This window comes from Kitasatospora sp. NPDC001225 (assembly GCF_053597855.1).
Genome location: NZ_JBSFJC010000041.1, coordinates 1 through 57671 on the forward strand (window position 1 = coordinate 1; position 57671 = coordinate 57671).

Genomic DNA, 57671 nt, shown 5'->3' on the forward strand with positions numbered 1-57671 from the left:
GACGGCGCGGCGCGGCCTCGCCCTCGGCGCCCTCGACGGCCGGAGCCGCCGCGGCGGCCTCGGTCACGCCGGCGACGGCCTCGCCCTCGGTGCCGACCGCCGCGCCCCGACGGGTGCGGCGGCGCTCACGGTTGCGGCGCGGCTTCTGCTCCTCGGCCTCGGCCGCGCCGGAGCCCGGACGGTCGGAGCCCGGACGGTCGGAGCCGGAGCCGGCGCCCGGACGGTCCGAGCCGCCCTGGCCGCCGCGCCCACCGCGACCGCCGCGGGGTGCGCGGGCACCGCGTCCACCGGTCTCGCCGAGGTCCTCGACCTCCTCCGCGTTGAGCCCGGCGCGGGTGCGCTCCGAGCGCGGCAGGATGCCCTTGGTGCCCGGCGCGATCTTCAGCAGCTCGTACAGGTGCGCCGAGGTGGAGTAGGTCTCCTCCGGGTCGTTGAACGACAGGTCCAGCGCCTTGTTGATGAGCTGCCAGCGCGGGATGTCGTCCCAGTCGACCAGGGTGACGGCGGTGCCGGAGGCGCCGGCCCGGCCGGTGCGGCCGATCCGGTGCAGGTAGGTCTTCTCGTCCTCGGGGCACTGGTAGTTGATGACGTGGGTCACGCCCTCGACGTCGATGCCGCGGGCCGCGACGTCGGTGCAGACCAGCACGTCGACCTTGCCGTTGCGGAAGGCCCGCAGGGCCTGCTCGCGGGCGCCCTGGCCGAGGTCGCCGTGGACCGCGCCGGCCGCGAAGCCGCGCTGGGTCAGCTGGTCGGAGACGTCGGCGGCGGTGCGCTTGGTGCGGCAGAAGATCATCGCCAGCCCGCGGCCGTCGGCCTGCAGGATGCGCGAGACCATCTCGACCTTGTCCAGCGAGTGCGCACGGAAGATGTGCTGCTCGATGTTGGCGACGGTCGCGCCGGTGTCGTCCGGGGCGGCGGCCCGGATGTGGGTCGGCTGGCTCATGTACCGGCGGGCGAGGCTGATGACCTGGCCCGGCATGGTGGCCGAGAACAGCAGGGTCTGCCGCTTGGCCGGCAGCATGGTGATGATCTTCTCGACGTCGGGCAGGAAGCCCAGGTCGAGCATCTCGTCGGCCTCGTCCAGGACCAGCGCGCGGACCTTCGACAGGTTCAGCTTCTTCTGCCCGGCGAGGTCCAGCAGACGGCCCGGGGTGCCGACGACGATGTCGACGCCCTTGTTGAGCGCCTCGACCTGCGGCTCGTACGCCCGGCCGCCGTAGACCGCGAGCACGCGGACGTTGCGGACCTTGCCGGCGGTCTGCAGGTCGTTGGTGACCTGGGTGCAGAGCTCGCGCGTCGGGACGACGATCAGCGCCTGCGGGAAGTCGGAGAGCTGCTCCTCGGTCGCCCGGCCCGCGTCCACGTCGGCGCGCACGATGGCCCGCTCGATCAGCGGGAGGCCGAAGCCGAGGGTCTTGCCGGTGCCGGTCTTGGCCTGGCCGATGACGTCGTGGCCGGTCAGCGCGACCGGGAGGGTCATCTCCTGGATGGGGAAGGGGTGGACGATGCCGACGGACTCGAGTGCCTCGGCGGTCTCCGGGAGGATCCCCAGGTCCCGGAAGGTCGTCTTGATGGGTTCAGCGGTGGTGGACAGGGTGCTGCCTCTTCCGTTTTCGAAAGGGCCGAGAGCGAGCGGCGGGCGGGCAGCCGCGCGGCTGTCTACGGGCCTGGACGGCCCTGGTACAGCTGCGCGGACGCACAACCGCGCCGGTCCCTGCGGCCGGCCGGTGCGCGCTGCCCGGTGCGGGGCGCGTCGCCGGCGGCGTCGGGGAGGATTCCCGTGAGGGACCTGCGCGGGACCTCCGCCTCGGGGCGTGGTCTCGGCGGCCCTCGCTCGGCCACTGATGCGGTGCCAAGGCTTGAGGTCCAAGCCATGGTCGGAGCCGATCGGCTCTCCGACCGGGCATCCGCGTACGTGAGTACCCGTGCCACCGGTGCGGACACGTCCGGTTGGACGGTGCCGCTACGGAGGGTTCGCGCGGGGTACCGAGACGGCGGTGACACCATGCGAACACGACGGGCTCCGTACCACCATACAGTCAGGCGACGACTCGAACACGTGACGCGTCTGACATTGCCCCCGGCAACTGCCACCGGAGCGGCCGGTCCGGGCGGTCACCCGGGCGTGCCTGGTGGTGGGGCGGACAGGCGGGCGGGACTAAAGTTGCGGGTCATGGAGACCCATGGTGAGACGCAGGACGCGGCGGCCGGCTCGATCGGGGACTGGGCCGCGTGCTCGGCCGACCCCGGCTACCGGGCGGCGGTGCTCGACCTGCTCGGCGCGCTCGCGTACGGCGAGCTGAGCGCCTTCGAGCGGCTCGCCGAGGACGCCAAGCTGGCGCCCGACCTCGCCGACAAGGCGGCGCTGGCCCGGATGGCCTCCGCCGAGTTCCAGCACTACCAGCGGCTGCACGACCGGCTCGCCGAGGTCGGCGCCGACCCGCAGGAGGCGATGCGGCCGTTCGTCGAGCCGCTGGAGCTGTTCCACCGGATGACGGCGCCCTCGGACTGGCTGGAGGGCCTGGTCAAGGCCTACGTCGGCGACGCCATCGCGACCGACTTCTACCGCGAGGTGGCCGTCCGGCTGGACGACGACACCCGCGACCTGGTGCTGAGCGTCATGTCCGACACCGGCCACGCCCAGTTCGCCGTCGACAAGGTCCGCCAGGCGATCGAGGCCGACCCGCGGGCCGGCGGCCGGCTCGCCCTGTGGGGCCGGCGGCTGATGGGCGAGGCGCTCAGCCAGGCCCAGCGGGTGGTCGCCGAGCGCGACGCGCTGTCCAACCTGCTGGTCGGCGGCGTCCAGGTGCAGGGCTTCGACCTGGTCGAGGTCGGCAAGATGTTCAACCGGATCACCGAGGCGCACACCAAGCGGATGGCCGCCCTCGGCCTGGCCTCCTAGCGGCCCGCGACCTACCGGGGGTGCTCAGGCCGCCCGGTGCCGCCGCGCCGCGCGGTGGGTGCCGGGCCGGTGGGGGTGGTGCCGGTGGGCCGGGGCGCGCCCCGCGGCGAGGTCCGGCCGGGCCAGCAGCGAGGTGAGCACGCCCGAGGCCACCGCCGCGGCCGCGACGGACACCGCGGGCTGGCGGCCGTCCACGCTGAAGTGCGCGACCACCCCGCCGACCAGCGCCGCCGCCAGCGCGGTGCCCAGGACCAGGGCCCGGGCGGCCCGGAAGTACGCCGGGCGGGCCAGCAGGGCCGTGCCGCCCGTGACCAGGCCGACGAGGGCGAAGACGATCGACTCGACCAGCAAGGCTGCCTCCCGGGGGGACGGGCGTGCGGCACCGGCGCCGCACCCTCGCCGTACCCCGCCCCACCCGCTCGTACACGCGACGGAGCCCCACGGGCCACAGCGCCCCCGGACACGACGGTGCCCCGCTCCCTCGCGGGAACGGGGCACCGGACGATGCTGTGCTGCGGCGCCTCAGGCGGTGCCGAAGCCGACCTTGCGGGCGGCCGACTCGCCGATCTCCACGTACGCCAGGCGCTCGGCCGGGACGATGATGCGACGGCCGTGCTCGTCGGACAGCGCGAAGATCTTCTCCGAGCCCTCCAGCGCCTTCGCGACCGCGCTCTGGACCTCATCGGCAGTCTGCGAGCTCTCGATCACGATCTCGCGGGGCGCGTTCTGCACGCCGATCTTGACCTCCACGGCTTCCGTCCCTCCGGGGTTGCAGCCTCCACGCACGGGCACCGGACCGCCTGGGACAAGCGTTCGCGGCGACCGCGCCGTACGGCTTCACCATAGAGCACCGGATCCCCGGCCCGGCGAAGGTCGGCGGATCAGCCCTGGTGGGCGGTGCCCTCGCCGGACTGCTCGCCCGGGTGCATCGGGAAGCCCTTCAGACCGCGCCAGGACAGGCTGGCGACCAGCCGGACCGCCTCGTCGCGGGGGATCGCCAGGCCCTGCGACAGCCAGTACCGGGCGGTGATCTGGGCCAGGCCGCAGACCCCGGCGGCGAGCAGCTTGGACTCCGCCTCCGGCAGGTCGGTGTCCTCCTGGATCACCTTGCTGACGAGCGTCGCGCTCGCCTCGGAGGCCCGCTCGACCCGCTCGCGCACGGCCGGCTCGTTGGTCAGGTCCGACTCGAAGACCAGCCGGAAGGCGCCGGACTCGCTGGAGACGTAGTTGAAGTACGCCTCCATGGTGTTGGCCACCCGCTGCTTGTTGTCGGTGGTCGCCGACAGCGCCTCGCGGGTCGACTCGACCAGGGCGTCGCAGTGCTTGTCCAGCAGCGCCAGGTACAGCTCCAGCTTCCCGGGGAAGTGCTGGTAGAGCACCGGCTTGCTCACCCCGGCGCGGTCGGCGATGTCGTCCATGGCGGCCGCGTGGTAGCCCTGCGCGACGAACACCTCCTGGGCGGCACCGAGCAGTTGTTCACGGCGGGCGCTTCGCGGCAGGCGGGCACCGCGCGGGCGCTCCTGCGCCTCCTGGATGGCCGTCACGGCGCTCCTCACTTCGGGGTCTGTTCGCGGCTGGCAAGATGGCCGATTCTACTTTTCGGTAACCGCGTCCGCGTTCGGCGAAGGCGAGAAAAGACGATCGGCCTGGTTGTCAGGAGCCCACAATACGGCGCTGACCTCGGCCTCGGCAGTGGTGGAACGGAGGCGGCCGGCGGCCGGACCACCCCGGGGTTCCCGGGGCGGGCTCACTACCATCGTCCACCATGAGCAGCGCTGAGCAGCAGGTACGTACGGTCGAGGTCCCCGGCGCGGTGCTCGCGGTGCACCGTCCCGCCGTCGACGGCGCCGCCGACGGGCGCGAGCCCGGGCTCTTCGTGCACGGCCTCGGCGGCTCGGCCGCCAACTGGGAGGCCCTGATGGACCGGCTCGGCGGGCAGGTCGACGGCGAGGCCGTGGACCTGCCCGGCTTCGGCCGCTCCCACCCGCCCACCGACGGCAACCTCACCGTCTCCGGCCACGTCCGCGCGGTGATCGGCTACCTGGAGGCCTCCGGCCGCGGCCCGGTCCACCTGTTCGGCAACTCGCTGGGCGGCGCGGTCGCCGTCCGGCTGGCGGCGCTGCGCCCGGACCTGGTGCGCAGCCTCACCCTGGTCTCCCCGGCCCTGCCCGAGCTGCCCCCGCAGCACTCCGCCTGGCCGACCGCCCTGCTCGCGGTGCCCGGGGTGCCCGCGGTGCTGCGCCGGCTGTCCGCGGGCGGGCGCGACGCCGAGGCGGCCACCGAGGACCTGCTGCGGCTGGTCTACGGCGACCCGGGCAGTCTGAGCCCGGCGGCCCGGGCCGAGGCGGTGGCCGAGTACCGGCGCCGGCTGGAGGTGCCGCACGCGATGCAGGCGCTGGTCGGCTCGGCCCGCGGCATCGTCTCGGCGTACACCGAGCGCGGCGACCAGGCGCTGTGGCGGCAGGCCGAGCGGGTCGAGGCGCCGGTGCTGCTGGTGTACGGGCTGCGCGACAAGCTGGTCTCCTACCGCTCGGCCCGCCGCGCCTGCGCGGCCTTCCCGGACGCCCGGCTGCTGGTGCTGCCGGAGTCCGGGCACGTGGCGATGATGGAGCACCCCGACGAGGTCGCCCGCGCGGTGCGGGAGCTGATCGCGCACACCGCGGGCTGAGCGCGGACCACGGCCCGGGCGCACACGGCGGGCCGGGCGCGGACCAGGGGCTGAGCGCGTGCCGTGGCGGGCCGACCGCGCGCCCGGGCGGGGCCGCGCGGGCGGCCGCGCATACCGCCCGGTAACGCCCTGGTCCCGGTCGAGGTCACGTCGGTTCACTCGATCAGGTGGCAGGCAGGCATGTGACCGATGGATCGGCCCGGGCCGGTCCTACCTTTCTGCTGTCGGACCGAACAGGTGTGGGGGAGTCGCGGCCGCCGGAGGAACCGGAGGGCGGTCGCGGCCGAGGTCCCGGCGGGTCGGGCCCGACCGCCGGAGCGGGCGCCCGGGGGAACGGAACGCGGCGCGTCCGCGACCGGGCCGCCCGGAGGCACCGCGGCGCCGGCCCCGGCCGACCGGACTCCCCGGCCCCGACCGTCCCCGCCGCCGTACGGGGGCACCCCGGGCCACTGCCCGGGCCGCCCGGGCACCCGTCGGTCCGTCCGTGGTCCCGCCCAGCGAATCCGCTCTGCCCCGGAGGTCTCCCGTGCGCGTTGCCCTGCTCACCGAGGGTGCCCGTCCGCATCCCCGCCGTGGTACCGGAGGCTGGTGCGACCGGCTCGCCGAGGGCCTGCCGGAGCACGGGTTCGAGCGGTACCTGCTCACCGGCCCGGAACAGCCGGGCGCGGCGGAGCGGCTGTCGCCCGCCTGGCGCGGCGCGTACGAGCTGGCGCCGGGCGGCCGGGCACCGCGCGCGCCGCGCAGACGCCGGTACGCCGGGGCGTACGAACAGCTGGTGCGGGCCCTGGTGCTGCCCGGGGAGAGAGCGGGCTTCGGGCCGGGGCTGTACCGGCTGGCCGCGCTCGCCCGGGAGGACGGCACGCTGCCCGCCTTCCTGGCCTCCGCGCACGCCCGCCGGCTGCTGGAGCGGACCTGGCGGCTGCCCGGCGCGGACACCTCGGCCGGGCAGCCGCTGGTCTGCGACGTGCTGGTCGCGGCCGACCTGCTGGAACAGTGCCTGCGCCCGCTGTCCGCGCCCTGGTACGGCACCGGCCCCGGCGGCCTCGGCGCGGTCGACCTGTGCCACGTGGTCGGCGGCGGCCCGGCCGCGCTGCCCGCCCTGGTGGCCCGGCACCTGCACGGGGTGCCGTTCGTGGTCACCGAGCACGGACTGCACCTGCGCGAGCAGTACCTCGGCTACCGCGAGGCGCCGTACCGGTGGCCGGTCCGCGCCCTGCTGCTGTCCTTCTTCCGGGCGCTCACCGAGGAGACGTACCGGCGGGCCGCGATACTCACCCCGGGCAGCGCCCACGACCAGCAGTGGCAGCGCCGCTGCGGGGCCGATCCGGCGCGCACCCGGGTGGTGTACGAGGGCACCCCGGCGGTGGACCGCCCGGCCGCCGGGCCGGAACCCGCGGCGCCGACCCTGGTGTGGGCGGGCGCGCTGGAGCCGGGCCGGGACCCGGAGCTGGCGCTGCACGCCTTCGCCCGGGTCCGCGCCGACCTGCCCGGCGCCCGGCTGGTGGTGTACGGCGAGGAGGCGGCGCCCGGCTACCGGGCGCACTGCGCGGCGGTGGCCGAGCGGCTGGGAGTGGCGCCCGCGGTGGAGTTCGCGGGGCGGCCCCGCTCGCTGGCCGGGGCCTGGGAGTCGGGCACGGTGGCGGTCTTCTCGGGACTCTCCCAGCGCAGCCCCCGGCTGCTCGCCGACGCGCTGCTGAGCGGCCGGGCGGTGGTCTCCACCGACGTCGGGGTGGCCCGCGAGGTGGTCGGGCCGACCGGGCTGCTGGTGCCCGCCCGCGATCCGCGCGCCCTGGCCGGCGCCTGCCTGGCGCTGCTGCGCGACGAGGAGCGGCGGGGCCGGCTCGGTCTGGCCGGGCGGCTGCGGGCGCAGGAACGCTTCGCCGTGGAGCCGGTGATCGGCGCCTTCCGGGAGATCTACCTGGAGCTGGTCTCGCAGTACCCGGCCTTCCCCGGCGGCGGGGGCGGCGGCGAGGGCGTCCCGGCGCCGCGCCCCTTCGCCCGCCCCGCCGAGTACTGGCTGGCCGACGGCCCGCGCGGCGGCACTCCGCCGGACGGCGGCGCCCGGGACACGGCGGTCGGCGGCGTGCGGCCGGCCGAACTCGCGGAGGCCCGCTGATGTCCGGCGGCCCCCTGCCCGGCGGCAGCGCGGACCCGGTGCGCGAGGTGATGGCGGAGCACCGGGAGCTGTGCGAGCGCGCCGTCGACCCGCTGGAGATCGCCGCCGGGCTGGAGGAGGCCGGGCTCGGCCAGGACGCCGCCGCCCGCTGCCGGCACGCCGACCTGTTCTCGCTGGCCGAGGAGTTGTACGCCCGGGTGCCGCGCCGCCCGCCGCCGCCCGGGCCCGCGCAGCCGCGGTCGGGCGGGGCCGCGGCCCGGGCCGCGCTGACCGCCGCCGCGCTGGCCGCGCTGCCCTGCGCGGGGGCGGCCGCGCTCGGCCCGCGCTGGCCGGTGCTGCTGCCCGCCGCCGTCCCGCTGGTGCTGCTGCCCGCGCTGACCGCACCGGCCCCGGCCGAGCCCGGCCCGCCCTGTGCCGGGCCCGGGGTGCTGGGGCCCGGGCCGATGCCCCGGCCGTACCCCGGCTCCTGGCTGCGGCCGGCGGCGCTGGGCCACGGGCTGGGCCTGGCCGCGCTGCTGCTGCTCCCGCCGGCCGTGCCGGGCGGGGACCGCCCGCTGGCCGTCGCGCTGGTGCTGGCGGCGGCGGTGTCGGCCGGGTCGGCCGAGCGGACGGCCCGCTGGTACCGGCAGCTCGGCCGCGGCCACCTGGGCGCGGCGGGCACCCTGGCGGAGTTCCGGGCCCGGATGCGGCCGGTGCTCCCGGTCGCGCTGGCCCTGCACCTGGCGGTGCTCGGGGTGCTGAGCTTCGCCGCGCTGGCGGTGCTGGCCGTCGTCGCCCCGCGTCCCGGGCCGGGCCACGGCGGCGGGCTGCTGCACCTGGCGGCCGAGCGGGCCGGCCCCGCCCAGTGGGCGGCGCAGGGCGTGCTGGGCCTGCTGGTGGTGCTGCCGGTGCTGCTGGCGCGGTGCGGCCGGCCGGCGGCGGCCGCGGCGGGGGCGTCGGCCGGGGCCGCCGCGGTGCTCGGCCCGCTCGCCCTGGGGCGCTCCGCCCCGGAGGCCTGGCTGCTCGGCGGCGGCACCGTCGCGGCGGCGCTGCTGGCGTACGCCGGGGCGGTGCTCGGCCGGGCCGGCTCGCACCGGTGAGCGCCGTCCGCCCGTTCGCCACCCCCCGTTCGACGTTTGTCGGGGCCCGGTTCACGGTTCCCGCTCCCGTCCCGTTCGTTGAACTTCGTTGAATCCGTTCCGCCAGGTCGTCCCGAGCTGGCTTCGTGGAAGGACGCCCCCGATGAGGGTGCTGCTGCTGGGCGCCGACGGCTTCATCGGCCGCCGGGTCACCGATCGTCTGCTGATGGACCAGGAGTTGCAGGTGACGGTGCTCGGCCGACGCGACTCGGCCGACATCCGCTTCGACCTGACCACCGGGAGCCCGGGCGCGCTGGCCCGGTTCCTGGACGCGGTCGCGCCGCAGGTGGTGATCAACTGCGCGGGCGCCACCTACGGCAGCTCGCGCACCCTGATCCGGTCGAACACGCTGGCCGTCGCGACGGTCTGCGAGGCCATCCGGCGCTGCCGGGAGCCGGCCAGGCTGGTGCACGTCGGCTCGGCCGCCGAGTACGGGCCGGTGCCCGGCGGGGTGCCGGTCTCCGAGCAGGCCGAGCCGCGGCCGGTCGGCCCGTACGGGGTGTCCAAGCTGGCCGGGACGGAGCTGGTGCTGGCCTCCGGGCTGGACGCGGCGGTGCTGCGGGTCTTCGACGTGGTGGGCCCGGGGGCGCCGACCGCCTCGCTGTTCGGGCGGCTGGCCGAGGGCCTGCGGCGGGCGCTGGAGCGGGACGAGCACCAGGTGCGGATGCCGGACCTGTCCGGGTTCCGGGACTTCGTGGACGTCCGGGACGTCGCGCGGGCCATCCAGGCGGCCGCGGTGTCGGCCGCCACCGGGGTGGTCAACATCGGCAGCGGGCACGCCGTCCGGGCCCGGGACGCGGCCCAGCTGCTGGTGCGGGCCTCGGGCTTCGAGGGGCAGATCGTCGAGGAGAACCGGCCGGTCCTGCTGCCCGCGCAGGCCGTCGGGGCGGGCGGCGACCACCTGCCGGGCCACCACCTGCCCGGGCACCGGCCGGAGGGGCACCGGCCGGAGGGCCGGGCGGTGCCGGGCGAGCCGGTGCCGTGGCGGCAGGCGGACGTGCGCACCGCCCGGGACCGTCTCGGATGGCGGACGCAGGTGCCGCTGGAGGAGTCGCTGGGCGACGTCTGGCTGGAGACGGCCTGCCGGGTGTGAGCGCCTCCCGCGCGGCGCCCCGGGCCCGTCAACCACGGGTTCGGGGCGCCTTCCGGGGGCCCGGCCGCGGGTTCCACGATCCGGTGCCGCCCGTCTCGCCCATCGGACGGGCTGTCTCGGAATACCGGGGGCGCGTGACACTGTTGGCCTAGACAGCCACCCGAGTGGCGGAGCAGCAACCCGCAGCGAGGCTGGCCCTGGCCACCCGAACAAGACCCATCGGAGTCCCCGTGTCGTTGCCACCCCTGGTCGAGCCGGCCGCCGAGCTCACCGTTGACGAGGTCCGCCGGTACTCCCGCCACCTGATCATCCCGGACGTGGGCATGGCGGGGCAGAAGCGGCTGAAGAACGCCAAGGTGCTGTGCGTCGGCGCCGGCGGACTCGGCTCGCCGGCCCTGCTGTACCTGGCCGCCGCCGGTGTCGGCACGCTGGGCATCGTCGAGTTCGACGTGGTCGACGAGTCGAACCTGCAGCGCCAGGTGATCCACGGGCAGTCGGACGTCGGCCGCTCCAAGGCGGAGTCGGCCCGTGACTCGGTCAAGGAGATCAACCCGTACGTGAACGTGGTGCTGCACGAGGAGCGCCTCGACAACTCCAACGTCATGGAGATCTTCGCCGGCTACGACCTGATCGTCGACGGCACCGACAACTTCGCCACCCGCTACCTGGTGAACGACGCCGCGGTGCTGCTGGGCAAGCCGTACGTGTGGGGCTCGATCTACCGCTTCGACGGCCAGGCCAGCGTGTTCTGGGCCGAGCACGGCCCCTGCTACCGCTGCCTGTACCCGGAGGCCCCGCCGCCGGGCATGGTCCCCTCCTGCGCCGAGGGCGGCGTGCTGGGCGTGCTGTGCGCGTCCATCGGCTCGATCCAGGTCAACGAGGCGATCAAGCTGCTGGCCGGCATCGGCGAGCCGCTGCTCGGCCGGCTGATGATCTACGACGCCCTGGAGATGAACTACCGCCAGGTGAAGGTCCGCAAGGACCCGAACTGCGCCGTCTGCGGTGAGAACCCGACGGTCACCGAGCTGATCGACTACGAGGCCTTCTGCGGCGTCGTGTCGGAGGAGGCGCAGGCCGCCGCCGCCGGTTCGACCATCACCTCGCAGCAGCTCAAGCAGTGGCAGGACGACAAGGAGGACATCTACCTCATCGACGTCCGCGAGCCCGGTGAGTACGAGATCGTCAACATCCCCGGCGCGGTGCTGATCCCGAAGAACGAGTTCCTGATGGGCGACGCGCTGGAGAAGCTGCCGCAGGACCGGAAGATCGTGCTGCACTGCAAGTCGGGCGTGCGCTCGGCCGAGGTGCTGGCCGTGGTCAAGGCCGCGGGCTTCGGCAACGCCGTCCACCTGGGCGGCGGCGTGCTCGGCTGGGTGAACCAGATCGAGCCGCACAAGCCGGTCTACTAGGACGCGCACGGGGAAGGGCCCGCCGCGCCTTGGATTCCCAAGGTGACCGGCGGGCCCTTCCCCGTGTCCGGGGGCGGCTCAGAGCGCGTTCCTGCGCTGGAGCACGTTGTAGGAGATCCAGCCCGGCAGCACCGGTAGCCAGAAGGTGAGCGCCCGGTAGAGGAAGACCGCCGGGGTGGCGACCGCGGGGGAGACGTCCGCGACGGTCAGGGCGCCGATCAGGGCGACCTCGACCGGGCCGATGCCGCCGGGGGTGGGGATCGCCGAGCCGGCCGCGTTGGCGGTCAGGAAGACCACCGCGACGGCCGAGAAGCTGACGTCGCCGCCGAAGGCCTGCACCGAGAAGTCCAGGCAGGCGGTGAAGGAGAGGGTCAGCAGCAGGATGCCGCCGAAGCCGGTGACCAGCTTGCTGGGCGTCTGCATCAGGTCGAGCATCCGCGGCACCACGCCGAAGAACAGCGAGCGCAGCCGGCCCAGCACGAACCGGCGCAGCGGCGCGACGGCGGCCACCACCAGGGCGAGCACGGCGGCGGTCAGCACGCCGATGATCACCGCGCGGGAGGCGGAGAGGTCCCCGTTGGTCTGGCTGCCGGTGATCAGGCCGAAGCTGAACAGCAGCAGCAGGTGCCCGGCCAGGCCGGCCAGCTGGGAGGCGCCGACCGAGGCCACCGCCTGGCCGGAGCGGATGCCGGCCTTCTGCAGGTAGCGGGTGTTGAGCGCGATGCCGCCGATCGCGGCGGGGGCGACCAGCTTGACGAAGGAGCCGGCCAGCTGGGCGGCGACGGTGCGCCGGAACGGCAGCTTCTCGGGCACGAAGCCGGTCAGGCTCATCGCGGCGGCGACGTAGCTGAAGGCGGCGGCGAGCAGGGCGGCCGCGGCCCAGGCCCAGTTCATCTGGGAGAGCTTCAGCTGGGCCGGCTTGATGGTGGTCAGGGCCAGGTAGGCGGCGAAGGTGAGCGCGATCACCATGATCAGGCTCTTCGGCTTCAGCCGTTCCAGCTTGGCCGGGGCCATCGGGGCCTCGGGGGCGATCTGGAGGATCTGGCCGCGGATGCGGCTCAGCAGGTCCTCGCCGGCCGCCGCGATGTCCTCCTCGGCCTGCTCCTGGGTGCGCTCGCCGGCCGCGACCTGCTCCAGCGCCCTGGCCCGGGCGGCGGCCTTGCGCTCCTTGGTGAGCTTGGCGAGGTCGACCCGGGTGGAGCGGCTCATCCCGACCGGCTGGAGCAGCGGCAGCGCCTGCGCCACCCGCTCGGCGCCGAGCACCGCGTTGGCGGTGGCGACGGCGCGCTCCGGGCCGATCCGCAGGGCGAAGGTGGTGAGCAGCTGGGCGACGTCGATCCGCAGGGTCAGGTCGGTGGCGGCGATGTCGCCGCCGGAGAGGTTGACCAGGCAGCCGGTCCGCCCGTCCACCACCAGCAGGGACTCGCCGGTGAGCCGGCGGTGGGCGATCCGGCGCTCGTGCAGGGCGGTCACGGACTGCCAGATCGAGGCCATCACCGGGTCGGTGACCTCCTCGTCGGCCAGCTCGTCCAGGGTGCGGCCCTCGACGTTCTCGTAGACCAGGATCGCGGCGTCCGGGCCGAGCTCGGAGGTGGCGACCAGCTGCGGCGCGCGGGCGCCCGAGGCGGCCGCCGCGTACGCGATCAGGGCCTCCTGCTCCAGCGCCTGGCGCAGCGACTGGGGGCTGCGGCGCACCGCCACCGAGCGCAGCCGCAGCCGGCGCCAGGCCCGGTAGAAGAAGCCGGAGGCCTGCTGCTCGCGGTCGATGATGTGCACGTCCAGCGGGGGGCCGCCCTGCTGGGTGACCTGGTAGCGGCGGGTGCCGCCGGGGGCGTCGGGGGCGCGCATGGCACCGGCCGGGGTGAAGCCGACCTTGCGCAGGCCGATCATCAGGTGCTGGCCGGTGGGCCGGATGTTGGGCGAGCCGATCGCGTACAGCGTGCCGTACGCGACGGACCAGCCGGTCAGCACGGTGAGCAGCAGCGACAGCGGGGTGGTGTAGCCGCCGAGCAGCTCGGTGACCCCGCTGAAGACCACCACCACCCACAGGGCGACCCGCCAGCGCGGTCTGCTCGACATGCCGACGGCGGTCATGTAGGCGATCACCGGGGCGAGGTAGCCGTGCACCGGGTCGGTGAGGGTGCCGGTGCTGTCCAGCGGCAGCTGGGTCAGCGCGTCCCGGATGTGGTCGGAGGCGCCTTCGGCCACCCACCAGTCGATGCCGAGCGAGACGCCGTACGCCAGCACCGAGGCGAGCACGCCGTCGGCGACCCGCAGGCCGTCGCGTTTGATCAGCCGCTCGACCGCGAAGGCCAGCGGCACGGCGAGCACCGCGACGCTGGAGAGCAGGCCGGTGATGGTGGAGAACACCGCGGAGAAGTGCGGCGCGTTGGAGGCGATGTCCTGCTCGATGCCGGTGGTGGTCGAGGTGGCGATGCCGGCCAGCACGAAGACGGCGACGATGCCGAGGACGCCGGCCAGGAAGCGGATCAGGTCGGACGGGCGGTGCGCGCGGGCGGCGAGCAGCGGCTCGTCGACGTCCAGGTGCGGGGCCTCGTCCGGCGGCTCGGGCTCCCCGGGCGGGGCGGCGGGGGCCGCGGGCGCCGGGGCGCCGGTGGTCTCGGCCGGGGGCGGGCCGGGCTGCTCGGGGGTCTTCGCGGGTGCGGGGGTCTTGATCGTCCGGTCCTTGATCAGGGAGACTTCCGGCGTCGGCCCGGGTTCGGGCCGGCCCTCGCCCCCGCTCCCGGGCGCCGACGGCACGGCGGCAGCGGACTCGTCGGAGTCCTTGTCCACGCCCACGTCAGCCGTCCCGGTCATCTGGTCTTGTCCTCGTATCACCACTCACCGCCCCGGAAGATGGTGGCATGCCCCGGCGCCCCGTGCGGGACAGGGGGCGGATCGGGCGCGGCGGATCGTACGGACGGGGCCGCGGGCGCGCCCCCGTAGGGAAGAATGCCGCAGGTGACGGACGCAACACACGACGGCCCTCCGGACGCCCTGCCGCCGTTCGCCGAACTGGTGCTCGACCTGACCGAGCGGATTCCACCCGGCCGGGTGATGACCTACGGCGACGTCGCCGAGTACCTCGGCCAGGGCGGCCCCCGACAGGTCGGCCGGGTGATGGCCCTGTACGGCGGCCCGGTGCCCTGGTGGCGGGTCGTCCGCGCGGACGGCCGGCTGCTGCCCGGGCACGAGCACCGCGCCCTCGACCACTACGGCGAGGAGGGCACCCCGCTGCGCGAACTCGCCGACCCGCCCCGGGTCGACCTCAAGCGGGCCCGCTGGGACGGTCGGCCGATTCCCTAGGGGGGCTTGACCGACGGCCGCCGCACGGACCGGACTGACAGCGCGGGACCGTAGGCTCGATACGGGCGGGTCCGACGCGGGCCCGCCCCGCCATGCCCCCTGTTCGACCCCAGGACCCGTTCGTGACCTCCCCGTACCGGCTCGTGCGCAGCCCGCTCGTCCAGCCCGACCCACCCGTGCTGGACGCCTACCAGCGCGCCGTGGTCGAGCACCCCGGCGGGCCGCTGCTGGTGCTGGCCGGGCCGGGCACCGGCAAGACCACCACCCTGGTCGAGGCGGTCGCCCGGCGGATCGAGGACGGCACCGACCCCGAGCGGATCCTCGTCCTCACCTTCAGCCGCAAGGCCGCGACGGAACTGCGCGACCGGATGTCCGGACGGCTCGGCGGCACCGCCGCCGCCCCCCAGGCCACCACCTTCCACTCCTACTGCTACGCCCTGCTGCGCGCCCACCAGGACCCGGAGGACTACGCCGAGCCGCTGCGGCTGCTCTCCGGCCCCGAACAGGACGTCATGGTCCGCGAACTGCTGGCCGGCGGCGCCGAGGACGCCAAGCTCGGCCTCGGCCGGATCGCCTGGCCGCTGGACCTGCGGGCCTGCCTGACCACCCGCGGCTTCGCCGACGAGGTCCGCGCCGTCCTCGCCCGCAGCCGCGAACTCGGCCTCGGCGAGGCCGAACTCGAGCGCTTCGCCCAGGGCGTCCAGCGCCCCGACTGGGCCGCCGCCGCGCACTTCCTCGCCGACTACCTCGACGTGCTCGACCTGCGCGGCGTCCTCGACTACGCCGAACTCGTCCACCGCGCCGTGCTGCTCGCCGAGCGCCCCGACGTCGCCGAGCAGCTGCGGCGGCGCTACGACGTCGTCTTCGTCGACGAGTACCAGGACACCGACCCCTCCCAGGTCCGGCTGCTGCGCCGGCTCGCCGGCGGCGGACGCGACCTCGTCGCGGTCGGCGACCCGGACCAGTCGATCTACGCCTTCCGCGGCGCCGACATCAACGGCATCCTCGACTTCCCCCAGACCTTCCGGCAGGCCGACGGCAGCCCCGCCGAGGTCAAGGTGCTGCGGGTCTCCCGCCGCTCCGGCGCCCTGCTGCTCGCCGCCTCCCGGGAAGTCGCCCGCCGGATGCCGATGGGCCGGCTGCCCGCCGACAAGCTCGCCCAGCACCGCGCCCTGCTGCCCTCCCGCGAAGGCGGCAGGGTCGAGGTCTACACCTACCCGACCCCCGGCGCCGAACTCGACTCGATCGCCGACCTGCTGCGCCGCGCCCACATGGAGGACGGCGTGCCCTGGGGCGAGATGGCCGTGCTCGTCCGGGCCGGCGCCCGCTCCATCCCCGGCGTACGGCGGGCCCTCGGCGCGGCCGGCGTCCCGCTGGAGATCGACGGCGACGACCTGCCGCTGCGCGAGGAGCCGGCCGTCGCCCAGCTGCTGCTCGCCCTGCGGGTCTGCGCCGAACAGGCCGCCCGCGACAAGCAGGGCGACCCGGACGCCCCCGACCCGCTCACCACCGACCTGGCGCACGCCCTGCTCACCGGCCCGCTCGGCGGCCTCGACGGCTCCGACCTGCGCCGCCTCGGCCGCGCCCTGCGCGAGGAGGAACGCGCCGCGCTGCGCGCCGAGGCCAGGGCCCGCCTCCGGACCCCCGAGGGCGGGGCGGACGACGGGAGCGCGACGACGGACCCCGGCCCCGGCCCCGCCGCCGCCCCCCGCCCGGCCGGCGAACTGATCCGCGAGGCCCTCGCCGAACCCGAGCGCCTCGTCGCCCTCGACCCCGCGCACGCCCGCCGCGCCCGCGACCTCGGCACCCTGCTGCGCAAGGTCCGCGAACTGCTGGCCGGCGGCTGCACCGCCGAGGAGGCGCTCTGGGAGCTGTGGGACGGCAGCCGCCGCTGGCGCGAGCGACTGGAACGGGCCGCCCTGCGCGGCGGCGCGGCCGGCCGCAACGCCGACCGCGACCTGGACGCGCTCTGCGCCCTGTTCGAGACCGCCGCCCGCGCCGAGGAACAGGTCATCGGCCACCGCAGCGCCCTCGACCTGCTCGCCGAACTCGAAGCCCAGGACATCGCCGCCGACACCCTCACCGTCCGGACCGTGCGCCCCGAGGCGGTGCGGCTGATGACCGCCCACCGCTCCAAGGGCCTGGAGTGGCGCCTGGTCGTGGTGGCCGGCGTCCAGGACGGCCTCTGGCCCGACCTGCGCCGCCGCGGCTCCCTGCTGGAGGCCGACCGGATCGGCCGCGACGGCCTCGCCGAACCGCTCTCCCCGGGCGCGCTGCTCGGCGAGGAGCGCCGGCTCTTCTACGTCGCCGCGACCCGCGCCAAGGAACGGCTGATCGTCACCGCCGTCAAGGCCCCCGCCGACGACGGCGACGAACCGTCCCGCTTCCTGCGCGAGCTCTACCGCGAGGACGTCGACCCCAGGACCGGCAGGGTCGTCCGCCGCACCCCGCCGGTCACCGTCGAGGACGTCACCCACCGGCCGCGCCGCCCGCTGTCCGTCGCCGCGCTGGTCGCCGAACTGCGCGCCGTCACCGTCGACCCCGCCCGCTCGCCCGAACTGCGCCGCGCCGCCGCCGAACGCCTCGCCACCCTCGCCGCCGCCACCGACGAGGAGGGGCAGCCGCTGGTGCCCGCCGCCCGCCCCGAACGCTGGTGGGGCCTGGACGACCCGACCGCCGCCGCCGAGCCGCTGCGCAGCGCCGACGCGCCCGTCCGGCTGTCCGGCAGCGGGCTGGAACAGCTGGAGAGCTGCTCCCTGCAGTGGTTCCTGGACAAGGAGGTCAAGGCGCGCGGCGCCGGCTCGGCCGCCCAGGGCTTCGGCAACGTGGTGCACGCCCTCGCCGACGAGGTCGGCTCCGGCCGCACCCCCGCCGACCTCGCCGTGCTCATGGAGCGGCTGGACACCGTCTGGGACGCGCTGGCCTTCGACGCGCCCTGGAAGTCCCAGCAGGAGAAGTCCGAGGCCCGCGCCGCCCTGGAGCGCTTCCTCAACTGGCACGTCCTGGAGCGCGGCCGGGACCTCGTCGCCACCGAGCACGGCTTCGACGTCACCCTCGACGTCGGCGGCGTCTCGGTGCGCATCCGCGGCTCGATGGACCGGGTGGAGAAGGACTCCGCCGGGCGCGCCTACGTGGTCGACTTCAAGACCGGCAAGCAGATACCCACCGACAGGTCGCTGCCCGAGCACAAGCAGCTCGCCGTCTACCAGCTCGCCGTCCGGGCCGGCGCCCTCAACGAGCTGCCCGGCTTCCCCGGGCACCCGCCGGACACCGGCGGCGCCGAACTCGTCCACCTGCGCGAGCCCGCCGCCAAGGCCGCCCAGGACACCCCCAAGGTGCAGCACCAGGAGCCGCCGCAGGGCGAGCCCTGGATCGAGAACCTGCTCGCCGAGGCGGCCGGGAAGGTCCTCGCCGAGCGCTTCGTCCCGCAGACCGGCGGCGGCTGCGACCGCTGCACCTTCCGCCGCAGCTGCTCCGCCCAGCGCGACGGGGCGCAGCTCGTGGAGTGAATCCTGTCCGACGCTCCGGTTACGGTTGCGGGGTGACCGCCGTGCTCAGCCATCCCGACCAGCTCAAGGAGCTGCTCGGCATCCCGTTCAACCGGGAGCAGATGGCGGCCGTCGGAGCCCCCCTGGAGCCGGCCGTGATCGTCGCCGGCGCGGGCTCCGGCAAGACCACGGTGATGGCCGCCCGGGTGGTCTGGCTGGTCGGCTCCGGCGCCGTGCGGCCCGAGGAGGTGCTCGGCCTCACCTTCACCAACAAGGCCGCCGGCGAGCTCTCCGAGCGGGTGCGCGCCTCCCTCCTGCGGGCCGGGGTCGTCGACCGGGACGGCGCCGAGCCGCTCGGCGACCCGGAGATCTCCACCTACCACGCCTTCGCCGGGCGCCTGCTCAAGGAGCACGGCCTGCGGATCGGCATCGAACCGGACGTCCGGCTGCTCGCCGACGCCACCCGCTTCCAGCTCGCCGCCAAGGTGCTGCGCACCGCCCGCGGCCCGTTCCCCGCCCTCACCGGCACCTTCGCCAACCTGGTCGCCGACCTGACCGCACTGGACGGCGAGCTCGCCGAGCACCTGGTCGAGCCGCAGACCCTGCGCGAGTTCGACGAGCGGCTGCTGGACACCCTCGCCACCGTCAAGCTCACCAACGACGACCTGCGGGCCGTCCCGGCCACCGCCCGGGCCCGGCTGGAGCTGCTGCGCCTCGTCGAGGACTACCGGCGCCGCAAGCGCTCCGCCGGGCTGATGGACTTCGGCGACCAGATCGCCGCCGCCGCCCGCCTCGCCCAGCAGCGCCCGGAGGTCGGCGAGCTGCTGCGCGGCCAGTTCAAGGTGGTGCTGCTGGACGAGTACCAGGACACCTCGGTCGCCCAGCGGCTGATGCTCGCCGGCCTGTTCGGCGCCCCCTCCGACGGCGCCGGCACCGGCAGCGGCCACCCGGTGACCGCCGTCGGCGACCCCTGCCAGGCGATCTACGGCTGGCGCGGCGCCTCGGTGGCCAACCTCGACGAGTTCCCCCGGCACTTCCCGAAGGCCGACGGCCGCCCCGCCGACCGCTACGCGCTCAGCGAGAACCGCCGCAGCGGCGGCCGCCTGCTCGCCTTCGCCAACGAACTCGCCGCCCCGCTGCGGGAGATGCACGAGGGTGTGGAGGCGCTGCGCCCGGCCCCCGGCGCCGAGCGGGACGGCTACGTGCGCGCGGCGCTGCTGCCCACCCACGCCGAGGAGGTCGACTGGCTGGCCGACTCGATCGCCCACCTGGTGCGCACCGGCACCGCGCCCGGCCGGATCGCCGTGCTGTGCCGCGGCGGCGCGGCCTTCCCGGACATCCACGCCGCGCTGGTCGCCCGGGAGGTGCCGGTCGAGGTGGTCGGCCTCGGCGGGCTGCTGCAGCTGCCCGAGGTGGCCGACCTGGTGGCGGTCTGCGAGGTGCTGCAGGACCCGACCGCCAACGCCGCGCTGGTGCGCCTGCTGATCGGCCCGCGCTGGCGGATCGGCCCGCGCGACCTCGCCCTGCTCGGCCGCCGGGCCGCCGACCTGGTGCGCACCGACCACCCCGAGGGCGTCGAGGCGCTGGCCGCGGCCGTCGCCGAGGCCGACCCGACCGAGGTGGTCTCGCTGGCCGACGCGGTGGAGACCTTCCTCGACGCCTCGGCCGGCGACGAGGGGAAGCCCGACGACCTGCCGTTCTCCGCCGAGGCGCGGGTGCGCTTCGCCCGGCTCGCCGCCGAGCTGCGCGACCTGCGCCGCTCGCTCGCCGACCCGCTGATGGACGTGCTGCACCGGGTGCTGTCCGTCACCGGCCTGGAGGTCGAACTCGCCGCCTCCCCACAGGCCCTGGCCGCCCGGCGGCGGGAGACCCTGCACGCCTTCCTGGACGTCGCCGCCTCCTTCGCCGACCTCGACGGCGACCCGGGCCTCGCCGCCTTCCTCGGCTTCCTGCGCGCCGCCCAGGAGTACGAGCGCGGCCTGGACAGCAGCCTGCCCGGCGGCGAGGACACCGTGAAGGTGCTCACCGCGCACAAGTCCAAGGGCCTGGAGTGGGACGTGGTCGCCGTCCCCGGCCTGGTACGGGGCGCGTTCCCGTCGTCCAGCCCGCGCGAACGCTGGACGAGCACCAAGCGCGTGCTCCCGCACGCCCTGCGTGGCGACGCCGAAACGCTGCCCGACGTGCGCGGCGGGTGGAACGGGAAGTCGATGACGGCCTTCAAGAAGGAGCTGGCCGAGCACTCCGCCGTCGAGGAACTGCGCCTGGGCTACGTGGCGTTCACCCGCCCCCGGTCGCTGCTGCTGGCCTCCGGGCACTGGTGGGGGCCGAGCCAGAAGACCGTCCGCGGCCCGTCCGACTTCCTGGAGCGGCTGCGCGAGCACTGCGAGCGGCCCGGCGCCGGCGAGGTCGAGCACTGGGCCGAGCAGCCGGAGAAGGGCGCCGAGAACCCGGCGCTGGCCTCCCCGGTCGAGCGCCCCTGGCCGCTGCCGCTGGACCCGGCCGCCCAGCACGCCCGCCGCCGGGTCGCCGAGGTGGTGCGCGCGCGGGTGGCGGGCGCGGCGGCCCCCGAGGCCGAGGAGCTGACCTCCGAGGACCAGCGCCAGGTCGCCTCCTGGGACCGCGATCTGACCGCGCTGCTGGGCGAGTTGGAGCGCTCCCGGCGCACCGCGCGGGACGTGCCGCTGCCCGCCTCGCTGTCCGCCACCCAGCTGCTGCGCCTCGCCGCCGACCCGGACGGCTTCGCGCACGAGCTGGCCCGTCCGATGCCGCGCCCCCCGCAGCCGGCGGCCCGGCGCGGCACCCGCTTCCACGCCTGGGTGCAGTCCCGGATCGAGCCGCTGCTGCTGGTCGAGCCCGGCGCGCTGCCCGGCGCCGACGACGACGGCATCGAGGACGAGCAGGACCTGGAGCGGCTCAAGGAGGCGTTCCTGCGCACCCCGTACGCGCAGCGCAAGCCCCACCGGGTGGAGGCGCCGTTCCAGCTGGTGCTGGCGGGACGGGTGGTGCGGGGACGGATCGACGCGGTCTACCGGGAAGATGACGCGTTGTCGGAATCCGGTGGTGCGTCACGCTACGAAGTGGTGGACTGGAAGACCCACCGGGAGGAGACCGCCGACCCGTTGCAGCTCGCGGTCTACCGGCTGGCCTGGGCCGAGCACGCGGGCGTCGATCCCGAGCAGGTCACGGCTTCCTTCCTGTACGTCCGCAGCGGACGGATCGTCCGTCCCGCAGGACTTCCCGACCGAAAAGAGTTGGAACGGCTCCTGATCGGGAACAGTGACTATTGAGTCACACAGAGCATCCAAGTCATCACGCCAGTGCCCGAAACCTGTGCGTCATGCACGTTTCGCGCCTATTGTGGGGTCGGTAACCGGTCAACCCCCGTGCTCCGGCCGCCAGCGAGGCCCGTATTCCCTGACCCTCAGTCATCACCGCAGGTGCCCTCGGGCATCGGCGTCTTCTGCTGGAGAGACCGAAGTTGAGCGCGACCGGATGGATCAGAGAGCGGTTCACCGGGCCGACACCGGGGCCCGCTCCGCGCGCGACCGGCACCTGGCCGAGGACGGCGCTGGCGCTGCCGTTCATCGGCATGGTGCTGATCGTCGCCCTCGACTACCTCAGCGGCACCGAGGTGACGGTCGAACCGGCCCTCACCGCCGTACCCGCGCTGGCCGCCGTGGTCAGCCGCCGAACCTGGTACCCGCTCGCCATCGGTCTGGGCACCGAGGCGGCGGCCTTCCTGATGGCCTTCCGCAGCGACACGCTCGGCGAGTCCGTGCACGCCGCCAGCGTCTTCGCGATCCTGCTCGTCGCCGCGATCGGCTGGGTCAGCGCCACCCTGAGACTGCGCCAGGAACAGGCGTTGGCCGACGCCCAGCTGGTCGCCTCGATCGCCCGCCGGGTGCTGCTGCGGCCCGTCCCCGAACGGGTCGGCACCGTCCGGGCGGCCGTCCACTACGAGGCCGCCGCCGCGCACGCCCGGATCGGCGGCGACCTCTACGAGGTGGTCAACACCCGGCACGGGGTGCGGGCCGTGGTCGGGGACGTCCGCGGCAAGGGCCTCGGCGCGGTGGAGACGGCCGCCGCCGTGCTCGGCGCCTTCCGCGAAGCCGCCCACCAGGAGGCCGCCCTGGACCGGGTGGCCGGCTGGCTGGCCGTCAGCCTCGACCGCGCCCTGCACGAGAACGACCACCCGGGCGTGGAGGAGGAGTTCGTCACCCTGGTGCTGATCGGCGTCCGCCCCGATGGCGCCGCGGAGATCGTCAACTGCGGCCACCCGGCCCCGCTGCTGCTGCGCGGCGGCGAGGTCAGCCCGCTCGAACTCGCCGAGACCGTACCGCCGCTGGGCGTCCTCGACCCGGCCGACGTCCGCCCGCCGGTGCACCGGCTGCTGCTCCAGGGCGAGGACCGGGTCCTGCTGTTCACCGACGGGGTGATCGAGGCCCGCGACCGCGCCGGAGTCTTCTACCCGCTCGCCGAACGCCTCCCGCGCTGCGCCGCCGGCCGCCCGGCCGACGTCCTGCAGCGCCTGCACGAGGACGTGGTGCGCCACGTCGGGCGCCAGCTCGGCGACGACGCGGCCATGCTGCTGCTCCAGTTCGACCCGCCGCCCGCGCTCGGGCCCGGAGCGCCCCGGGGCGCGGCCACCGTCCACCTCCCGCAGCAGGCCGGGGTCCTGGCGCGCCACTGAGGCCCTACAGGGACACCTCGACCAGCAGCGGGCGGTGGTCCGACACCACCGCGCGCGGCGCCGCCGCCGGGCCGACCGCCGTGCGCGGCACACCGATCGCCAGCACATGGTCGAACTGCACTGCCGGCCGATGCGAGGGGTACGTCGGCGTGCGCGCCAGGTCGTACCAGCCCTGCAGGCGCGGCCGCGGCTCGCGCACCCGGCGCCGGCGCGGCTCGGTCAGCGCGGGCCGGGCCCGCCGGGCCGCCCGCAGCTCGCGCACCCGCGCCCGCGGCGCGGTGCGCTCCAGCGCCGTCGCCCCGCCGAGCACCGTCCGCGGCACGGCGCCGACCAGGTTGAAGTCGCCCAGCACCAGGTACGGCCGGGGCAGGTCGGCGATCCAGCGCCGGATGCCGGCCAGCTGCGCCATGTTCCAGCCCGGGACGAAGGACAGGTGCGCCGCCACCACGGTGAACGGCCCGTGCTCGCCCTCCAGGACGGCCGCCAGCGCCGCCCGCGGCTCGTCCGGCACCGGGGTCAGCCCGCGCCGCCCGGCCACCCGCAGCGGCAGCCCGAACGGGGCCGGGGCGAACCGGCGGGCCCGCCAGTGCCGCACCGGAAGCCTCGTCAGCAGCGCCGTCCCGTACGAGGGCGCGGCGCCGTCGCCGACCTCGTCCGGCCCGTACACCCGCAGGCCGACCGGACCGGACGGCTCCGGCACCCAGCCCGCCACCGGCGCCGGGCGGCCGTGCAGCGCGGCGGCGAAGCGCCAGTCCTTGGCGCCCATCGCCGCGGCGGCCACCGCCGCCTGGTCGGTGAGGCCGGAGCGCGCCTGGTGGCGGTCCACCTCCTGGAGCGCCAGCACGTCGGCGTCCAGCGCGGCCACCGCCTCGGCCAACGGCCCGCCGGGGTCGGACGGGTAGGGCCGCGGCGCGCCGTCCGGGGCGAGCGGCTGTCCGTGCAACAGATTGAAGGTGGCGATGCGCAACTGGCTCACACCGCACGACGGTACCCGGTCCCCGGGGGAGGGGGGCCCGGCTTGAGGCGGTAAGGCATACCGGGTATACATACTCGGTATGTCCATCCGTCACGGTCTGCTCGCCCTGCTCGACCAGGGCCCGCGCTACGGCTACCAGCTGCGCACCGAGTTCGAGGCGCGCACCGGCGCCACCTGGCCGCTCAACGTCGGGCAGGTCTACACCACGCTGTCGCGACTGGAGCGCGACGGGCTGGTCGAGCCGGCGGGGGAGGACGGCGAGGGCCACCAGTTCTACGCCGCCACCGACGCCGGCCGGGAGGAGCTGCGGTCCTGGTTCGACACCCCGGTGCCCCGGACCAACCCCCCGCGCGACGAACTGGCGATCAAGCTCGCCATGGCGGTCACCGTCCCCGGAGTGGACGTCTCCGCCGTCGTCCAGGGCCAGCGCCGGCACAGCATCAAGGCGCTCCAGGACTACACCCGGCTCAAGGGCCGCGCCCTCGCCGGCGAGAAGCGCCCCGGCGTGGTGCCCTCCGCCAGCAACGACCTCGCCTGGCTGCTCGTCCTCGACCAGCTGATCTTCCAGACCGAAGCGGAGATCCGCTGGCTCGACCACTGCGAGACCCGGCTCGCCCAGCAGGCCGAGCTCCTGCAGGCCCGCACCGCCGAGGCCGCCCGCGACGACGGCGCGCCCGCGAAACGCGGCCGCCGCCTGCGGGCCTGAGCCCACCGCCTGAGCGCACCGCCCGAGCGCATCGCTCGAGCCCACCGCCCGAGTCCACCGCCCGAGCACATCGATCGAGTCCACCGCTCGAGCCCACCGCCTGAGTCCGCGCGCGTGAGTCCGCGCGCCACCCGAACCACCAGGCTCGGCCCGACTCCGAGCCCACACCCAGCACAAGGGGGGAATTCGTGTCCCACACCCAAGAGGCCCGGCAGATGCCGGTGCTCCACCTGGAGAACGTCACCCGGGTCCACGGCCACGGCGCCGCCGAGGTCCAGGCCCTGCGCGGCGTCGACCTCAAGGTCCACCCCGGCGAGTTCGTCGCCGTCATGGGCCCCTCCGGGTCCGGCAAGTCGACCCTGCTCACCCTGGCCGGCGGCCTGGACACCCCGAGCGGCGGCCAGGTCCTGGTCGAGGGCGTCGCCCTCGGCGGCCTCAACCGCAAGAAGCTCGCCCAGGTCCGCCGCCGTTCCGTCGGCTACGTCTTCCAGGACTACAACCTGATCCCGGCGCTGACCGCCGCCGAGAACATCTCGCTGCCGCGCGAACTCGACGGGCTGTCCACCCGCGCCGCCCGCCGCGAGGCCCTCGTCGCCCTGGAGGAGCTCGGCATCCCCGAGCTCGCCGACCGCTTCCCCGACGACATGTCCGGCGGCCAGCAGCAGCGCGTCGCCATCGCCCGCGCCCTGATCGGCGACCGCCGCCTCGTCCTCGCCGACGAGCCCACCGGCGCCCTCGACTCCACCACCGGCGAAGCCGTGCTCGCCGTCCTGCGCGCCCGCTGCGACGCCGGCGCCGCCGCCATGATGGTCACCCACGAGGCCCGGCACGCCGCCTGGGCCGACCGGGTCGTCTTCCTGCGCGACGGCCGGATGGTCGACGAGTCCGTCAGCCAGGACGCCGCCAGCCTGCTCGTCACCGCCGCCGGCAACGCCCTGAAGGTGGACGAGTGAAGCTCAGCGCCTGGCGGGTCGCCCTGCGCATAGCCCGCCGCGACGCCCTGCGCGCCAAGGGCCGCAGCGCCCTCGTCATCGCCATGGTCGCCCTGCCCGTCCTCGGCGTCACCGGCGCCGACGTCGTCTTCCGCAGCGCCGAGCTCACGCCCACCGAACAGGTGGCGCGGCTCATCGGCCAGGCCGCCGGCGAGCTGAGCGTGGTCGAGGCCGGCTCCACCGTCAAGCAGGCGCCGGACCCCGACAAGGGCTTCACCGTCAAGGACCCCAAGGACGACGCCAAGGAGGGCGAAGCCCCCGCGTACACCCCCGTCCAGCGGCGCTCCCTGGACACCGCCCCCGCCGAGCTGGCCCGCCAGCTGCTCCCGGCCGGCGCCGTCCTGGTGCCGGAGCTCTCGGGCCCGTACACCGCCGCGAGCAGCGCCCAGGGCCTGCTCAGCACCCGGGTCGGCGAGGCCGACCTGACCGACCCGGTCTGGCGGGGCCGGGTGAACCTGGTCCAGGGCCGCGCCCCGGCCGCCGACACCGAGGCCGCCGTCACCACGGACTTCCTCAAGCGCTCCGGCCTCAAGGTCGGCGACAAGACCGCCGTCCGCGGCCTGGAGTCCGCCCCCTTCACCATCAGCGGCGCCTACGAGTACCCCGGTGAGCTGCGGGCCACCGAACTGACCGCCCGCCCCGGCACCCTGCTGGAGCGGCTCGCCAAGGCCACCAAAGCGGACAACCCCCGCGAGGCCGGCACCGAGACCTCCCGCTGGCTGGTCAAGCTCCCGGCCGGGGCCGCGCTCGACTGGAACAAGGTCAAGGAGGTCAACGAGTACGGCTTCATCCTGGCCTCCCGCGCCGTCCTGCTCGACCCGCCGGCCCGCGCCGAGGTCCCCTACTACACCGAGCAGAAGTCGAGCGGCGGCGAGGAGACCTCCTACCTCAACCGGACCGACGTCGTCATCCTCGCCACCGTCGTCGGCATGGCCCTGCTGGAGATCGTCCTCCTCGCGGGCCCCGCCTTCGCCGTCGGCGCACGGCGCTCGCGGCGGCAGCTCGGGCTGCTGGCTGCGGCCGGCGGTGAACGCGCCAACGTCCGCTCGGTCGTGCTCGGCGGCGGCATCGTCCTCGGCGTCACCGGCGCCCTGGTCGGCCTCGGCCTGGGCGTCGGCCTGGTCGCCCTGCTGCGCACCAGCGCCGAGGACTACTCCGGCAAGCGCTTCGGCCACTTCAACCTGCAGCCGCTCGACCTGCTCGGCATCCTCCTGGTCGGCCTCGTCACCGGCCTGCTGGCCGCCGTCGTGCCCGCCGTCCAGGCCTCCCGCCAGGACGTCGTCGCCGCGCTGACCGGCCGCGACACGCTCAAGCCGCCGAGCCGCAAGCTCGCCGTCCTCGGCCTGCTGATGCTCGGCGGCGGCGCCGCCCTCGCCCTGTTCGGCGCGACCAGCGGCATTGGCAACCGCAGCGTCGCCGTCCTCGGCGGCTCGGTCGTCGCGGAGCTCGGCATGGTCGTCCTGACGCCCTACCTGGTCGGGCTCTTCGGCCGGCTCGGCCGCTGGCTCTCGCTCGGCCCCCGGCTCGCCCTGCGCGACTCGGTGCGCCACCGCGGCCGCACCGCGCCCGCCGTGGCCGCCGTGATGGCCGCCGTCGCCGGCTCCGTCGCGGTCAGCGTCTACATGGCCAGCTACGAGGAGCAGAACCGGCGCGACTACGTCGCCTCCGGGCCCTCCAAGGCCGTCATGCTCGGCAGCGGCTGGATGACCGACGCCGACAGCAAGCTGCTGCCGCAGGCGCGCGAGGCCGTCGAACGCAGCATCCCCGACCTCGGCCAGCGCGCCGACGTCCAGCGCGTCGAGCCCAAGGGCAACTGCCCCGACGGCAGCTTCTGCGGCTACATCAGGGTCGAGGTGCCCAAGGCGGACCGCTGCCCCGCCCTCGACCCGACCAGCGAGCTCGACCCCGCGGAGCACTACCGGATCATGGGGACGGACCCGCGCTGCAAGTCGGACAACCGCCGCAGCACCCCGTACACCGCGCTGGTCGCCGGCGACGCCACCCTGCTGCGCAACCTCTACGGCGTCACCGACCAGGGGGCCGGCCAGGCCCTCGCGGCCGGCAAGGCCGTGGTGTTCGACTCCCGGTACCTCAAGGACGGCAAGCTCGCCCTCCAGTACACCCTTCCGGTCCACCCCGATTCGAGCGGCAACTCCCGGGAGAAGCCGGTCACCACCGAGATCGCCGTGGACGCCGTCCTCGTCGACTCCTCGGAGCCCGCCCCGGGCCAGGCCGTGGTCAGCCCGGCCACCGCGGCCCGGCTCGGTTTCGCCACCGCTCCGGCCGGCTCGGTCTGGCTGCCCGCCGCGATGCCCTCCGACGGCGCCCAGCAGAAGGCCGACGGCGCGATCGCCAAGCTCACCGACCACACGATGCTCAAGATCGAACGCGGCTACGAGTCCCGGGCCGGACTGATCCAGCTCGGCCTGAACGTCTTCGCCGCGATCGTCGCCCTCGGCGCGGCCGGCATCGCCACCGGACTGGCCGCCGCCGACTCCCAGCGCGACCTGACCACCCTCGCGGCGGTCGGCGCCGAACCCCGCATCCGGCGCTCGCTGTCCGGCTTCCAGTGCGGGGTGATCGCCGCCATGGGCGCCCTGCTCGGCGCGGTCTGCGGCGTGGTGCCGGGGGTGGCGCTGCGCAAGGTCGAGGCCGCGACGGGCGGCTACCCCGGGATGAGCGCCGCCGAGCTGGCCAACAAGGCGATCGTGGTCTTCCCGTGGCCCACCATCGCCGCCACCGTGGTGCTGCTGCCGCTGCTCGCGGCCGGCCTGGCGGCCGTGATGACCCGCTCGCGGATCACCCTGCTGCGCCGCTCGGGCTGAGCCCGGCGCACCCGTCCGTCACCCCCGTCGCGCACCCCTGTCGCGGCGGGGGTGACGCATGTTACAGAGCCGGGAGCGCCCGGCAGCCGGACGGCCGGGGCGGGCACCCGCACGGGCGAACTACAGTCGTCGGTATGACGAGAACCCCGGACAGCGTCGTCCGCTCCTACATCGACCAGCACCAGGCCGCGTTCCTCGCCGACCTCTCCGAGTGGCTGGCCATCCCCTCCGTCTCCGCCGACCCGGCCCGGGCCGGCGAGGTGCGGCGCTCGGCCGAGTGGCTGGCCGCCAAGCTGGGGGAGACCGGCTTCCCGGTCGCCGAGGTGTGGGAGACCGACGGACTGCCGGCGGTGTTCGCCGAGTGGCCCTCCGGGGACCCGTCCGCGCCGACCGTCCTGGTCTACGGGCACCACGACGTGCAGCCCGCGGCCCGGGAGGACGGCTGGGAGACCGAGCCGTTCACCCCGACCGTGGTCGACGGCCGGCTGTACGCGCGCGGCGCCGCCGACGACAAGGGCCAGGTGTTCTTCCACACCCTGGGGGTGCGCGCCCACCTGGCCGCCACCGGCCGCACCGCGCCGGCCGTCAACCTCAAGCTGCTGATCGAGGGCGAGGAGGAGTCCGGCTCGCCGAACTTCGCCGACCTGGTCCGGCGCGAGGTCGGGCGGCTGGCCGCCGACGTGGTCGTCATCTCGGACACCGGCATGTGGTCCGCGACCACGCCGACCGTCTGCACCGGCATGCGCGGCCTGGCCGACGCCCAGATCGACCTGTACGGGCCGGACACCGACATCCACTCCGGCTCCTTCGGCGGGGCCGTCCCCAACCCGGCCCAGGTCGCGGCCGAGCTGGCCGCCGCCCTGCACGACGCCGACCGCAGGGTCGCGATCCCGGGCTTCTACGACGGCGTCGTCGAGCTGACCGGGACCGAGCGCGAGCTGTTCGCCGAGCTGCCCTTCGACGAGGAGCAGTGGCTGCGGGTCGCCAAGTCGTACGGCACCCGCGGCGAGGCCGGCTACTCCACCCTGGAGCGGATCTGGGCCCGCCCGACCGCCGAGGTCAACGGCATCTGGGGCGGCTACACCGGCCCCGGCGGCAAGACCATCGTCCCGGCCTCGGCGCACCTCAAGCTGTCCTTCCGGCTGGTCGCCGGGCAGGAGGTGGAGCAGGTCCGCGAGGCGGTGCGGGACTGGGTGGCCGGGCGGGTGCCCGAGGGCGTCCGGTACGAGCTGGTCTTCCCCGGCGCGACCCGGCCCTGCCTGACCCCGCTGGACCACCCGGCGCTCCAGTCCACCGTCCGGGCGATGGGGCGGGCCTTCGAGCAGAAGATCCTCTTCACCCGCGAGGGCGGCTCCGGCCCGGCCGCCGACCTCCAGGACGCGCTGGGCGCGCCGGTGCTGTTCCTCGGCATCTCGGTGCCCTCGGACGGCTGGCACTCGGTCAACGAGAAGGTCGAGCTGGACCTGCTGGCCAAGGGCGTGGAGACGGCCGCGTACCTCTGGGGCGACCTGGCCGAGAACTTCCGGCCGGGGGCATGACACCCACCGCGCGCACCATGGCAGCCAGATCACTCATCCGGATGATTCACCACGTGGGGATGGAACAGACGTGAGCACCGTGCCTGAGACCGAGCGCCCGCTGCCCCTGGCCCTGGCCCGGTCCGGGGTGGACCGGGCGGCCGAGCACCGCCTCGACGAGCCCTGGCTGGCGGCCGCCTGGAGCCACCCGAACACCCGGGTGCTGCCGATCGCCGGCGGCGAGGCGTTCGTGGTCGACACCGCGCAGGGCACCGAACTCGTGCTGATGCCCTCCTTCGAGGCCCCGCAGACCGGCGACCGGTACTTCCTCGGCACCGACCAGGACGGCGTCTCGTACTTCGCGCTGGCCGGCGAGAGCCTGCCCGGGCGGCTGGACGGCGACGCCCGGCCGGCCGGGCTGCGCGAGGTCGGCGGGCTGCTGTCCGACCGGGACGCCGGGCTGCTGGTGCACGCCGTGGCGCTGGAGCACTGGCACCGGCTGCACAGCTTCTGCTCGCGCTGCGGGCACCCGACCGAGAAGGCCGGTGCCGGGCACGTGCGGCGCTGCACCTCCTGCGCGGCCGAGCACTACCCGCGCACCGACCCGGCGGTGATCATGGTGATCACCGACGAGCAGGACCGCTGCCTGCTCGGCCGCCAGGCGCTGTGGCCGGAGGGCCGCTGGTCGACGCTGGCCGGCTTCGTCGAGCCGGGGGAGTCGATCGAGCAGGCGGTGGCCCGCGAGGTGCACGAGGAGGCGGGCGTCAAGGTCGGCGAGGTGCGGTACGTGGCCAGCCAGCCCTGGCCGTTCCCGTCCAGCCTGATGCTCGGCTTCCTGGGCCGGGCGCTGCCCGGCGGCACCGAGATCACCGTGGACGGCGAGGAGCTGGCCGAGGCGCGCTGGTTCTCCCGCGAGGAGCTGCGCGCCGGGATGGAGGCGGGCGAGATCCTGCCGCCGTCCGGCATCTCGATCGCCCGGCACCTGGTCGAGCTCTGGTACGGGGAGCCGCTGCCCTCGGCGGCGCGCTGGTAATCCAGGACGAAAGGGGGGCGCGTGGTCAATTCCATGCGCCCCCCTTTTTCTCTCCAACCCCTTCCCGAATTCACCACGACCAGCTGTTCGTATCCGGACGGGCCAGTTCTGCTACCGGGAGGGGTCGGCGCGGGGGCGCATTCAACCCGCTCGGACGATATTGCCGGAAACGGCTGATACCGGCTCACCGCGCTCGCTACATTCACGAGGGTGACAATCCCCCGGGGCACCGCCCAATCCCCCAAATACCAGCGCCTCGCCGCCGACCTGCGCCGCCGGATCGCCGAGGGCGAGTTCACCGCCGACGCCGCCCTGCCGGTCGAGAGCGAACTGGAGCGCCAGTACGGCGTCGCCCGCAACACCGTCCGGCTCGCCGTCGACGTCCTGGTCAACGAGGGCCGCCTGGTCCGCCTCCAGGGCAAGGGCACGTACCTGCGCGAACACCCCGTCCTGGACCACCGCGCCTACGGCCCCGGCCTGACCCCCGCGCCGCGCGACTGCCTCGCCGCGCCCTCCGACGTCTACCTCGGCGAGGCCGCCGAAGCCGGGCGGGAACTCGGCACCGACTTCGAGATGATGATCGTCCGGGCCCGGGTGGACATCGCCGAACGGCTCGGGCTGCGCCCCGGCGAGGCCATCGTGGTCCGCCGCCAGCTGCGGCTGCTCGACCGCGAGCCGTACTCCATCGAGGAGAGCCACTACCGGGCCGGCCTCGCCGCCGGCACCCCGCTGATGGAGCCCGACCCCGTCGAGGGCGGCGACGAGGCGGTGCTCGCCACCCTCGGACGCACCGAGATCGGCGCGGTGGACCACCTGGTCGCGCGGATGCCCGGCCCCGAGGAGGCCCAGTGGTTCCAGGGCGGCCCCGGCGTGCCGCTGATGGTGCAGACCCGCGTCACCTACGACCGGCGCGGGCCGGTGCGGGTCATCGAGACCCGCTACTCGGCCGACCGCAGCCGGCTCGTCTACGGCGTCGGCGACCTCGGCGCCCGCACCACCCTGCCCGCGCCCGCCGCGCCCGTCGACCCGGCCCGGGCCGACGCGCCGTGAGGCGCGCGCCGGCCCCGGCGGCCCGGGCCCGCGGGGCCCGGGTCGGGGCCGGTCGGGCCCGGGCCCGGCGGGTTCGCGCCCGGCGGGTGTGGACCCGGTGGGGTCAGGACGCCAGGGCCTTCTTGACCTGCAGCAGGCTCGGGTTGGTCATCACGACCCGCTCGCCGCCGCCCACCGGCGTCACCAGAACCGTCGGGACGGTCTGGTTCCCGTTGTTCACCGACTCGACGAAGGACGCCGACGCCGGGTCCTCCTCGATGTTGATCTCGGTGTAGCCGATGCCTTCACGGTCCAGCTGGCTCTTGAGTCGGTTGCAGTACCCACACCAGGTCGTGCTGTACATCGTCACGGTGCCGGACATCGAGGGGGCTCCTTCGAAAGAGGGGGGCGTACGGTCACCGGCAGGAACGTCCACCGGGCGGCGGACATTCCGGAGCGCCGTCGACCGTCGCGCGGAGTGATCATCCTGCGATCGCACCGGGCCTGTGGACAACCCCGTCCGCGATGTCCCCCCGGGCTGAGAGGATGGAACGCATGCAGGAAGACCTCTTGAGCGGCAGCCCCTACGACGGCCCCCACGGCTCCCCCTGGGCCGACCCCGGTGCCGACACGGGCCCGGACGCGGTGCTCGCCGGGCTCGACCCCGAGCAGCGCGCCGTCGCCACCGCCCTGCACGGTCCCGTCTGCGTCCTGGCCGGCGCCGGCACCGGCAAGACCCGCGCCATCACCCACCGGATCGCCTACGGCGTGCGCAGCGGCGTCTACCACCCCCAGCAGGTCCTCGCCGTCACCTTCACCGCCCGCGCCGCCGGCGAGATGCGCGGCCGGCTGCGCCAGCTCGGCGCCGACGGCGTCCAGGCCCGCACCTTCCACGCCGCCGCGCTGCGCCAGCTCCAGTACTTCTGGCCGCGCGCCGTCGGCGGCCCCGTCCCCCAGCTCCTGGAACGCAAGGTCCAGCTCGTCGCCGAGGCCGCCGGCCGCTGCGGCCTGCGCGTCCAGCGCACCGAACTGCGCGACCTCACCGCCGAGATCGAATGGGCCAAGGTCACCCAGATCGCCCCCGAGGACTACCCCGCGGCCGTCGCCAAGTCCGGCCGCGAGGCCCCCCGCGACCCGGCCGAGACCGCCCAGGTCTACCGCGTCTACGAGGAGGCCAAGAGCCGCCGCGGCAGCATGGACTTCGAGGACGTCCTGCTGCTCACCGCCGCCATCCTGGAGGACCGCCCGGACATCGCCGACCAGGTCCGCTCCCAGTACCGGCACTTCACCGTCGACGAGTACCAGGACGTCTCCCCGCTCCAGCAGCGCCTGCTCGACCGGTGGACCGGCCCCGACGGCGGCGCCAGCCTCTGCGTCGTCGGCGACGCCAGCCAGACCATCTACTCCTTCACCGGCGCCACCCCCGACTACCTGCTCAACTTCCGCACCCGGCACCCCGAGGCGACGGTGGTCAAGCTGGTCCGCGACTACCGCTCCACCCCCCAGGTCGTCCACCTCGCCAACGGACTGCTCGCCCAGGCGCGCGGCGAGGCCGCCCGGCACCGCCTGGAGCTCGTCTCCCAGCGCGAGGCCGGCCCCGAGCCGGTCTACACCGAGTACGAGGACGAGCCCACCGAGGCCGAGACCACCGGCCGCCGGATCAAGGACCTGCTCGCCGCCGGGGTGCGCGCCAGCGAGATCGCCGTGCTGTTCCGCACCAACGGCCAGTCCGAGGTCTACGAGCAGGCCCTCGCCGACCTCGGCGTGCCGTACCAGCTCAAGGGCGCGGAACGGTTCTTCGAGCGCCCCGAGGTCCGGGACGCCGGCGTGCTGCTGCGCGGCGCCGCCCGGGCCGCCTCCGACCCGCTCACCGACGACGCCCCCGACCTGGCCGGCCAGGTCCGCGCGGTCCTGGCCACCCGCGGCTTCACCGCCGAGCCCCCGGCCGGCTCCGGCGCCGTCCGGGACCGCTGGGAGTCGCTGGCCGCCCTGGTCCGGCTGGCCGAGGAGTTCGAGCGCACCCGCACCGCGGCCGGCCAGACCACCGACCTCGCCGCCTACGTCGCCGAGCTGGACGCCCGGGCCGCGGCCCAGCACGCCCCGGCCGTCGAGGGCGTCACGCTCGCCTCGCTGCACGCCGCCAAGGGCCTCGAATGGGACGCCGTCTTCCTGGTCGGCCTCACCGAGGGCACACTGCCGATCATCTACGCCAAGACCGACGAGCAGGTCGAGGAGGAACGCCGCCTCCTCTACGTCGGCGTCACCCGGGCCCGCAAGCACCTCAGCCTCTCCTGGGCGCTCTCCCGCTCCCCGGGCGGCCGGGCCAGCCGCAAGCCGACCCGCTTCCTGGACGGGCTGCGCCCCGGCTCCGCCGCCCCGGGCGCGCGCACCGGCGCGCGCGGCGGGCGGGGGGGCGTCGAGCCCGGCGAGCGCTCCGCCGGGCGGCGGGCCCGCGGACCGGTCAAGTGCCGGGTCTGCGACAAGGTGCTCACCGAGGCCGTCGAGCGCAAGCTGCGCCGCTGCGAGAGCTGCCCGTCCACGATGGACGAGGGGCTGTACGAGCGGCTGCGCGAGTGGCGGGCCCGGCAGGCGAAGAAGCAGGGCGCGCCGGCCTACGTGGTGTTCACCGACGCCACGCTGATGGCGATCGCCGAGGACGTGCCCGCCGGCCGCGGTGAGCTGGCGGCCATCTCCGGGGTCGGCGCGATGAAGCTGGACAAGTACGGGGCCGCCGTGCTCTCGTTGTGTGCGGGGGAGGAGCCCGAGGAGGATCCGGACGACGTCGAGGACGGCGGTCCGGCCGATCAGGCCTGAGCAGGTCCGAGCGCGGTCCCAGGGGCCGCTCCGAGGGTTTCGGAACCCGTCGTGTGACGTGCCGAAGAACTCGCGTGAAAAATAGTTTGCGCCGCGTACCGGGAGCGCAATAGCCTGCCGGAGCGGTCAAGGGGACGCGGTCGCACGGGGTGAAACCTGTGCCGATGCCCCTCGCCCGAGAGCTTTACCGAGACAGACATCCGAACATTCGGAGCCAGGGAGACCAGGCTCCGCGAGACGCCGAGAGGAGGCGAAGACAGTGGGAAACATCATGATCACCAAAATGACTGGCCAGACCGTTGTCGCTGCCTCCCTGCGTGCCGCCCGTCTGCGGGCGCTCGCCGAGCTCGGTGGAACCGGTCTGGGTCTCGACACCACCGGTGTCTCCGCTCCCGTTGTCAGTGGTCTTGGACACACTGATCTGTGCCTCACGGGCGGCAGGAGCTTCGAAGGCACCTTTGTCGAGACCGGTCTGTCCCGTGACTGGGCGTCGTTCGGTACGTCGTGCTCCCTGCGCGACGAGCGACCGACCCAGGCACCGAAGGCAGCAGTAGCCGCCGCCATGCATGGCGGCTATGCGCAGGTCGTCGGTGCCGGAAACGCCCAGAAGCAGAACGAGCAGCAGATTAACCAGGCCATGGCCGCCTTCACGGGCGCCGAGGCCATCCGGATGCAGGCCTTCCGCGGCCCTGAACCCTGGAGAGAACGAACCTGAGCCAGCCTCAGGTCGGCACCTCCAGGGCCGCGGAACCCGTCACACCGGGATCCGCGGCCCTTCTGTTTTGTCCGGTACGCAAGACCACCCAGGCCCTCCGGGGCCTCCGGCCCAGCACCACCAGTCACCTGGGCCGGAACCACTGAGAAAAGACGAGGAAGACGCCCACAGTGTCCACGGTCATCACACCGCCCACCCCGTCCGTACCGCCGACAAGCCAGATCACCAAGGCCGACCAGGCCGACCCCCCGGAGGTTCCTTCCATGCAGCTCAGCTCGATCGAGCAGGCCGAGTCCCTCGGTCTCCCCATCCCCTGCCGCGCCTTCGACCCCGAGGTCTTCTTCGCGGAGACGCCGGCCGACGTCGAGTACGCGAAGTCGCTCTGCGGCACCTGCCCGGTGAAGGAGGCCTGCCTGGCCGGCGCCCTGGAGCGGCGCGAGCCGTGGGGCGTCTGGGGTGGCGAGCTGTTCGTCCAGGGCGTCGTGGTGGCGCGCAAGCGTCCCCGTGGCCGTCCGCGCAAGACCGAGGTCATGGCATGAACCCCGCCCACGAGGCCAGGGTCGTCCGCCGGGGAGAGCAGCCCCCGCTGGACAGCGCCCTCCGTCGATCCGTGCGGATCGCCGCCGCCAAGGCCGACGCCGCAGCCCGCATCACGTCCCCGAGCAAGCACCACGAGCAGGACCACGACATGAACCCCGCCGCCGTCGATCCCACCGCCCGCGCCGAGCAGGCCACCGAACGTCAGACCCAGAACAGGATCCTCGAGATGCAACTCCTCCACGAATCCCTGGCCCGTGCCCATATGCAAGACAGGCTGCACGAGGCCGAGAACCAACGGCTCGTCAGCCGGGTCGCCCGGGCCCGCAAGCTCAGGCAGCGGGCCGAGCGGGCCTCGATGCGCGCCCGCAAGGCGCTCGCCGTCGCGCTGATGTAGCGCTGATGCAGCGCTGATGCAGGGTCCCGCCGGCCCGGAGGGCCCGTCCTCGACAGGCCCCCGCCGGCTCCGGTCCACGGCCGGCCGCCGGTTCGCCGTCGGACCTTGAACCACCCCCGTCGTGCCGCAGGCCGCTCCCCGTCGTCGGGGGAGCGGCCTGCGGCCGTTGTCGCGGTGTGGGGGTCAGTCCTTGCGGACCCGGGCGGGTTCGGCGGTCCTGGCGGGCTTCACGGGCTTCGTGGGGGTGGCGGGGTTGGCGGGTTCCGCGCGCTCTGCCGACGGCCGCCCGGCGAAATCGGGCAGCCACTCCAGCATCTCCGCGCGGAACGGCGCCTTGGCGCCCAGCTGGCAGAGCACCCCGATGGTGCTCAGCGTCACCCGGTGGATCAGCAGGTACGCGGGCGGCAGGTTCAGCTGCTTGCCCAGGTTGTAGGCGGGCGAGCGCGGGTCGGCGATCCGGGCCGCCTGGGCCCGCATCCAGGTCCGGGTGAAGTGGAAGTTCTCCACTGCGGCCGGCTCGATGATCGGCAGCAGGTAGTCCAGCACCGCGTCCGGGTCCAGCCGGACCGAGGGCTTCACGAAGCCCTCCTCGCGCAGCATCCGGAGCACGCCCGCCGCGTCCCCGGCCAGCGCCATCCGCAGCGAGGCCCCGATCGGGGCCGGCAGCCCGCCGGGCAGCCGGTCCACCGTGCCGAAGTCCAGCACGCCCAGCCGCCAGCCCGACACCGGGCCGTCGTCCTTCAGCAGCCGGAAGTTGCCCGGGTGCGGGTCCGCGTGCAGCAGGCCGGTCCGGGACGGGCCGGCGAACAGGAACCGGGCCAGCAGCTGCCCGGCACGGTCGCGCTCCTCCTGGGTGCCGCCCGCGATCACCTCGGCCAGCGGGGTGCCGCCCATCCACTCGGTGACCAGCACCTGGTCGGCCTGGGCCACCACGCCCGGCACCACGATGTCCGGGTCGTCCGTGAACTCCTCGGCGTGGCGTCGCTGGGCCTGCGCCTCCAGCTCGTAGTCCAGCTCCTCCGAGACGCGCTCGCGCAGCTCGGTGATCAGCGGCTTGATGTCCAGCCCGGGGATCAGCGGGCCCAGCAGCCAGGCCACCCGGCTCAGCTGCGAGAGGTCCGCGAGCAGCGCGTCCCCCGCGCCCGGGTACTGCACCTTGACGGCGACCGTGCGGCCGTCGTGCCAGACCGCCTTGTGCACCTGGCCGATCGAGGCGGCGGCCGCGGGCCGGTCGTCGAACTCCCGGAACAGCCCGCGCCAGTCGTCACCGAGCCGCTGGGCGAGCGCGGTGTGCACCTTGGCGGCGGGCATCGGGGGAGCGGCGTCCTGGAGCTTGGTGAGCGCCGCCCGGTACGGCCCGGCGACCTCCTCGGGCAGCGCGGCCTCGAAGACGGACAGCACCTGCCCGAACTTCATCGCCCCGCCCTTGAGTTCGCCGAGGACCTTGAACAGCTGGTCCGCGGTGGCCTGTTGGAGCTCGGCGGTGACCACCTCGGCGGAGCGGCCGCCGATCCGCCTGCCCAGGCCGAGCGTGGCGCGACCGGCTATCCCCAGCGGCAGGGCGGCGAGCCGTGCCGTGCGGGTCACTGCCTTGCGCGGAAGATCGCTCACCCCGGGCCTCCATTCCCTGGCCCCCCGGTTCCGGACGGCCGACCATCTCTACGCCATTGTGCCCGCTCCCTGCTGCGTGCCCCTCGGAATTCCGTGGGGCGGGGCGGAGAGTGGCCTCCCTTTGCGGGGAGTTGGGCGGCTTGGTCCGGGGAGGGCGGGGGGTGGGGGCAGGTGGTTGCTGCGCAGGAAGTCGGCTCGGCGACTCTGCTGGCGAAGTCGATTTGCCGGGTATGTCGCAGCGAGCACTTCGTGACAAAACAGCTGGAAGCACCCATCCCGTGGTCTCATATGGTGAGACAAACCTGTCGCAATACCACAGAACCAGCCCTCGACTTTGCCAGCAGAGTCGCTCGGCCGACTTCCTGCGCGGAGTTGTGATGCTGCTCGCTTCTCTCTTCCCCGGGGCCCCTCCCCCCTCCCCCCTCCCCCCACCCCGCCCACCGCCCACCACCCACCACCCACCACCCACCGCACCCACAGCCCACCCACCACCCACCCACCCGCCTCGTACCCCGAGCGGTGGCGCCCCGTCCTCTCTGCCGGTCCGTGCCCGTGCCCGTGCCCGGTCCGTGCCCGTGCCCGTGCCGTGCCATGGCCTGTGCCTTGCCCGGGGCAGGGCACAGGCCTTGGGAGGCCTCGCACCCGCCCGTGGGGCTTGTCGGCCCCGGCCGGGGGTTCGTCGGGACGGTGGGCCCACCCGGCCATCGGCTCGTACGGCCGGGTGGGTGCCCGTGGTCCCGTGGGGAGGCCGGAGGCTGCCGAGCCGTGCAGCCGCCGGGCCTGCTCCCATCAGACTCGTTCTTCTTCTCCTCCTCCGTTCCTCACCCCGGGTGCCCGCGCAGCCGCAGGCGCCGTGGCATGCCGTCCCCGGCCGAGACCTCGCACCAGCCGTCCACGCTCGGTGGGCGCCCGCCGTCCAGGAACACCTGGATGTGCAGGGCCGCCAGGCCGGCGACCGCCGTCGCGAGCGCCGTGTCGCAGGCCGGGGTACGGGCCCGGCCGGGCCCTCCGTCGGCCAGCTGGGCCAGGACCCTCGGCCAGGCGGCGTCCTCGTCCTCCCGCCGCAGCACCAGGCAGTGCCCGCAGGCCGACATCCCGGGGATCACCAGCGGTCCGATGACGCCGAACTCCTCGACCACGCCCACGTAGAGGTGCGGCACCCCGGCCCGCAGCAGCAGCCGGGCCTCGTACGTCCCGCCCGCGAAGGCGGCACTGCCGTCCCGGGGCGCGAGGACCACGAAGTCCGGTGGTGGGTCCCCGGGCCGGCGGCGGGGCACGGGCGCCGGTGGCCGCCCCGCCGCGCGCTGCACGGCCTCCCGGGCCGCCGTCGAGCGCAGCCGGCCGACGTCCCCGGGCGACAGCCCGGCGGGGGAGCAGTCGCCGGGTTTCACCCGGCCGGTGTCCGCGACCGTGACCGTGCCGGTGCCGCCCGCCGCGAGCACCGCCGCCACGGCGGCGCCGACCCGGCCCGCGCCGCGCACTTCGATCCGCGCGTCGGCCCGGCGGCCCAGGACCGCCGGTGCGGCGCCTGGCCCGGAGTGGACCAGGGAGAGCGAGGCGAGGTCCGGTTCGAGCAGGTCCCGCTGCTGTGCGGGGAAGCGGGCCAGCGCGCGGCGGCCGGCCTCCGCGTCGTCCAGCAGGCCGGTCTCCTCCAGGCCGGTGAGCAGGGTGTCGGCCGGTTCGCGGCCGAGCCCGATGCGTTCTCCCTCGTTCAGGAGCTCCGGTCGGTCGCGCGTCCCGTCGAGCAGCGCGAGGAAGTCGCAGAGGGTCTTGTCGGCGTTGCCGAGCACCCCGGCGAACCGGGTGACGGTGCCGAACTGCAGGGTCTCCGAGTCCCGCCAGCTGCGGGACAGCGCGGGCTTGAGGGCGAGGCGCACGACGATCTTCCTTCCGATCGTTTCCGGACGGCTGACCGCAGCTTGCCCCATCACGCCGATGTCGTGCGCAGAGTTATCCACAGGTCTGTGCTTATGATCACGCCATCCGTTCGCACGCCCTGTGGATAACTGGCCATCCTCCCCGAGGTCGCTTTCCGGACACCCCCCGTCGACTTTTCGTTCCCGATCGCTCCATGAAAGATTCCGGCCATGGCAGCGGACTTCTGTCCGTGGTACCGGGTAACGTCGTGTGCCATGGCAGCCGAGCGGGACTCCCATCCACCGGCGTCGCGTCGGCGTGCCCCCGCAGCGTCCGGGTCGCAGGTCGCGGCGCCGAACACGCGCGGGCGCCCGGACCAGCGGCAGCAGCCGGGGCCGGCCCCGTCGCAGCCGCCGCCCGCCGGTGCCACGGCCCCCGAGGCGCACGACCGCAGCCGGGTCGAGGTGCGCCGCAGCGCCCGCCGCAGCCGTACCGTCTCCGCCTACCGCGAGGGCGACCGCACCATCGTGCTGATCCCGGCCCGGATGTCGCACGCCGAGGAGCAGCGCTGGGTCGCGCAGATGCTGGAGAAGCTCGCCGCCCAGGAGTCCCGGCGGATCCCCGGGGACGAGGCCCTGATGGCCCGGGCCCGCGAGCTGTCGGCCTCCTATCTGGACGACCGCGCCCGGCCCAGCCAGGTCCGCTGGGTCACCAACCAGAACTCCCGCTGGGGCTCCTGCACCCCCAGCGAGGGGACGATCCGCCTCTCCCACCGTCTTCAGGGCATGCCGGAGTACGTGCTGGACTACGTGCTGCTGCACGAGCTGGCGCACCTGCTGGTGCCGGACCACGGCCCGGCGTTCTGGGCCCTGCTGGAGGCCTACCCGCGGACCGAGCGGGCCCGCGGCTACCTGGAGGGCGTGGTCTCCGCGGCCCGGCTGCCGCACATCCCCGGCGCCCGGCACGCCGCCCCGGGCCCGACCGGGCCCGATCAGGCGGCCTCCTGCGACTGACGCCGCGGCGGAGCGGGAGTCGCGGTGGTGTCAGGGCCGGGGCAGCGCGGGAGCCACGGGCGGGCCGTCCGACCGTAGGAACGACGGAAGGGGGCGCGGGCCGATGTGGCCCGCGCCCCCTTCCGGTGTCGCACCTCAGCCGGTCAGCTGCCGTGCCCGGGCCACCAGGTCGCGCACCGAGTGGTCGGTGAGCTCCGGCAGCCGGTCGTAGTCGAACCAGCGCAGGTCCAGCGACTCCTCGCTGATCAGCGCCTGGGCGCCGGCCGGGGCCAGCGCGATGTACTGGACGTCCAGGTGGGTGTTCTCCGGCCGGTCCTTGCCGGCGCAGCGCACCAGGTGCCGGTCCAGCTTGGCCGGCACCGGGGTGCCGCCGCTCTCCAGCAGCACCAGGTCGGGGATGCCGGACTCCTCGACGGCCTCGCGCAGCGCGGCCGAGGCGAGGTCGCGGTCGCCGGGCTCGCAGTGCCCGCCCATCTGGAGCCACATGCCGACCTTGGGGTGCAGGGTCAGCAGCACCCGCCCGGCGGCCGGGTCGACGACCGCCGCGCTCGCGGTGATGTGCGCGGGCAGGCAGGAGCGGTACAGGCCGTCGGGCCGCGCGGCGAGGTGCTCCAGGTAGTCGAGCCGCAGCCGCTCCTGGTCCTGGTCGGCGGGCCGCCACCCGCTCAGCGCGCGGACGGCGTCCGCGTGCAGGCCGGAGGAGGTCTCGGTGGCGGGCGTCTCGGTGGCCGTCATGCGGTGGGCTCGCCCTTCCCGTCGGTGCCGTCCTCGTCGGTCTTCGGCTGCTCGTCCTTCTTGGTGAGGTCGGGCTTGCCGGCCGCGGCCTCGCCGAGCAACTTGTCGAGCGCGTCGAAGTCGATGCCGCCCTCCAGGTCGTCGGCGGAGCCCCGGTGGACGAAGGCGTCCGGGTCGTCCAGGTCGGCGGCGGTGGGCAGCATGTCCGGGTGCTCCCAGAGCGCGTCGCGGCCCTCGATGCCGCGGGCGTCGGCGAGCAGCGCCCAGAGCCGGGAGGCGTCGCGCAGCCGGCGCGGGCGCAGCTCCAGGCCGACCAGGGTGGCGAAGGTCTGCTCGGCGGGCCCGCCGGCCGCGCGGCGGCGGCGGACGGTCTCGCGCAGCGCGCCGGACTGCGGCAGGTGCGGCTCGGCGGCGGCGTGCACGACGGCGTCGACCCAGCCCTCGACCAGCGCGAGCGCCGTCTCCAGGCGGGCGAGCGCGGCCTTCTGCTCGGGGGTGTCCTCGGGCTGGAGCAGGCCGCCGGCCAGCGCCTCCTGGAGCGCCTCCGGGTTGGTGGGGTCGAGCTGGCCGACCAGCTCCTCCATCCGGGAGGTGTCGACCTTGATGCCGCGCGCGTAGGCCTCGACGGCGCCCAGCAGGTGGGCCCGCAGCCACGGCACGTGGGCGAAGAGCCGCTGGTGGGCGGCCTCGCGCAGGGCGAGGTAGAGCCGGACCTCGTCGGCGGGCACGCTCAGGCCCTCGCCGAACTCGGCGACGTTCTGCGGCAGCAGCGCGGCCTTGCCGGCCGGGGCGAGCGGCAGGCCGATGTCGGCGGAGCCAACCACCTCGCCGGCGAGCGCGCCGAGCGCCTGGCCGATCTGGGTGCCGAACATGGCGCCGCCCATCGAGCGCATCACGCCCATCAGCGGGCCGGCCATGGCCTGCATCTCCTCGGGCAGGACGCCGCCCATGGCGTTGCCGACCCGCTCGGCGACCGGGTCCACCAGGTCCTTCCAGACCGGGAGGGTGGCCTCGATCCACTCGGCGCGGCTCCAGGCGACGGCGGTGCCGGCGCCGGAGGGGAACTCGGTGGAGCCGTCGAGCCACAGGTCGGCCAGGCGGACGGCCTCGGCGACGGCGGAGCGCTCGGCCGCGCTGACCGAGCGGTCCTTGCTCTTGCCCTCGGCGGGCTCGGCGACGACGGTCTGGCGGGCGATGTTCGTGGCGAGGTCCCAGTTCACCGGGCCGCCCTCGAAGGAGAGCATCTGGCCGAGCTGCTGGAAGGCGGCGCCGAGGTCGCCCGGGTTCATGCCGCCGAACATCGCGGCGAAGGGGTTGTCGGCACCGGCGCCGCCGGGGCCGCCCGGGGCGCCGGGCATGCCGAAGAGCGCGCCGAAGGGGTTGCCGCTCCCGAAGCCGAACGGCTGCGGGCCGCTGTCGGACTGCTCCTGGTCCTTCTTCTTCTGCGCGTCGTCGGGCTTGGCCTTGCCGTCCTCGGGCTCCTCTGGCGGAACGCCGAATCCGAAGGGAAGGTCGCTCACGGGGTCCTCGATCCGGTCGGCCGTCATGCGGGTGTGGCGGGAAAGTCTGCGCCCGGGGCGGCGGCGGAGTGGGGGACTCGGGGCGGCTCCCGCGCGGCAGGCCCGCGCCGGGTGCACCACCGGGCCTTCGCCTCGGGCAGGATGGACGTACGTGACACACGTCCGTACGCACATAAAGCTAACCGTGGAGGATGGCCGGTGAGTTCCCCGCCCTCGGACGTTCGCTCTGGGCTGACCGGAGGAGAGACCGGAGGAGAGGACGCGTCGGACACCACGGCGTCGCCGCCTCCAGCCTACGGCGGACGGCCGCTGACCGTGGCGGTCACGGGCGCCGCGGGGGTGCTGGGCGAGCGGGTCGCCGCCCGGCTGGTGGCCTCGCCGCACGTGCGGAAGGTCCTCGCGGTGGACGACCGGCGCGGCGACGTGCCGGGCGTGCAGTGGCGGGTCCTCGACGTGCGCGACCCGGCGGTGGCCGAGCGGCTGGCCGGGGTCGACGTGGTGGTGCACCTGGCGATGGACTTCGGCATGGAGTCCGACGCCCGGGCCCGCAGCGCCTACAACGTGCGCGGCGCCCAGACGGTGCTGACCGCGGCCGCGGCCGCCGGGGTGCACCGCGTGGTGCTGTGCACCTCGGCGATGGTCTACGGCGCGCTGGCCGACAACGAGGTGCCGCTGGCCGAGGACTCCGAGCTGCGGGCCACGGAGGAGGCCTCGCTGGTCGGGGACCTGCTGGAGATCGAGCGGCTGGCCCGCCGGGCGCCGCGCGCCCACCCGGGCCTGCAGGTGACGGTGCTGCGCCCGGCCGTGGTGGTGGGCCCCGGCGTGGACACCGTGCTGACCCGGCACTTCGAGGCGCCCCGGCTGCTGGTGGTGGCCGGCTCCCGGCCGTGCTGGCAGTTCTGCCACGTGGACGACCTGGCGGCGGCGCTGGAGTACGCGGCGCTGGGCCTGGTCGAGGGCGAGGTGACGGTCGGCTGCGACGGCTGGCTGGAGCAGGAGGACGTGGAGCGGCTGTCCGGGATCCGGCGGATGGAGCTGCCGGCCTCGCTGGCGCTCGGTACGGCCGCGCGGCTGCACCGGCTGGGCCTGACCCCGGCCCCGGCCGGGGACCTGGCGTACACGATGTACCCGTGGGTGGTGTCCGGCAGCCGGCTGCACGAGGCGGGCTGGCGCCCGGCGCACACCAATGAGCAGGTGCTGGCCGAGCTGCTGGAGCAGGTGTCCGGCAAGCACGCGGTGGCCGGGCGCCGGCTGGGCGGCAAGGAGGCGGCGACCAGCCTGGGGGCGGCCGGGGCGACGGTGGCGCTGGTCGGTACGGCGGCGCTGGTGCGCCGGGCCCGCAAGCGGCGGCGGTTCTGAGCGGCCGGTCCCGAGCGGCCGGTCCTGAGCGCCGGTTCCGATCGGCCGGTGCCGGACGGCGGGGCCCGGCCGGCGGGCGGTGCTCTCCCGCGATTTCTCACGATGCGAAATTCCGGAACCGCGGTGCGGAAAGCACTTGCCCCGGAGCGTCCCGGATGGGGAATCATGGGGTCATGTCCGACAACCACGACCCCATCCGCCTGCTCGCCATCCGCGACACCCCGCTCTCGCTGGACGAGGTGTACGAGGCGGTCGGCGACGACGCGGCCGGCGGCACCACCGTCTTCGTCGGGACGGTCCGGGACCACGACGGCGGCAAGTCGGTCTCCGCGCTGGAGTACAGCTGCCACCCCACCGCCGAGCAGGAGCTGCGCCGGGTCGCCGAGAAGGTGGCCGCGGACTTCCCGGTCCGGGCGCTGGCCGCGGTCCACCGGGTGGGCCGGCTGGAGATCACCGACAAGGCCGTGATCGTCGCCGTCTCCTGCGCCCACCGCGGCGAGGCCTTCGCGGCCGCCCGCCGGCTGATCGACGACCTCAAGCACGAGGTGCCGATCTGGAAGCACCAGGTCTTCTCCGACGGCGCGGAGGAGTGGGTCGGCGCCGGCAACTGCTGAGGCCGGCCCGGGCGCGACGGAACCGGACCGGACGGCACGGCACGGAACCGGACGCGAGGGCACCGAGCCGGTCGGAACCGAACGGCACACCTCGCGCGTCCGTCGGGTCAGGCGCGCCGCGGTCTCACTCCAACGGGTCCGTGCCGGCGCTCCGGATACTCCCTGGAAGTGAGCCGATCGGCCGTCCCGTAACCCGGACGGCGCCGGCCGCGTTGTCCGCCGGAGTGGTTAATCTGCTCATAGACACGACGAGCTGGGAGTGCTGGTATGGGTGTGCTCGCCTGGTTGATCATTCCGGTTGTCGCCGTCCTGGTCGCCGCCCTCTGGGCGGGGTGGGCCCAGCGGGCCCCGCGGGCCACCGGCGATCCGGCCTCACTCGCCGAACACCGGCGCTTCATGGCCGCGATGGAACGCACCACCGCGGGCGCCGCCGCCCCGGGTGAGGGCTCCGGCCGGTAGCCCGGCGGGCGCCGCTTCAGGCACGTCCCGTACTGTCGAGGCATGCCACGCCGCTCCGCGACGATGCTCGCTGCCACCCTGCTGCTCATAGCGCTGCTCTGCGTCTCGGTGCTGATGAAGGTGCCGTACACGGAGATGAGCCCGGGGCCGACGTACAACACGCTCGGCAACCAGGGCGGCAAGCCGGTGATCAGCATCAGCGGGCACGAGTCGTACCCGACGACCGGGCACCTCAACATGACCACCGTCCAGGTCACCGGGGCCAAGTACGAGCCCAGCCTGGTCAACGCGGTGGTCGGCTGGCTGCGGGACGACGTGCTGGTGGTGCCGCACGACAACGTCTACCCCAAGGGGCAGTCGGACGCGGACGCCAAGAAGCAGAACGCCGAGGAGTTCGCCTCCTCCGAGGACAGCGCCCGCACCGCGGCGCTCAAGCAGCTGGGCGTGCCGGTCGGCAGCGAGCTGATCGTGAAGTCGGTCACCGCGGGCGCCCCGGCCGAGGGCCGGCTGCACGCGGGCGACCAGATCGTGGCCGTGGACGGCGTCCCGGCCGGCTCGGTCGAGCAGGTGGTCGCGGCGGTCACCAAGCACAAGCCGGGCGAGTCGGCGGTCTTCACCGTCGTGCCGCGGGTCAAGGACGCGAACGGCGTCGCCACGGCGGGCGGGAAGACCGACGTCACCGTCCCGACCGTCCGGGCCAAGGACCTCGACCCGAAGGCCCCCGCCGAGCGGGCGGAGCTCGCGGTGGTGGGCATCGGCACCGGGATCCGGCACACCTACCCGTTCCAGATCGACATCGGGCTGCAGGACGTCGGCGGCCCGAGCGCCGGGCTGATGTTCTCGCTCGGCATCATCGACAAGCTCACCCCGGGCGGCGACCTCACCGGCGGCAAGTTCGTGGCCGGCACCGGGACCATCGACGACGACGGCAAGGTCGGGCCGATCGGCGGCATCTCGATGAAGCTGATCGCCGCCCGGGACGCCGGGGCCGAGTACTTCTTCACCCCGTCCTCGAACTGCGCCGAGGCGACCAAGAACGTCCCGTCCGGGCTGACCCTGATCAAGACGGACACGCTGGACAGCGCGCTGAAGTCGCTGGAGCAGGTCCGCTCCGGGCAGACCTCCGCGCTGCCGTCCTGCGCCGCCAAGTAGCGGCCGGGCAGTCGCCGAGCAGCGGCCGGGTAGTCACCGGGCAGCCGCCGGGCAGCGGTCGGGCCGTCGGCACGGGGCCTGCCGGGCAGCCGCCGGGGCGGCCGCCCGGGAACGTCGGCGGGAAGGCGTCAGGCGAAGGTCGCCAGCAGCGCGTCGGTCAGGCCGGGCACCAGGTCGGGGCCGGTCAGCACCTCGCGGGCGACGTCCTTGGAGCGCAGCCGCAGCGCGATCTCCTTCTTGCCGCCGCGGAGCACCGCGGCGGTGATCCGCACCTCCTCGCGCTTGGGGTGGTTGGCCACCCACTCGGCGAGCTGGGCGTCGGAGGCGCCGCGCGGGCGGGACTGCTCGGCGCCCGGGGGCAGCATCAGGCGCTCGACGACCAGGGCGCAGCCGGCCACGGAGTCGGGCCAGGCGATGGTGCCGAGGAACTTGTCGAGCTCCATGCCGGCCGGCAGCTCGTCCTGCTCGATCGGGGTCAGGCCGGGCTCGTCGCCGTCGGCGAGGCCGAGCTGCTTGGCGATCTTCGGGTTGGCCTTGCTCAGGGCGGCGCTGTCCACCAGGGCGAACAGCCGGGCCGGGAGGTCCCAGCCGAGGGTGGAGGCGTACTCGTCGATCTCCAGCGCGGCCCGGGTCAGCGGGGTGGCGGCCGGGAGCTTGGAGACGTCGTCGGGGGAGTTGTTCAGATCAGACGCGTCGGACATGCCTCAATCCTCACACGCCGGGCGGGGCGCGCTCGCCGGAAGGCCGCCGGGGGCGGTCGGGGGGTCGTCGCGGGCCGTCGGGAGGGCCGGGGGAGCCGTGGCGGGGACGGCCGGCGGCGGGCGGCCGTCGTAACCGTCTGCTAACGGTGGGAACTCGGCCAAAGCCTGGTTAAGTTGCTCTGACGACCGACCCCATTCAGACGACACAGCCGAGGTGCCACCGTGGTCTTCCAGATGCCCGAACGCTCAGGGCCGGGTTTCCGGCGCAGGGTAGGCCCGCCCTCCCGGCGGGCGCGGGTGGCCCTGCTGACCCTGGGCGTGCTCGCGGTGCTCTTCCTGCTGTTCGTCATGTTCGCGGGCTTCTGGACGGACTGGCTGTGGTTCAGGTCGGTCCACTTCTCCTCGGTGTTCACCACCCAGCTGTGGACGAAGATCGGCCTGTTCGGGGTGTTCGGCCTGCTGATGGCGGTGATCGTCGGCTTCAACATCTGGCTGGCGCACCGGCTGCGGCCGCCGCTGTCGGCGATGTCGGTGGAGCAGCAGAGCCTGGACCGCTACCGGTCGGGCCTGGCGCCGTTCAAGCGCTGGGCGCTGATCGGGGTCTCGCTGGTGATCGGCCTGGTGGCCGGCGCCGCGGCCTCGGGCCAGTGGCGGACCTGGCTGATGTGGACGAACTCGACCTCCTTCGGTGAGAAGGACTCGCAGTTCGGCATGGACGTCTCGTTCTACGCCTTCGACCTGCCGTTCTACGAGTTCGTGCTGGGCTTCGCGTTCAGCGCGGTGATCGTCTCGCTGCTGACCTCGGCGCTGGTGCACTACCTGTACGGCGGGCTGCGGCTGCAGGGCCCGGGGCGCCGGGCGAGCGCGGGCGCGCAGGGGCACCTGGCGGTGCTGCTGGGCGTGTTCGTGCTGCTGAAGGCCGTCGCGTACTGGCTGGACCGGTACGCGCTGGCGGTGAAGACCGGCTCGTACAAGGGCGTCTCGGGCTGGACGGGCCTGCGCTACGTGGACGCCAACGCGTTCCTGCCGGCCAAGACCATCCTGTTCTTCGTCGCGATCATCTGCGCGGTGCTGTTCTTCCTGACCCCGATCCGCCGCACCTGGGCCCCGGCCCTGATCGGCCTGGGGCTGATGGTGCTGTCGGCGGTGCTGATCGGCGGGCTGTACCCGGCGATCGTGCAGCAGTTCCAGGTCAAGCCGAACGAGCAGGCCAAGGAGACGCCGTACATCCAGAAGAACATCGACGCCACCCGCCAGGCGTACGGGATCGCGGACGCGCAGACCACCCAGTACACCCCGCAGGGCACGACCAACGCCGACGCGCTCAAGCCGGACGCGCAGACCATCGCGGACATCCGGCTGCTGGACCCGAACGTCGTCTCGCCGGCGTTCCAGTCGCTGGAGCAGCAGCGCAACTACTACGCCTTCCCGAACACGCTGGACGTGGACCGCTACGGCACCGGGCAGGACAAGCAGGACAGCGTGATCGGCCTGCGCGAGCTCGACCTCAACGGCGTGCAGCGCAACTGGATCAACGACCACTTCAAGTACACCCACGGCTACGGCGCGGTGGTCGCCAAGGGCAACCAGGTCGACGACAAGGGCCAGCCGGTGTTCACCGAGTCGGGCCTGCCGGCCACCGGCACGCTGGGCGACTACCAGCAGCGGATCTACTACGGCGAGAAGACCACCACGTACTCGATCGTCGGCGGCGCCAACAAGGAGATCGACTACACCGATCCCAAGACCGGCCAGAACGCCGAGTACACCTACTCCGGCGGCAGCGGCGTCTCGCTGGACAACCCGCTGACCCGGGCCGCGTACGCGGTGCGCTTCACGGAGCCGCAGATCCTCTACGCGGGGGCCATCACCGACGGCGCCAAGGTCATCTACAACCGCACGCCGAAGGAGCGGGTGGAGAAGGTCGCGCCGTGGCTGTCGATCGACGCCGACCCGTACCCGGTGGTGCAGGACGGCCGCGTGGTCTGGGTGCTGGACGGCTACACCACCTCGGACGGCTTCCCGTTCTCCTCGAAGACGACGCTGGGCGCCGCCACCAAGGACTCGCTGACCAACCAGCGCGGTGAGCTGCTGACCGCCGCCAACCAGGTCAACTACATCCGCAACTCGGTCAAGGCCACGGTGGACGCCTACACCGGCGAGGTGAAGCTCTACCAGTGGGACGACAAGGACCCGGTCCTGAAGACCTGGATGAAGGCCTTCCCGGGCACCGTCGAGCCGAAGGCGGACATCCCGCAGACGCTGCTGCCGCACCTGCGCTACCCGCAGGACATGTTCAAGGTGCAGCGCGACCTGCTCGGCCAGTACCACGTCACCGACGCCAACTCCTTCTTCAACGGCAGTGACATCTGGCAGGTCCCGGTGGACCCGAGCAGCGACACCAAGCAGGTCCAGCCGCCGTACTACGTGACGGTGCGGATGCCGGACACGAACACCGCGAACTTCTCGCTCACCAGCACCTTCGTGCCCAACCAGCGGCCCAACCTGGCGGCCTTCATGGCCGTCAACGCGGACCCGGGGGACGACTACGGGAAGATCCGCATCCTGAAGATGACGGGCGAGAGCGGCGCCCCCGGCCCCGGCCTGGTGCAGTCGAAGTTCAACTCCCGCCAGGAGGTGGCCAACCAGATCTTCGCCCTGAAGAGCGGCGGGGACGCCGAGCTGGAGTACGGCAACCTGCTGACCCTGCCGGTCGGCGGCGGGCTGCTCAACATCGAGCCGGTGTACGTGCGCGGTCGCGGTGCCAAGTACCCGACGATGCAGAAGGTCCTGGCGGTGTACGGGGACGACAACGTGGCGTTCGAGGACACCCTGGAGGCCGCGCTGAAGAAGGTGTTCGGCGGGGCGCCCCCGTCGACCACCCCGATCGTGCCGTCCACGCCGGGCACCGGGACCGCTCCGACCACCACCCCGACGGCGCCCGCGACGCCGGCGCCGGGCGGGACGATCTCGCCGGAGCTCCAGAAGGCGCTCTCGGACGCGGAGAAGGCGTACGGCGACAGCCAGACCGCGTTCAAGAACGGCGACTGGGTGGCCTACGGCAACGCCCAGAAGGCGCTCGGCGACGCCCTGAAGGCCGCGGAGGCGGCCCGCGGCGGCAGCCCGGCGCCGGCCCCGGCCGGCACTCCCGCCCCGGGCGCCACCGGCGGCGGATCGCCCAGCCCGCAGCCGTAGTCCGCGGAGGCGGCCGCTGAGCTGCGGTAACCGTTTTCCGTTCCACCCCGCGCCCGTGCTATGGTTTAACCACCGACGCGGGGTGGAGCAGCTCGGTAGCTCGCTGGGCTCATAACCCAGAGGTCGCAGGTTCAAATCCTGTCCCCGCTACAAAGGCCAGAGGCCCGGAGGATTCTTCCTCCGGGCCTCTGGTGTTTCCCGCGCCGCTCCCGGGCCGTTCTCGTCCGGAAGCGGCGGGAACCGCTCCGGTACTATCGACCGTCGCCAAGGAGGACGGCAGCGGGGTTTGTGGGGTTGACGTGTCGGGAAATCGACAAAGCGCCGAAGCAATTTCGTCGGCTTCGGGTCGGCCCCGCCGGAATTCGGCCGGGGCAGGTGTACGCGGGTACTGGGTGATGCGACGATGGGACACATGGGGGACGGTGCGCGGCCGCTGACCGGCCGTCGGGTCCGGCGCCTCCCCTGGGAGTCCCCCCGGACGCACGCCGGGGCACGATGCCGCGACACTCTGGGGGAGCGGGAGTCGGCATGAGGCTGATCGGCAAGTCAGGCGCCAGGTCCTCGGCGGCCGCCGAGGCGGACACCGACGCCTGGGCGGAGAGCGCCGAGCGCACGGCCAACCACCCCGGAGCCCTGCCCGCCCAGCGCACCAGCGGACTGTCCGAGCGCCCCCCGACCCAGGGCTACGGGCCCGACAGCCTCGTCCACGTGTCGACCCGTCAGTTCGCCGCCGCCGTCGGCGCGTACGGGGAGCAGCCCGGCGGGGAGCCGGGCGCCGGCGCCGCGATCGACCCGGCCGGCCTCGACTCGACCAGCTTCGAGACCGCCCTCGCCGCCCGCGAGTCCGCCGCGCTGGAGGCCCGCCACCGGCAGGCCGCCGACGGCGGCGACCCGGACGCCGCCTGCCGGCTCGGCACCCTGCTGCTGCGCCGCGGCGAACTGGAGGACGCCGAGCCCTACCTGCGCGCCGCCGCGGCCGCCGGGGTGCGCGCCGCCGCCAACAACCTCGGCGTGCTGCTGCACCAGCAGGGCCACCGCGCCGAGGCCGGGCAGTGGTGGCGCCAGGCCGCCGTGGCCGGCAGCGCGCCGGCCGCGCACGCGCTCGGGCTGCAACTGCGCGACCAGGGCGAGGAGGAGGCCGCCGAGTACTGGCTGCACTACGCCGCCGACCACGGCCACCCGCTGGGCGCCTACGCCCTGGGCGACCTGATGGAGCACCGGCGGGACGTGCGCGCCGAGCGCTGGTTCAAGGTCTCCGCCGACGCCGGGCACCGGGAGGCCTCCTACCGGCTGGCCCGGATGCGCGAGGCCGCCGGGGACAAGGAGACCGCCGAGACCTGGTACCGCACCGCCGCCGCCCGCAGCCACGCCCGCGCCGCGCTGCGCCTGGGCGTGCTGCTGGAGGAGCGGGCCCGCGCCGACCGGTCGCTGCTGGACGAGGCGGCCCGCTGGTACCGGCAGGCCGCGCAGAACGGGGAGCCGCGCGCGGCCTGCGCGCTGGGCTTCCTGCTGCGCGACTCCGGGGACCTGGCGGCCGCCGCCGAGTGGTGGCAGGAGGCCGCCGAGGCCGGGGACGGCAACGCCGCCAACGCGCTGGGGGCGCTGCACGCGAGCCGCGGCGAGGCCGCCGCGGCCGAGCGCTGGTACCGGGCCGCGCTGGACGCGGGCGACCAGAACGGCGCCTTCAACCTCGGCCTGCTCTGCGCCGGCACCGGTCGCGAGCAGCAGGCCGAGCAGTGGTACCGCCGGGCCGCGTACGCCGGGCACCGGGAGGCCTGCAACGCGCTGGCCGTGGTGCTGCTGCAGCGCGGCGACGAGTCCGGTGCCCAGCCCTGGTTCTCCAAGGCGGCCGAGGCCGGCAGCGTGGACGGGGCGTTCAACCTCGGCGTGCTGCACGCCGGGCGCGGCGAGCAGCAGCAGGCCCAGGAGTGGTACGCGCGGGCCGCGGCCGAGGGGCACGGCGAGGCGGCCCTGCAGCTCGCGGTCGTCCAGGAGCAGCGCGGCAACCTGGGCGGGGCGCTGGAGCGCTACCGGCAGGCGGCGGCCGGCGGCTCGGCCGAGGGCGCGTTCCGGCTGGCCTCGCTGCTGGACCGGCGCGGGGACGCGGACGCCGAGGCCGAGCACTGGTACGCGCTGGCGGCCTACGCCGGGCACCGCCGGGCGCAGGTGCGGATGGGTGTGCGGGCGGCCGAGCGCGGGGCGCTGGAGATCGCCGAGAGCTGGTACCGGCGGGCCGCCGAGGCGGGCAGCCGCAGTGCCGCGTTCAACCTGGGGCTGCTGCTGGCCCGGCAGGACAGCGAGGCCGAGGCGATGCTCTGGTACACCCGGGCCGCCGACGCCGGGCACGGCCGGGCGGCGCTGCGCCTGGCGCTGCTGGCGCTGCGCCGCGGGGAGCCGATGCAGGCGGAGAACTGGTGCCGGCGGGCGATCGACTCCGGGCCGGCCGAGGTGGCGGAGCGGGCCGGGCGGCTGCTGGGCGCGCTGAACGCGGAGTTGAGCGCGTAGCCGGACGCCGGGCAACCGGACGGTCGGGCTGCTGCGGGCAACCGGCGGGCTAGGGGCGGCAGTTCGGGCACAGGCCGCGGTAGGTGACCTCGGCGGCGGTGACGGTGAAGCCGAAGCGCTCGGCGGCGGGGAGGGCGGCGAGCGGGTCGCCCTGCGGCTGGACGTCGCGGATCGCGCCGCAGCCCGAGCAGATCAGGTGCTGGTGGGCGCGGTGGGCGTTGGGGTCGTAGCGCTTGGCGCGGCCGTCGGCGGCGACCTCCAGGACCTCGCCGAGGGCGACGAGTTCGCCGAGCGTGTTGTAGACGGTGGCGCGGCTGATCTCCGGCAGTCGGGTCGTCGCGCGGGCGTGCACCTCGTCCGCGGTGAGGTGGACGTGTTCGCCGTCCAGGACCTCGGCCACGACCCGGCGCTGCGAGGTCAGCCGCCAGCCTCTCGCGCGCAGTCTCTCCAGCAGGTCGCTCATGCCCTCCAGAGTAGGTCACCCTCCGAGATTGGTTCCAGTATTGACTTGGACAAAGTCCAAGTTAGGATCGTGTCATCACGACCGGATACCGCGGAGGCACTCCCATGACGACCCAGGACGAGCTGCGCCCGACCCTGACCACGGAGGCGGGTGCCCCCGTCGCCGACAACCAGAACACCGAGACGGCGGGCCCCGGGGGCCCGGCGCTCATCCAGGACCAGCTGCTGTTCGAGAAGCTCGCGCACTTCAACCGCGAGCGGATCCCGGAGCGCGTGGTGCACGCCCGCGGCGCCGGCGCGTACGGCACCTTCACCGTGACCGCCGACCTGACGCCCTGGACCCGGGCGGCGTTCCTCTCCGAGGTCGGCAAGCAGACCGAGACGTTCCTGCGCTTCTCCACGGTGGCGGGCAACCTCGGCGCGGCCGACGCGGTGCGCGACCCGCGCGGCTTCGCGCTGAAGTTCTACACCGAGGAGGGCAACTACGACCTCGTCGGCAACAACACCCCGGTGTTCTTCATCAAGGACGCCATCAAGTTCCCCGACTTCATCCACACCCAGAAGCGCGACCCGTACACCGGCTCGCAGGAGGCGGACAACGTCTGGGACTTCTGGGGCCTGTCGCCCGAGGCCACCCACCAGGTGACCTGGCTGTTCGGCGACCGCGGCATCCCGGCCTCGTACCGGCACATGAACGGCTACGGCTCGCACACCTACCAGTGGCAGAACGAGGCCGGCGAGCACTTCTGGGTCAAGTACCACTTCAAGACCGACCAGGGCATCCGCAACCTCACCCAGGCCGAGGCCAACACCCTCGCCGGCGAGGACCCGGACAGCCACCAGCGAGACCTGCGCGAGTCGATCGAGCGCGGCGAGTTCCCCAGCTGGACGGTGCAGGTCCAGATCATGCCGGCGGCCGACGCGGCGAACTACCGCTTCAACCCCTTCGACCTGACCAAGGTCTGGCCGCACGCCGACTACCCGCCGATCGAGATCGGGAAGCTGGAGCTCAACCGCAACCCCGACAACGTCTTCGCCGAGGTCGAGCAGTCGGTCTTCTCCCCGGCGCACTTCGTGCCCGGCATCGGCCCGTCCCCGGACAAGATGCTCCAGGGCCGCCTGTTCGCGTACGCCGACGCCCACCGCTACCGGGTCGGCATCAACGCCGACCACCTGCCGGTGAACCGTCCGCACGCCACCGAGGCCCGCACCAACAGCCGGGACGGCTACCTGTACGACGGCCGCCACGGCCGGCAGAAGAACTACGAGCCGAACAGCTTCGGCGGCCCGGTGCAGACCGGCCGTCCGCTGTGGGCCGCGACCGCCGTCGACGGCCTCACCGGCAACCACGTCGCGCCCTCGCACGCCGAGGACGACGACTTCGTGCAGGCCGGCGACCTCTACCGGCTGTTCTCCGAGGAGGAGAAGCAGCGCCTGGTCGCCAACCTGGCGGGCTTCATCGCCAAGGTCTCGGCCGACCGCGAGGACATCGTGGAGCGGGCGGTCGACAACTTCCGCAAGGCCGACGCCGACTTCGGGCAGCGGCTGGACGCGGCGGTCCGGGAGCTGCGCAAGCAGTAGCCCCGCGCACCCGGGCGAGAACGGCGGGCCCCGGTGACCTGCTCCCACAGGTCACCGGGGCCCGCGCACGCCTCGGCCCGAGGATCCGGCTCAGACGCCCAGCCGGCGCAGGGCCTCCTCGTGCAGCAGGCCGTTGGAGGCGACGGCGTCGGCGCCGCCGGGGCCGGGGACGCCGTCCAGACCGGTGAAGCGGCCGCCGGCCTCCTCGACGATGATGCAGTTGGCCGCCATGTCCCACAGCGACAGCTCGGGCTCGGCGGCGATGTCGACGGCGCCCTCGGCGACCATCATGTAGGACCAGAAGTCGCCGTAGGCGCGGGTGCGCCAGCAGGCGCGGGTGAGGTCCAGGAACGGGTCGAGGCGCCCGCGCTCCTCCCAGCCGGTGAGCGAGGAGTAGGAGAAGGAGGCGTCCTCGATCCGGGAGACGCCGGAGACGTGCAGCCGGGAGGCCTTGGCCAGGCTGCGGCCGCCGAACGCCCCGAGGCCCTTGGCCGCCCACCAGCGGCGCTGGAGCGCGGGGGCGGAGACCATGCCGACCACCGGGCGCTCGACGCCGTCCGGGCCGTCCTCCAGCAGGGCGATCAGGGTGGCCCAGACCGGGACGCCGCGGATGTAGTTCTTGGTGCCGTCGATCGGGTCGATCACCCAGCGGCGCGGGCCCGAGCCCTGGAGGCCGAACTCCTCGCCGAGGACGGCGTCGCGCGGGCGGGCGCGCTGGAGCACGCTCCGCACCAGCTCCTCGGCGGCCTTGTCGGCGTCGCTCACCGGGGTGAGGTCGGGCTTGGTCTCGACCTTCAGGTCGAGGGCGCGGAAGCGCTCCAGGGTGACCGAGTCGGCCGAGTCGGCGAGGACATGGGCGAGTCGGAGGTCGTCGTGGTAATCGGCCATGCCCGAAACCCTAGCCGCTCAGTGGGCCGTGCCGCTGAGCTGGAGGCCGATGACGCCGGCGATCACCAGCGAGATCGAGACCAGCTTGAGGACCGAACTGGTCTCGTCCAGGAAGACCATGCCGTAGATCGCGGTGCCAGCCGCGCCGATGCCCGTCCACACCGCGTAGGCGGGGCCGACCGGCAGGGTCTTCAGCGAGAGGGTGAGCAGGCCGAAGCTGCCGAGGGCGAACACGCAGAAGCTGATGGTGGGCCAGAGCCTGGTGAAACCCTCGCTGAGCTTGAGGTTGATCGCGAAGCCGGTCTCCAGCAGGCCGGCCAGGACCACCAGGGCCCATGCCATCGCGTGCCCTCCCTGTCGATCGAAGGTCGGACCGGGTACGGTCCGACCTTCCTATGATCGCCAGGTGAGCCCGCTCCGACACCTCGAACGGGCCACCGGCGCCGAACCCGAGGACGGGCCCGGCGCCGCCGGGCTCAGTCGAGCTCGCCCTCCTTGCTGGCCAGCAGCCGGCGCAGCGAGTAGAGCCGGGCGGCCTCGGCGTGGCCCTCGGCGACCCAGGCGTCCAGCGCGCAGTCCGGCTCGTCGTGGCTGCACGCGCGCGGGCAGTCGACGGTGCCGGGCTCCAGGTCGGGGAAGGCGAGGATGACCCGGGACGGGTCGATGTGCGAGAGGCCGAAGGAGCGGAAGCCGGGCGTGTCGATCACCCAGCCGGGGTTCAGCGCCTTCTTCGAGCCCGGCTTGGCGCCGGGCGGCGGGGGCAGCCGCAGCGCCAGGGCGGAGACGGTGGTGTGCCGGCCGCGGCCGGTCACCGCGTTGACGCGCCCGGTCTGCCGCTGGCGGTCCGGGACGAGCGCGTTGACCAGGGTGGTCTTGCCGACGCCCGAATGGCCGATGAACACCGTGGACAGCCCGCGCAGGTGCTCGCGGACGGCCTCGGCGCCGGTGGTCTCCAGCTCGTCGCGGCGGGTGACCACATACGTGATGCCCAGCGGGGCGTACGAGTCCAGCAGCGTCGAGGCCGGCGCGAGGTCGGACTTGGTGAGCACCAGCAGCGGCTCCATGCCCGCGTCGTAGGCCGCCACCAGGCAGCGGTCGATCAGCCGGGGGCGCGGCTCCGGGTCGGCCAGGGCGGTGACGATCGCCAGCTGCTGGGCGTTGGCGACCACGATCCGCTCGTACGGGTCGTCGTCGTCCGCCGTGCGCCGCAGCACCGAGCCGCGCTCCTCGACCCGGACGATCCGGGCCAGGGTGTCGGCGTCCCCGGAGAGGTCCCCGACCAGGTTGACCATGTCGCCGACGACGACGCCCTTGCGGCCCAGCTCGCGGGCCTTCATGGCGACGACCTCGCGCTCCTGCTTCGTCCCCGGGTCGACCAGGCAGGTGACCCGGCCGCGGTCGACGGTCAGCACCATCGCCTCGGCGGCGTCCTCGTGCTTGGGCCGGATCCGGGTCCGCGGCCGGGACCCCCGGCGGGCGGGGCGGTTGCGGATGTCGTCCTCGTCGGCGTCCTTGCCGTAGCGGCGCATGTGCTCAGTCTCCGCTCAGACGCCCGCCGTCGCTTCCGCCGCTTCGCCGAGCAGTTCGGCCCACATCCCCGGGAAGTCGGGCAGGGTCTTGGCGGTGGTGGCCACGTTCTCGACCTCCACGCCGGGGACGGCGAGGCCGAGGACGGCGGCGGCGGTGGC

General features: G+C 74.5%; 45 protein-coding genes and 1 tRNA gene (1 of these 46 running past the window's edge). 29 read left to right on the forward strand and 17 right to left on the reverse strand.

Annotated features, from left to right (window positions below; genetic code table 11):
* Window positions 1–1480 (reverse strand): DEAD/DEAH box helicase (locus ACWDCZ_RS16665; RefSeq protein WP_449816260.1); only part of this gene is annotated, 1480 nt, incomplete at its 3' end.
* A gap of 693 nt (window positions 1481–2173) precedes the next feature.
* Between ACWDCZ_RS16665 and ACWDCZ_RS16670 the strand changes: the two genes are divergently transcribed.
* Window positions 2174–2902 carry a ferritin-like fold-containing protein gene (locus tag ACWDCZ_RS16670; protein WP_049660234.1) on the forward strand — a complete coding sequence of 243 codons (729 nt, stop codon included), beginning with the start codon at window positions 2174–2176 and terminating at the stop codon, window positions 2900–2902.
* Between the two features lie 24 nt (window positions 2903–2926).
* On the opposite strand, the gene ACWDCZ_RS16675 is transcribed toward ACWDCZ_RS16670, so the two are convergent.
* From ACWDCZ_RS16675 to ACWDCZ_RS16685, 3 genes are all read right to left on the reverse strand, one after another.
* The gene (locus ACWDCZ_RS16675; RefSeq protein WP_074001381.1) at window positions 2927–3253 is read right to left on the reverse strand and encodes a hypothetical protein; all 327 of its coding nucleotides are present in this window, start codon (window positions 3251–3253) and stop codon (window positions 2927–2929) included.
* Between the two features lie 171 nt (window positions 3254–3424).
* Window positions 3425–3652, reverse strand: coding sequence for a DUF3107 domain-containing protein (locus ACWDCZ_RS16680; RefSeq protein ID WP_049660675.1), 228 nt, complete (start codon window positions 3650–3652; stop codon window positions 3425–3427).
* Window positions 3653–3783: 131 nt separating this feature from the next.
* The gene (locus ACWDCZ_RS16685; RefSeq protein WP_049660673.1) at window positions 3784–4446 is read right to left on the reverse strand and encodes a TetR/AcrR family transcriptional regulator; all 663 of its coding nucleotides are present in this window, start codon (window positions 4444–4446) and stop codon (window positions 3784–3786) included.
* Window positions 4447–4667: 221 nt separating this feature from the next.
* Between ACWDCZ_RS16685 and ACWDCZ_RS16690 the strand changes: the two genes are divergently transcribed.
* From ACWDCZ_RS16690 to moeZ, 5 genes are all read left to right on the forward strand, one after another.
* On the forward strand, window positions 4668–5570 hold the full coding sequence (locus tag ACWDCZ_RS16690; RefSeq protein WP_117489448.1) for an alpha/beta fold hydrolase: 903 nt from the start codon (window positions 4668–4670) through the stop codon (window positions 5568–5570).
* Window positions 5571–6096: 526 nt separating this feature from the next.
* Window positions 6097–7686 carry a DUF3492 domain-containing protein gene (locus tag ACWDCZ_RS16695; protein ID WP_449816261.1) on the forward strand — a complete coding sequence of 530 codons (1590 nt, stop codon included), beginning with the start codon at window positions 6097–6099 and terminating at the stop codon, window positions 7684–7686.
* The gene (locus ACWDCZ_RS16700) at window positions 7686–8765 is read left to right on the forward strand and encodes a hypothetical protein (protein ID WP_449816262.1); all 1080 of its coding nucleotides are present in this window, start codon (window positions 7686–7688) and stop codon (window positions 8763–8765) included. Before ACWDCZ_RS16695 ends, ACWDCZ_RS16700 begins: the two co-directional genes overlap by 1 nt.
* Window positions 8766–8907: 142 nt before the next feature.
* Window positions 8908–9897 carry an NAD-dependent epimerase/dehydratase family protein gene (locus ACWDCZ_RS16705; protein WP_049657289.1) on the forward strand — a complete coding sequence of 330 codons (990 nt, stop codon included), beginning with the start codon at window positions 8908–8910 and terminating at the stop codon, window positions 9895–9897.
* Window positions 9898–10127: 230 nt separating this feature from the next.
* Entirely contained in the window at window positions 10128–11306 is a 1179-nt protein-coding gene (moeZ, locus tag ACWDCZ_RS16710; protein WP_074001386.1) for an adenylyltransferase/sulfurtransferase MoeZ, read from the forward strand.
* A gap of 78 nt (window positions 11307–11384) precedes the next feature.
* Here moeZ and ACWDCZ_RS16715 read toward each other — a convergent pair whose 3' ends face one another.
* Entirely contained in the window at window positions 11385–14123 is a 2739-nt protein-coding gene (locus tag ACWDCZ_RS16715) for a lysylphosphatidylglycerol synthase transmembrane domain-containing protein (protein ID WP_234348593.1), read from the reverse strand.
* Between the two features lie 135 nt (window positions 14124–14258).
* Between ACWDCZ_RS16715 and ACWDCZ_RS16720 the strand changes: the two genes are divergently transcribed.
* From ACWDCZ_RS16720 to ACWDCZ_RS16735, 4 genes are all read left to right on the forward strand, one after another.
* Window positions 14259–14612, forward strand: a complete 354-nt coding sequence (locus ACWDCZ_RS16720; protein WP_049657293.1) for an MGMT family protein — start codon at window positions 14259–14261, stop codon at window positions 14610–14612.
* A 92-nt stretch (window positions 14613–14704) separates the two neighbouring features.
* A complete protein-coding gene (locus ACWDCZ_RS16725) occupies window positions 14705–18121 on the forward strand; it encodes an ATP-dependent helicase (RefSeq protein ID WP_449816263.1) in 3417 nt (1138 codons plus the stop codon).
* Between the two features lie 32 nt (window positions 18122–18153).
* Complete coding sequence (locus tag ACWDCZ_RS16730) at window positions 18154–21387, forward strand: UvrD-helicase domain-containing protein (RefSeq protein ID WP_449816264.1); 3234 nt, start codon at window positions 18154–18156, stop codon at window positions 21385–21387.
* A gap of 191 nt (window positions 21388–21578) precedes the next feature.
* Window positions 21579–22790, forward strand: coding sequence for a PP2C family protein-serine/threonine phosphatase (locus ACWDCZ_RS16735; RefSeq protein WP_143204490.1), 1212 nt, complete (start codon window positions 21579–21581; stop codon window positions 22788–22790).
* Between the two features lie 4 nt (window positions 22791–22794).
* Here the strand turns inward: ACWDCZ_RS16735 and ACWDCZ_RS16740 are convergent, their stop codons facing one another.
* A complete protein-coding gene (locus ACWDCZ_RS16740) occupies window positions 22795–23766 on the reverse strand; it encodes an endonuclease/exonuclease/phosphatase family protein (protein ID WP_387821865.1) in 972 nt (323 codons plus the stop codon).
* 79 nt (window positions 23767–23845) lie between these two features.
* Between ACWDCZ_RS16740 and ACWDCZ_RS16745 the strand changes: the two genes are divergently transcribed.
* The 6 genes from ACWDCZ_RS16745 to ACWDCZ_RS16770 all read left to right on the forward strand — a co-directional run bounded on the left by ACWDCZ_RS16745 (window position 23846) and on the right by ACWDCZ_RS16770 (window position 31889).
* Window positions 23846–24472, forward strand: a complete 627-nt coding sequence (locus tag ACWDCZ_RS16745) for a PadR family transcriptional regulator (protein ID WP_049656855.1) — start codon at window positions 23846–23848, stop codon at window positions 24470–24472.
* Between the two features lie 215 nt (window positions 24473–24687).
* On the forward strand, window positions 24688–25425 hold the full coding sequence (locus ACWDCZ_RS16750) for an ABC transporter ATP-binding protein (protein WP_380742220.1): 738 nt from the start codon (window positions 24688–24690) through the stop codon (window positions 25423–25425).
* Window positions 25422–28289 (forward strand): FtsX-like permease family protein, encoded by a 2868-nt coding sequence (locus ACWDCZ_RS16755; protein WP_449816265.1) that lies wholly within the window; start codon window positions 25422–25424, stop codon window positions 28287–28289. The genes ACWDCZ_RS16750 and ACWDCZ_RS16755 overlap by 4 nt, the downstream gene beginning before the upstream one ends.
* Window positions 28290–28423: 134 nt before the next feature.
* On the forward strand, window positions 28424–29827 hold the full coding sequence (locus ACWDCZ_RS16760) for a dipeptidase (RefSeq protein ID WP_449816266.1): 1404 nt from the start codon (window positions 28424–28426) through the stop codon (window positions 29825–29827).
* A 70-nt stretch (window positions 29828–29897) separates the two neighbouring features.
* Complete coding sequence (nudC, locus tag ACWDCZ_RS16765) at window positions 29898–30839, forward strand: NAD(+) diphosphatase (protein WP_049656848.1); 942 nt, start codon at window positions 29898–29900, stop codon at window positions 30837–30839.
* Between the two features lie 210 nt (window positions 30840–31049).
* The gene (locus ACWDCZ_RS16770; RefSeq protein WP_074001394.1) at window positions 31050–31889 is read left to right on the forward strand and encodes a GntR family transcriptional regulator; all 840 of its coding nucleotides are present in this window, start codon (window positions 31050–31052) and stop codon (window positions 31887–31889) included.
* 103 nt (window positions 31890–31992) lie between these two features.
* Here the strand turns inward: ACWDCZ_RS16770 and ACWDCZ_RS16775 are convergent, their stop codons facing one another.
* Window positions 31993–32250, reverse strand: coding sequence for a mycoredoxin (locus ACWDCZ_RS16775; RefSeq protein WP_049660517.1), 258 nt, complete (start codon window positions 32248–32250; stop codon window positions 31993–31995).
* A gap of 263 nt (window positions 32251–32513) precedes the next feature.
* Here ACWDCZ_RS16775 and ACWDCZ_RS16780 point away from each other — a divergent pair, with 263 nt between their 5' ends.
* From ACWDCZ_RS16780 to ACWDCZ_RS16795, 4 genes are all read left to right on the forward strand, one after another.
* Window positions 32514–34682: an ATP-dependent DNA helicase UvrD2 gene (locus tag ACWDCZ_RS16780; RefSeq protein WP_259316914.1), complete on the forward strand. Its 2169-nt coding sequence runs from the start codon at window positions 32514–32516 to the stop codon at window positions 34680–34682.
* 271 nt (window positions 34683–34953) lie between these two features.
* Entirely contained in the window at window positions 34954–35397 is a 444-nt protein-coding gene (locus ACWDCZ_RS16785; protein WP_375874122.1) for a hypothetical protein, read from the forward strand.
* 170 nt (window positions 35398–35567) lie between these two features.
* Entirely contained in the window at window positions 35568–35936 is a 369-nt protein-coding gene (locus ACWDCZ_RS16790) for a WhiB family transcriptional regulator (protein WP_369808359.1), read from the forward strand.
* Window positions 35933–36331: a hypothetical protein gene (locus ACWDCZ_RS16795; RefSeq protein ID WP_063780373.1), complete on the forward strand. Its 399-nt coding sequence runs from the start codon at window positions 35933–35935 to the stop codon at window positions 36329–36331. The genes ACWDCZ_RS16790 and ACWDCZ_RS16795 overlap by 4 nt, the downstream gene beginning before the upstream one ends.
* A 183-nt stretch (window positions 36332–36514) precedes the next feature.
* Here ACWDCZ_RS16795 and ACWDCZ_RS16800 read toward each other — a convergent pair whose 3' ends face one another.
* Both ACWDCZ_RS16800 and ACWDCZ_RS16805 read right to left on the reverse strand, forming a co-directional pair.
* Window positions 36515–37942 (reverse strand): ABC1 kinase family protein, encoded by a 1428-nt coding sequence (locus ACWDCZ_RS16800; RefSeq protein WP_449816267.1) that lies wholly within the window; start codon window positions 37940–37942, stop codon window positions 36515–36517.
* An 821-nt stretch (window positions 37943–38763) separates the two neighbouring features.
* On the reverse strand, window positions 38764–39819 hold the full coding sequence (locus ACWDCZ_RS16805) for a ThiF family adenylyltransferase (RefSeq protein ID WP_449816268.1): 1056 nt from the start codon (window positions 39817–39819) through the stop codon (window positions 38764–38766).
* A gap of 255 nt (window positions 39820–40074) precedes the next feature.
* Between ACWDCZ_RS16805 and ACWDCZ_RS16810 the strand changes: the two genes are divergently transcribed.
* The gene (locus ACWDCZ_RS16810) at window positions 40075–40812 is read left to right on the forward strand and encodes a M48 metallopeptidase family protein (protein ID WP_259316727.1); all 738 of its coding nucleotides are present in this window, start codon (window positions 40075–40077) and stop codon (window positions 40810–40812) included.
* Between the two features lie 135 nt (window positions 40813–40947).
* Here the strand turns inward: ACWDCZ_RS16810 and ACWDCZ_RS16815 are convergent, their stop codons facing one another.
* Window positions 40948–41547, reverse strand: coding sequence for an NUDIX hydrolase (locus tag ACWDCZ_RS16815; RefSeq protein WP_049660410.1), 600 nt, complete (start codon window positions 41545–41547; stop codon window positions 40948–40950).
* Window positions 41544–43067: a zinc-dependent metalloprotease gene (locus ACWDCZ_RS16820; protein ID WP_074001562.1), complete on the reverse strand. Its 1524-nt coding sequence runs from the start codon at window positions 43065–43067 to the stop codon at window positions 41544–41546. Before ACWDCZ_RS16820 ends, ACWDCZ_RS16815 begins: the two co-directional genes overlap by 4 nt.
* 198 nt (window positions 43068–43265) lie before the next feature.
* Between ACWDCZ_RS16820 and ACWDCZ_RS16825 the strand changes: the two genes are divergently transcribed.
* The 4 genes from ACWDCZ_RS16825 to ACWDCZ_RS16840 all read left to right on the forward strand — a co-directional run bounded on the left by ACWDCZ_RS16825 (window position 43266) and on the right by ACWDCZ_RS16840 (window position 46651).
* The gene (locus ACWDCZ_RS16825; protein WP_107086545.1) at window positions 43266–44426 is read left to right on the forward strand and encodes an NAD-dependent epimerase/dehydratase family protein; all 1161 of its coding nucleotides are present in this window, start codon (window positions 43266–43268) and stop codon (window positions 44424–44426) included.
* A 173-nt stretch (window positions 44427–44599) separates the two neighbouring features.
* Window positions 44600–45040 carry a molybdenum cofactor biosynthesis protein MoaE gene (locus ACWDCZ_RS16830; RefSeq protein WP_259316728.1) on the forward strand — a complete coding sequence of 147 codons (441 nt, stop codon included), beginning with the start codon at window positions 44600–44602 and terminating at the stop codon, window positions 45038–45040.
* Between the two features lie 285 nt (window positions 45041–45325).
* Window positions 45326–45499, forward strand: coding sequence for a hypothetical protein (locus tag ACWDCZ_RS16835; protein WP_234348548.1), 174 nt, complete (start codon window positions 45326–45328; stop codon window positions 45497–45499).
* Window positions 45500–45541: 42 nt separating this feature from the next.
* Complete coding sequence (locus tag ACWDCZ_RS16840) at window positions 45542–46651, forward strand: YlbL family protein (RefSeq protein ID WP_049655905.1); 1110 nt, start codon at window positions 45542–45544, stop codon at window positions 46649–46651.
* 128 nt (window positions 46652–46779) lie between these two features.
* Here ACWDCZ_RS16840 and ACWDCZ_RS16845 read toward each other — a convergent pair whose 3' ends face one another.
* Window positions 46780–47352, reverse strand: coding sequence for a PPA1309 family protein (locus tag ACWDCZ_RS16845; protein WP_449816269.1), 573 nt, complete (start codon window positions 47350–47352; stop codon window positions 46780–46782).
* A 234-nt stretch (window positions 47353–47586) separates the two neighbouring features.
* Here ACWDCZ_RS16845 and ACWDCZ_RS16850 point away from each other — a divergent pair, with 234 nt between their 5' ends.
* The 3 genes from ACWDCZ_RS16850 (at window position 47587) to ACWDCZ_RS16860 (ending at window position 53052) form a co-directional block, all read left to right on the forward strand.
* Window positions 47587–50547 (forward strand): UPF0182 family membrane protein, encoded by a 2961-nt coding sequence (locus ACWDCZ_RS16850; protein WP_074001563.1) that lies wholly within the window; start codon window positions 47587–47589, stop codon window positions 50545–50547.
* 76 nt (window positions 50548–50623) lie between these two features.
* Window positions 50624–50697 (forward strand) — tRNA-Met (locus tag ACWDCZ_RS16855).
* Between the two features lie 378 nt (window positions 50698–51075).
* Complete coding sequence (locus ACWDCZ_RS16860) at window positions 51076–53052, forward strand: sel1 repeat family protein (RefSeq protein WP_449816270.1); 1977 nt, start codon at window positions 51076–51078, stop codon at window positions 53050–53052.
* Window positions 53053–53101: 49 nt separating this feature from the next.
* Here ACWDCZ_RS16860 and ACWDCZ_RS16865 read toward each other — a convergent pair whose 3' ends face one another.
* Window positions 53102–53515, reverse strand: a complete 414-nt coding sequence (locus tag ACWDCZ_RS16865; RefSeq protein WP_049655052.1) for a Fur family transcriptional regulator — start codon at window positions 53513–53515, stop codon at window positions 53102–53104.
* 104 nt (window positions 53516–53619) lie between these two features.
* On the opposite strand from ACWDCZ_RS16865, the gene ACWDCZ_RS16870 reads away from it, so the two are divergent.
* The gene (locus ACWDCZ_RS16870; RefSeq protein ID WP_074001396.1) at window positions 53620–55095 is read left to right on the forward strand and encodes a catalase; all 1476 of its coding nucleotides are present in this window, start codon (window positions 53620–53622) and stop codon (window positions 55093–55095) included.
* Window positions 55096–55185: 90 nt separating this feature from the next.
* Here the strand turns inward: ACWDCZ_RS16870 and hisN are convergent, their stop codons facing one another.
* The 4 genes from hisN to aroA form a co-directional block, all read right to left on the reverse strand.
* Window positions 55186–55983 (reverse strand): histidinol-phosphatase, encoded by a 798-nt coding sequence (gene hisN, locus ACWDCZ_RS16875; protein ID WP_049655055.1) that lies wholly within the window; start codon window positions 55981–55983, stop codon window positions 55186–55188.
* Between the two features lie 18 nt (window positions 55984–56001).
* On the reverse strand, window positions 56002–56325 hold the full coding sequence (locus ACWDCZ_RS16880; RefSeq protein ID WP_074001397.1) for a DMT family transporter: 324 nt from the start codon (window positions 56323–56325) through the stop codon (window positions 56002–56004).
* A gap of 134 nt (window positions 56326–56459) precedes the next feature.
* Window positions 56460–57512 carry a ribosome small subunit-dependent GTPase A gene (rsgA, locus tag ACWDCZ_RS16885; RefSeq protein WP_049655059.1) on the reverse strand — a complete coding sequence of 351 codons (1053 nt, stop codon included), beginning with the start codon at window positions 57510–57512 and terminating at the stop codon, window positions 56460–56462.
* A 15-nt stretch (window positions 57513–57527) separates the two neighbouring features.
* Window positions 57528–57671, reverse strand: partial view of a 3-phosphoshikimate 1-carboxyvinyltransferase gene (aroA, locus tag ACWDCZ_RS16890; protein WP_049655060.1) — the final stretch only. 1197 nt of this gene lie beyond the right edge of the window; 144 of the gene's 1341 nt are visible here — the last part of the coding sequence; its start codon lies off the right edge, out of view; it ends in the stop codon at window positions 57528–57530.

Excerpts from the sequence above, each read along its gene's own strand:
- ACWDCZ_RS16670 (WP_049660234.1), top strand. The coding sequence starts at position 2,174 with ATGGAGACCCATGGTGAGACGCAGGACGCGGCGGCCGGCTCGATCGGG.
- ACWDCZ_RS16690 (WP_117489448.1), top strand. The coding sequence starts at position 4,668 with ATGAGCAGCGCTGAGCAGCAGGTACGTACGGTCGAGGTCCCCGGCGCG.
- ACWDCZ_RS16700 (WP_449816262.1), top strand. The coding sequence starts at position 7,686 with ATGTCCGGCGGCCCCCTGCCCGGCGGCAGCGCGGACCCGGTGCGCGAG.
- ACWDCZ_RS16705 (WP_049657289.1), top strand. The coding sequence starts at position 8,908 with ATGAGGGTGCTGCTGCTGGGCGCCGACGGCTTCATCGGCCGCCGGGTC.
- ACWDCZ_RS16715 (WP_234348593.1), bottom strand. The coding sequence starts at position 14,123 with ATGACCGGGACGGCTGACGTGGGCGTGGACAAGGACTCCGACGAGTCC.
- ACWDCZ_RS16720 (WP_049657293.1), top strand. The coding sequence starts at position 14,259 with ATGCCGCAGGTGACGGACGCAACACACGACGGCCCTCCGGACGCCCTG.
- ACWDCZ_RS16725 (WP_449816263.1), top strand. The coding sequence starts at position 14,705 with ATGCCCCCTGTTCGACCCCAGGACCCGTTCGTGACCTCCCCGTACCGG.
- ACWDCZ_RS16745 (WP_049656855.1), top strand. The coding sequence starts at position 23,846 with ATGTCCATCCGTCACGGTCTGCTCGCCCTGCTCGACCAGGGCCCGCGC.
- ACWDCZ_RS16750 (WP_380742220.1), top strand. The coding sequence starts at position 24,688 with ATGCCGGTGCTCCACCTGGAGAACGTCACCCGGGTCCACGGCCACGGC.
- ACWDCZ_RS16760 (WP_449816266.1), top strand. The coding sequence starts at position 28,424 with ATGACGAGAACCCCGGACAGCGTCGTCCGCTCCTACATCGACCAGCAC.
- ACWDCZ_RS16775 (WP_049660517.1), bottom strand. The coding sequence starts at position 32,250 with ATGTCCGGCACCGTGACGATGTACAGCACGACCTGGTGTGGGTACTGC.
- ACWDCZ_RS16785 (WP_375874122.1), top strand. The coding sequence starts at position 34,954 with ATGATCACCAAAATGACTGGCCAGACCGTTGTCGCTGCCTCCCTGCGT.
- ACWDCZ_RS16795 (WP_063780373.1), top strand. The coding sequence starts at position 35,933 with ATGAACCCCGCCCACGAGGCCAGGGTCGTCCGCCGGGGAGAGCAGCCC.
- ACWDCZ_RS16810 (WP_259316727.1), top strand. The coding sequence starts at position 40,075 with ATGGCAGCCGAGCGGGACTCCCATCCACCGGCGTCGCGTCGGCGTGCC.
- ACWDCZ_RS16815 (WP_049660410.1), bottom strand. The coding sequence starts at position 41,547 with ATGACGGCCACCGAGACGCCCGCCACCGAGACCTCCTCCGGCCTGCAC.
- ACWDCZ_RS16830 (WP_259316728.1), top strand. The coding sequence starts at position 44,600 with ATGTCCGACAACCACGACCCCATCCGCCTGCTCGCCATCCGCGACACC.
- ACWDCZ_RS16840 (WP_049655905.1), top strand. The coding sequence starts at position 45,542 with ATGCCACGCCGCTCCGCGACGATGCTCGCTGCCACCCTGCTGCTCATA.
- ACWDCZ_RS16845 (WP_449816269.1), bottom strand. The coding sequence starts at position 47,352 with ATGTCCGACGCGTCTGATCTGAACAACTCCCCCGACGACGTCTCCAAG.
- ACWDCZ_RS16850 (WP_074001563.1), top strand. The coding sequence starts at position 47,587 with ATGCCCGAACGCTCAGGGCCGGGTTTCCGGCGCAGGGTAGGCCCGCCC.
- ACWDCZ_RS16860 (WP_449816270.1), top strand. The coding sequence starts at position 51,076 with ATGAGGCTGATCGGCAAGTCAGGCGCCAGGTCCTCGGCGGCCGCCGAG.
- ACWDCZ_RS16865 (WP_049655052.1), bottom strand. The coding sequence starts at position 53,515 with ATGAGCGACCTGCTGGAGAGACTGCGCGCGAGAGGCTGGCGGCTGACC.
- ACWDCZ_RS16870 (WP_074001396.1), top strand. The coding sequence starts at position 53,620 with ATGACGACCCAGGACGAGCTGCGCCCGACCCTGACCACGGAGGCGGGT.
- hisN (WP_049655055.1), bottom strand. The coding sequence starts at position 55,983 with ATGGCCGATTACCACGACGACCTCCGACTCGCCCATGTCCTCGCCGAC.
- ACWDCZ_RS16880 (WP_074001397.1), bottom strand. The coding sequence starts at position 56,325 with ATGGCATGGGCCCTGGTGGTCCTGGCCGGCCTGCTGGAGACCGGCTTC.
- rsgA (WP_049655059.1), bottom strand. The coding sequence starts at position 57,512 with ATGCGCCGCTACGGCAAGGACGCCGACGAGGACGACATCCGCAACCGC.